General features: G+C 64.1%; 52 protein-coding genes, 2 tRNA genes and 1 riboswitch (2 of these 55 running past the window's edge). Of the genes, 37 read left to right on the forward strand and 17 right to left on the reverse strand.

What is annotated here, in order from left to right; all coding sequences use genetic code 11:
• Together FOY51_RS06685 and FOY51_RS06690 are read left to right on the forward strand one after the other, a co-directional pair.
• A protein-coding gene (locus tag FOY51_RS06685) for a class I SAM-dependent methyltransferase (protein ID WP_187776200.1) crosses the window boundary here: on the forward strand, positions 1 to 795 show its 3' portion. Its footprint begins 51 nt before the window's first position; the window shows 795 of its 846 coding nt (coding positions 52-846); the start codon falls outside the window, past its left edge; the stop codon is at positions 793 to 795.
• A gap of 91 nt (positions 796 to 886) precedes the next feature.
• Positions 887 to 1,813 (forward strand): type IV toxin-antitoxin system AbiEi family antitoxin domain-containing protein, encoded by a 927-nt coding sequence (locus FOY51_RS06690; protein WP_149429381.1) that lies wholly within the window; start codon positions 887 to 889, stop codon positions 1,811 to 1,813.
• 150 nt (positions 1,814 to 1,963) lie between these two features.
• On the opposite strand, the gene ilvD is transcribed toward FOY51_RS06690, so the two are convergent.
• A complete protein-coding gene (gene ilvD / locus FOY51_RS06695) occupies positions 1,964 to 3,805 on the reverse strand; it encodes a dihydroxy-acid dehydratase (RefSeq protein WP_149429382.1) in 1,842 nt (613 codons plus the stop codon).
• Between the two features lie 112 nt (positions 3,806 to 3,917).
• Positions 3,918 to 4,382: a PH domain-containing protein gene (locus tag FOY51_RS06700; protein WP_235916156.1), complete on the reverse strand. Its 465-nt coding sequence runs from the start codon at positions 4,380 to 4,382 to the stop codon at positions 3,918 to 3,920.
• Positions 4,383 to 4,653: 271 nt separating this feature from the next.
• Here FOY51_RS06700 and FOY51_RS06705 point away from each other — a divergent pair, with 271 nt between their 5' ends.
• The 3 genes from FOY51_RS06705 to ilvC are packed head-to-tail and all read left to right on the forward strand — an operon-like array spanning position 4,654 to position 8,135.
• The gene (locus FOY51_RS06705; RefSeq protein WP_149429384.1) at positions 4,654 to 6,585 is read left to right on the forward strand and encodes an acetolactate synthase large subunit; all 1,932 of its coding nucleotides are present in this window, start codon (positions 4,654 to 4,656) and stop codon (positions 6,583 to 6,585) included.
• Entirely contained in the window at positions 6,582 to 7,085 is a 504-nt protein-coding gene (gene ilvN / locus FOY51_RS06710) for an acetolactate synthase small subunit (protein WP_149429385.1), read from the forward strand. Before FOY51_RS06705 ends, ilvN begins: the two co-directional genes overlap by 4 nt.
• A 48-nt stretch (positions 7,086 to 7,133) precedes the next feature.
• Entirely contained in the window at positions 7,134 to 8,135 is a 1,002-nt protein-coding gene (ilvC, locus tag FOY51_RS06715) for a ketol-acid reductoisomerase (protein WP_187776226.1), read from the forward strand.
• Positions 8,136 to 8,245: 110 nt separating this feature from the next.
• On the opposite strand, the gene FOY51_RS06720 is transcribed toward ilvC, so the two are convergent.
• Positions 8,246 to 8,989, reverse strand: a complete 744-nt coding sequence (locus FOY51_RS06720; protein WP_235916157.1) for an HNH endonuclease — start codon at positions 8,987 to 8,989, stop codon at positions 8,246 to 8,248.
• 561 nt (positions 8,990 to 9,550) lie between these two features.
• Here FOY51_RS06720 and FOY51_RS06725 point away from each other — a divergent pair.
• The 3 genes from FOY51_RS06725 (at position 9,551) to FOY51_RS06735 (ending at position 12,788) form a co-directional block, all read left to right on the forward strand.
• Positions 9,551 to 9,982, forward strand: coding sequence for a hypothetical protein (locus FOY51_RS06725; RefSeq protein WP_149429388.1), 432 nt, complete (start codon positions 9,551 to 9,553; stop codon positions 9,980 to 9,982).
• Positions 9,983 to 10,148: 166 nt separating this feature from the next.
• Positions 10,149 to 11,744, forward strand: coding sequence for a phosphoglycerate dehydrogenase (serA, locus tag FOY51_RS06730; RefSeq protein WP_149429389.1), 1,596 nt, complete (start codon positions 10,149 to 10,151; stop codon positions 11,742 to 11,744).
• 30 nt (positions 11,745 to 11,774) lie between these two features.
• The gene (locus FOY51_RS06735) at positions 11,775 to 12,788 is read left to right on the forward strand and encodes a 3-isopropylmalate dehydrogenase (RefSeq protein ID WP_149429390.1); all 1,014 of its coding nucleotides are present in this window, start codon (positions 11,775 to 11,777) and stop codon (positions 12,786 to 12,788) included.
• On the opposite strand, the gene FOY51_RS06740 is transcribed toward FOY51_RS06735, so the two are convergent.
• Positions 12,777 to 13,979, reverse strand: a complete 1,203-nt coding sequence (locus FOY51_RS06740; RefSeq protein ID WP_187776202.1) for an MFS transporter — start codon at positions 13,977 to 13,979, stop codon at positions 12,777 to 12,779. The genes FOY51_RS06735 and FOY51_RS06740 overlap by 12 nt on opposite strands.
• Positions 13,980 to 14,156: 177 nt before the next feature.
• Between FOY51_RS06740 and FOY51_RS06745 the strand changes: the two genes are divergently transcribed.
• The 6 genes from FOY51_RS06745 to FOY51_RS06765 all read left to right on the forward strand — a co-directional run bounded on the left by FOY51_RS06745 (position 14,157) and on the right by FOY51_RS06765 (position 18,900).
• Positions 14,157 to 14,930 carry a fumarylacetoacetate hydrolase family protein gene (locus tag FOY51_RS06745; RefSeq protein ID WP_149429391.1) on the forward strand — a complete coding sequence of 258 codons (774 nt, stop codon included), beginning with the start codon at positions 14,157 to 14,159 and terminating at the stop codon, positions 14,928 to 14,930.
• A gap of 37 nt (positions 14,931 to 14,967) precedes the next feature.
• Entirely contained in the window at positions 14,968 to 16,461 is a 1,494-nt protein-coding gene (gltX, locus tag FOY51_RS06750; RefSeq protein ID WP_149429392.1) for a glutamate--tRNA ligase, read from the forward strand.
• Positions 16,462 to 16,567: 106 nt separating this feature from the next.
• Positions 16,568 to 16,639, forward strand: a tRNA-Gln gene (locus FOY51_RS06755).
• A gap of 93 nt (positions 16,640 to 16,732) precedes the next feature.
• A tRNA-Glu gene (locus FOY51_RS06760) sits at positions 16,733 to 16,805 on the forward strand.
• Positions 16,806 to 16,976: 171 nt separating this feature from the next.
• On the forward strand, positions 16,977 to 17,147 hold the full coding sequence (locus FOY51_RS27130) for a hypothetical protein (RefSeq protein WP_187776203.1): 171 nt from the start codon (positions 16,977 to 16,979) through the stop codon (positions 17,145 to 17,147).
• Between the two features lie 370 nt (positions 17,148 to 17,517).
• Entirely contained in the window at positions 17,518 to 18,900 is a 1,383-nt protein-coding gene (locus tag FOY51_RS06765; protein WP_149429393.1) for an HNH endonuclease signature motif containing protein, read from the forward strand.
• On the opposite strand, the gene FOY51_RS06770 is transcribed toward FOY51_RS06765, so the two are convergent.
• From FOY51_RS06770 to FOY51_RS06780, 4 genes are all read right to left on the reverse strand, one after another.
• Positions 18,875 to 19,315, reverse strand: a complete 441-nt coding sequence (locus FOY51_RS06770; RefSeq protein ID WP_235916158.1) for a hypothetical protein — start codon at positions 19,313 to 19,315, stop codon at positions 18,875 to 18,877. The genes FOY51_RS06765 and FOY51_RS06770 overlap by 26 nt on opposite strands.
• Positions 19,316 to 19,428: 113 nt before the next feature.
• A complete protein-coding gene (locus tag FOY51_RS27135) occupies positions 19,429 to 19,596 on the reverse strand; it encodes a DUF5302 domain-containing protein (RefSeq protein WP_187776204.1) in 168 nt (55 codons plus the stop codon).
• 77 nt (positions 19,597 to 19,673) lie between these two features.
• The gene (locus FOY51_RS06775; protein ID WP_149429394.1) at positions 19,674 to 20,171 is read right to left on the reverse strand and encodes a pyridoxamine 5'-phosphate oxidase family protein; all 498 of its coding nucleotides are present in this window, start codon (positions 20,169 to 20,171) and stop codon (positions 19,674 to 19,676) included.
• A gap of 9 nt (positions 20,172 to 20,180) precedes the next feature.
• Positions 20,181 to 20,882, reverse strand: a complete 702-nt coding sequence (locus FOY51_RS06780; protein WP_149429395.1) for an IclR family transcriptional regulator — start codon at positions 20,880 to 20,882, stop codon at positions 20,181 to 20,183.
• A 70-nt stretch (positions 20,883 to 20,952) separates the two neighbouring features.
• Here FOY51_RS06780 and leuC point away from each other — a divergent pair, with 70 nt between their 5' ends.
• From leuC to FOY51_RS06795, 3 genes are all read left to right on the forward strand, one after another.
• The gene (gene leuC / locus FOY51_RS06785) at positions 20,953 to 22,377 is read left to right on the forward strand and encodes a 3-isopropylmalate dehydratase large subunit (RefSeq protein ID WP_149429396.1); all 1,425 of its coding nucleotides are present in this window, start codon (positions 20,953 to 20,955) and stop codon (positions 22,375 to 22,377) included.
• A 29-nt stretch (positions 22,378 to 22,406) separates the two neighbouring features.
• On the forward strand, positions 22,407 to 23,015 hold the full coding sequence (leuD, locus tag FOY51_RS06790) for a 3-isopropylmalate dehydratase small subunit (RefSeq protein WP_149429397.1): 609 nt from the start codon (positions 22,407 to 22,409) through the stop codon (positions 23,013 to 23,015).
• A 159-nt stretch (positions 23,016 to 23,174) separates the two neighbouring features.
• Positions 23,175 to 23,843, forward strand: a complete 669-nt coding sequence (locus FOY51_RS06795) for an HU family DNA-binding protein (RefSeq protein WP_149429398.1) — start codon at positions 23,175 to 23,177, stop codon at positions 23,841 to 23,843.
• A 59-nt stretch (positions 23,844 to 23,902) separates the two neighbouring features.
• Here the strand turns inward: FOY51_RS06795 and FOY51_RS06800 are convergent, their stop codons facing one another.
• The 3 genes from FOY51_RS06800 to cofC all read right to left on the reverse strand — a co-directional run bounded on the left by FOY51_RS06800 (position 23,903) and on the right by cofC (position 27,936).
• Complete coding sequence (locus FOY51_RS06800; protein WP_149429399.1) at positions 23,903 to 24,844, reverse strand: NUDIX hydrolase; 942 nt, start codon at positions 24,842 to 24,844, stop codon at positions 23,903 to 23,905.
• Positions 24,845 to 24,883: 39 nt separating this feature from the next.
• On the reverse strand, positions 24,884 to 27,112 hold the full coding sequence (locus FOY51_RS06805) for an RNA degradosome polyphosphate kinase (protein WP_371830411.1): 2,229 nt from the start codon (positions 27,110 to 27,112) through the stop codon (positions 24,884 to 24,886).
• A 68-nt stretch (positions 27,113 to 27,180) separates the two neighbouring features.
• Positions 27,181 to 27,936 (reverse strand): 2-phospho-L-lactate guanylyltransferase, encoded by a 756-nt coding sequence (gene cofC / locus FOY51_RS06810; RefSeq protein WP_187776205.1) that lies wholly within the window; start codon positions 27,934 to 27,936, stop codon positions 27,181 to 27,183.
• 111 nt (positions 27,937 to 28,047) lie between these two features.
• On the opposite strand from cofC, the gene FOY51_RS06815 reads away from it, so the two are divergent.
• Together FOY51_RS06815 and FOY51_RS06820 are read left to right on the forward strand one after the other, a co-directional pair.
• Complete coding sequence (locus FOY51_RS06815) at positions 28,048 to 29,046, forward strand: NAD(P)H-dependent glycerol-3-phosphate dehydrogenase (protein ID WP_149429401.1); 999 nt, start codon at positions 28,048 to 28,050, stop codon at positions 29,044 to 29,046.
• Positions 29,047 to 29,092: 46 nt separating this feature from the next.
• Entirely contained in the window at positions 29,093 to 30,187 is a 1,095-nt protein-coding gene (locus tag FOY51_RS06820) for a D-alanine--D-alanine ligase family protein (protein ID WP_235916159.1), read from the forward strand.
• A gap of 12 nt (positions 30,188 to 30,199) precedes the next feature.
• Here the strand turns inward: FOY51_RS06820 and FOY51_RS06825 are convergent, their stop codons facing one another.
• On the reverse strand, positions 30,200 to 30,775 hold the full coding sequence (locus FOY51_RS06825) for a DUF3515 domain-containing protein (protein WP_149429403.1): 576 nt from the start codon (positions 30,773 to 30,775) through the stop codon (positions 30,200 to 30,202).
• A 113-nt stretch (positions 30,776 to 30,888) separates the two neighbouring features.
• On the opposite strand from FOY51_RS06825, the gene FOY51_RS06830 reads away from it, so the two are divergent.
• From FOY51_RS06830 to FOY51_RS06845, 4 genes are read left to right on the forward strand one after another with little or no spacing between them, the layout of a single operon-like run.
• Complete coding sequence (locus FOY51_RS06830) at positions 30,889 to 31,848, forward strand: thiamine-phosphate kinase (RefSeq protein ID WP_149429404.1); 960 nt, start codon at positions 30,889 to 30,891, stop codon at positions 31,846 to 31,848.
• 19 nt (positions 31,849 to 31,867) lie between these two features.
• On the forward strand, positions 31,868 to 32,392 hold the full coding sequence (locus FOY51_RS06835; protein ID WP_149429405.1) for a gamma carbonic anhydrase family protein: 525 nt from the start codon (positions 31,868 to 31,870) through the stop codon (positions 32,390 to 32,392).
• Positions 32,389 to 33,063, forward strand: a complete 675-nt coding sequence (locus FOY51_RS06840) for a uracil-DNA glycosylase (protein ID WP_149429406.1) — start codon at positions 32,389 to 32,391, stop codon at positions 33,061 to 33,063. Before FOY51_RS06835 ends, FOY51_RS06840 begins: the two co-directional genes overlap by 4 nt.
• Positions 33,060 to 33,920, forward strand: coding sequence for an alpha/beta fold hydrolase (locus tag FOY51_RS06845; protein ID WP_371830412.1), 861 nt, complete (start codon positions 33,060 to 33,062; stop codon positions 33,918 to 33,920). Before FOY51_RS06840 ends, FOY51_RS06845 begins: the two co-directional genes overlap by 4 nt.
• 30 nt (positions 33,921 to 33,950) lie before the next feature.
• On the opposite strand, the gene FOY51_RS06850 is transcribed toward FOY51_RS06845, so the two are convergent.
• The 3 genes from FOY51_RS06850 to rpmB are packed head-to-tail and all read right to left on the reverse strand — an operon-like array spanning position 33,951 to position 35,515.
• Entirely contained in the window at positions 33,951 to 34,754 is an 804-nt protein-coding gene (locus FOY51_RS06850) for an enoyl-CoA hydratase-related protein (RefSeq protein ID WP_149429407.1), read from the reverse strand.
• Positions 34,751 to 35,263 (reverse strand): GNAT family N-acetyltransferase, encoded by a 513-nt coding sequence (locus tag FOY51_RS06855; protein ID WP_235916161.1) that lies wholly within the window; start codon positions 35,261 to 35,263, stop codon positions 34,751 to 34,753. The genes FOY51_RS06850 and FOY51_RS06855 overlap by 4 nt, the downstream gene beginning before the upstream one ends.
• 60 nt (positions 35,264 to 35,323) lie before the next feature.
• The gene (gene rpmB, locus FOY51_RS06860; RefSeq protein WP_068100597.1) at positions 35,324 to 35,515 is read right to left on the reverse strand and encodes a 50S ribosomal protein L28; all 192 of its coding nucleotides are present in this window, start codon (positions 35,513 to 35,515) and stop codon (positions 35,324 to 35,326) included.
• A gap of 222 nt (positions 35,516 to 35,737) precedes the next feature.
• On the opposite strand from rpmB, the gene FOY51_RS06865 reads away from it, so the two are divergent.
• From FOY51_RS06865 to FOY51_RS06875, 3 genes are all read left to right on the forward strand, one after another.
• Positions 35,738 to 37,351, forward strand: coding sequence for a DAK2 domain-containing protein (locus FOY51_RS06865; RefSeq protein ID WP_149429408.1), 1,614 nt, complete (start codon positions 35,738 to 35,740; stop codon positions 37,349 to 37,351).
• 8 nt (positions 37,352 to 37,359) lie between these two features.
• Positions 37,360 to 39,603 (forward strand): ATP-dependent DNA helicase RecG, encoded by a 2,244-nt coding sequence (gene recG / locus FOY51_RS06870; RefSeq protein ID WP_149429409.1) that lies wholly within the window; start codon positions 37,360 to 37,362, stop codon positions 39,601 to 39,603.
• Between the two features lie 145 nt (positions 39,604 to 39,748).
• Entirely contained in the window at positions 39,749 to 40,357 is a 609-nt protein-coding gene (locus tag FOY51_RS06875; RefSeq protein WP_149429410.1) for a hypothetical protein, read from the forward strand.
• 5 nt (positions 40,358 to 40,362) lie between these two features.
• Here the strand turns inward: FOY51_RS06875 and FOY51_RS06880 are convergent, their stop codons facing one another.
• The gene (locus tag FOY51_RS06880; RefSeq protein ID WP_149429411.1) at positions 40,363 to 41,784 is read right to left on the reverse strand and encodes a short-chain fatty acyl-CoA regulator family protein; all 1,422 of its coding nucleotides are present in this window, start codon (positions 41,782 to 41,784) and stop codon (positions 40,363 to 40,365) included.
• Positions 41,785 to 41,919: 135 nt separating this feature from the next.
• Here FOY51_RS06880 and prpD point away from each other — a divergent pair, with 135 nt between their 5' ends.
• The 4 genes from prpD to FOY51_RS27945 are packed head-to-tail and all read left to right on the forward strand — an operon-like array spanning position 41,920 to position 46,183.
• Positions 41,920 to 43,443: a 2-methylcitrate dehydratase PrpD gene (gene prpD, locus FOY51_RS06885; RefSeq protein ID WP_149429412.1), complete on the forward strand. Its 1,524-nt coding sequence runs from the start codon at positions 41,920 to 41,922 to the stop codon at positions 43,441 to 43,443.
• A complete protein-coding gene (gene prpB / locus FOY51_RS06890; protein WP_149429413.1) occupies positions 43,443 to 44,354 on the forward strand; it encodes a methylisocitrate lyase in 912 nt (303 codons plus the stop codon). The genes prpD and prpB overlap by 1 nt, the downstream gene beginning before the upstream one ends.
• Positions 44,354 to 45,502: a bifunctional 2-methylcitrate synthase/citrate synthase gene (locus FOY51_RS06895; RefSeq protein WP_149429414.1), complete on the forward strand. Its 1,149-nt coding sequence runs from the start codon at positions 44,354 to 44,356 to the stop codon at positions 45,500 to 45,502. Before prpB ends, FOY51_RS06895 begins: the two co-directional genes overlap by 1 nt.
• Before the next feature lie 42 nt (positions 45,503 to 45,544).
• Positions 45,545 to 46,183, forward strand: coding sequence for a VldE C-terminal domain-containing protein (locus tag FOY51_RS27945; protein WP_214633067.1), 639 nt, complete (start codon positions 45,545 to 45,547; stop codon positions 46,181 to 46,183).
• A gap of 71 nt (positions 46,184 to 46,254) precedes the next feature.
• On the opposite strand, the gene metE is transcribed toward FOY51_RS27945, so the two are convergent.
• Positions 46,255 to 48,525 (reverse strand): 5-methyltetrahydropteroyltriglutamate--homocysteine S-methyltransferase, encoded by a 2,271-nt coding sequence (metE, locus tag FOY51_RS06905; protein ID WP_149429415.1) that lies wholly within the window; start codon positions 48,523 to 48,525, stop codon positions 46,255 to 46,257.
• A 132-nt stretch (positions 48,526 to 48,657) separates the two neighbouring features.
• A riboswitch (cobalamin riboswitch) is annotated at positions 48,658 to 48,859 on the reverse strand.
• Positions 48,860 to 48,995: 136 nt separating this feature from the next.
• Between metE and FOY51_RS06910 the strand changes: the two genes are divergently transcribed.
• The 7 genes from FOY51_RS06910 to rpmF all read left to right on the forward strand — a co-directional run.
• Positions 48,996 to 51,272, forward strand: a complete 2,277-nt coding sequence (locus FOY51_RS06910) for a molybdopterin-dependent oxidoreductase (RefSeq protein ID WP_149429416.1) — start codon at positions 48,996 to 48,998, stop codon at positions 51,270 to 51,272.
• Between the two features lie 225 nt (positions 51,273 to 51,497).
• A complete protein-coding gene (locus tag FOY51_RS06915; RefSeq protein WP_149429417.1) occupies positions 51,498 to 54,905 on the forward strand; it encodes a pyruvate carboxylase in 3,408 nt (1,135 codons plus the stop codon).
• Positions 54,906 to 54,908: 3 nt separating this feature from the next.
• Positions 54,909 to 55,478 (forward strand): 16S rRNA (guanine(966)-N(2))-methyltransferase RsmD, encoded by a 570-nt coding sequence (rsmD, locus tag FOY51_RS06920; protein ID WP_149429418.1) that lies wholly within the window; start codon positions 54,909 to 54,911, stop codon positions 55,476 to 55,478.
• 4 nt (positions 55,479 to 55,482) lie between these two features.
• Positions 55,483 to 55,980, forward strand: coding sequence for a pantetheine-phosphate adenylyltransferase (coaD, locus tag FOY51_RS06925; RefSeq protein WP_149429419.1), 498 nt, complete (start codon positions 55,483 to 55,485; stop codon positions 55,978 to 55,980).
• 142 nt (positions 55,981 to 56,122) lie between these two features.
• Positions 56,123 to 56,872 (forward strand): DivIVA domain-containing protein, encoded by a 750-nt coding sequence (locus tag FOY51_RS06930; RefSeq protein WP_149429420.1) that lies wholly within the window; start codon positions 56,123 to 56,125, stop codon positions 56,870 to 56,872.
• Positions 56,873 to 56,965: 93 nt separating this feature from the next.
• Positions 56,966 to 57,583, forward strand: coding sequence for a YceD family protein (locus FOY51_RS06935; protein WP_149429421.1), 618 nt, complete (start codon positions 56,966 to 56,968; stop codon positions 57,581 to 57,583).
• A gap of 2 nt (positions 57,584 to 57,585) precedes the next feature.
• Positions 57,586 to 57,671: the 5' end (the start) of a 50S ribosomal protein L32 gene (rpmF, locus tag FOY51_RS06940; RefSeq protein ID WP_149429422.1), read on the forward strand. The gene runs 97 nt beyond the window's last position; only the first 86 of its 183 coding nucleotides appear in the window; its start codon is at positions 57,586 to 57,588; the stop codon falls past the right edge of the window.

Here is a 57,671-nt window from a genome sequence, read left to right on the forward strand (position 1 = left end):
ATGCACGTCCAGGTCGATGCTGCTCCGCATGTAGTCGTCGACGAGATCGGGCTTGCGCTCGCAGACCCCGGCGACGACTGGACGTCTCGCCCCGACATGGACCCGGTCGGTACGCGGCCCTTCCGTGCGGCCATGGTCTCCCGCGCTCGTTTCATCGAGGACCTGGTCGTCGAGCACGTGGACCGCGGTGTCGCACAGTACGTGATTCTCGGATCCGGGCTCGATACGTTCGCGCAGCGCAGGCCCGAGATCGCCTCTCGCATACAGGTGTTCGAGGTCGATCAACCCGAACATCAAGACTGGAAGCGGCAGCGGCTGATCGCGCTGGGCTACGGCGTTCCCGACTGGCTGCACCTGGTGCCGGTCGACTTCCAGACGAATGCGGATTGGTGGGAGCAACTACTGATCGCAGGCTTCGATCCAAAGAGACCTGCCGTCGTCGCGTCGGCAGGCGTCACGATGTATCTGACGAAAGACGTTACGGCCGAGACACTTCGACGGCTAGCAGGACTCGCTCTGGGCTCGACGGTAGCGATGACGTTCCTGATCCCGACCGAACTGCTCGACGACGCCGATCGATCGGGATTGCAGGCGTCGACGGAAGGCGCGCGCTCGTCGGGGACGCCGTTCGTCAGCTTCTACACGCCGCAGGAGATGCTCGGCATCGCACGCGACGAGGGACTCGTTGGCGCTCGGCATGTGTCGGGTACCGAACTCGGCGAACGCTACTTCGCCGATCGCATCGACGGACTTCGGCCATCGAGCGGTGAGAACTTCCTGGTGGCAAATACCTGACCGAAACGCCGGTTGTTCACACCCGCCGCAGTTATCCACAGTCTGGGATCTTGGGGCGGTTGGCCGTTGCGGGTGCGGCAGAGTTCTTAGTGTGGACAGAGGGTTGCCGCCGCTGATCATGCGCGGTCATGCGCTGCGGTGTGGCTATACCGACGGTGAACTGTTGCGCGCACGTCGTGGCGGTGCGTTGCAATCGATTCGACGTGGTGCGTACGTCCGGCCGGACCTGCTCGACGGACTCGACGTCGTCGAGCAACACCGGCTGCTCGTGCAGGCGACCCTGCAGTGCACGAGCCGTGATGCGGTGGTCAGTCACACATCCGCGGCAGCGTTGCATGGAATTGCCCTGTGGAACCCGCATCTCGATCGGGTTCACGTGACAATCGACGCGTCGTCCGGGGGACGCATCTTGCGCAGGCGACACGTGCATGCGACGCCGATCTCCGACAACGAGGTAGTCGACGTCGATGGGGTCAAAACTACATCCGTAGCTCGCACGGTTGTCGATTGCGCGCGCACCGAACCGTTCGAAAAGGCTGTAGTGCTAGGTGATTCTGCTTTGCACGCAGGCCTTGTGACGGTGTCGGAGCTCCACGACGCGCTCGAATCTGCACGCGGGAGAAGAGGCGCACCACAGGCCGGGCGGGCGATCGCGTTTTTCGACGGTCGAAGCGAGTCGGTCGGCGAATCGCGCAGTCGTGTGTTGATGAAACGAGCCGATCTTCCTGCGCCGCAACTGCAACGGGTGATACACGGCATCGACGGGCATGCCATCGGTCGCGTCGACTTCTGGTTCGAAGAGTCGAACACGATCGGCGAGTTCGACGGAATGGCCAAGTACACCGCGCATCTGAAACCTGGTCAGACCGCGGCCGACGCTGTGCGGCAGGAGAAGCTGCGCGAAGACGCATTACGCGCGACCGGTGCAGCTGTTGCTCGGTGGACGTGGCAGCACCTGGCAACGCCGGACATCGTCGTACAGCGCATCCGCTACGCCATGTCGCTCAACTCGCGATAGTTGTGTACGTACTCGGAGCGCGTAGCGAATGGCCCTGGCGGCAGAGGTAGCGGGCCGGCCTTTAGCTCCGCCGCGTCACTCAACACGCGACAGTTGTGTACGCGCCGCTCCGGTTGCAACAGGTGCGACGCGTACACAACGTGCGCGTACTCACGGCACGTGGCGAACAGCACCCTTGTCGGCGGAGGTGGCCAACGCTGCGTAGGCCCGCAGCGCAGTAGTGACCGTCCGCTGACGATCCACGGGCTGCCAGGGGCGCTCGGAGGCGTCCATCTTGGCGCGCCGTTCGGCGAGGACGTCGTCGTCGACGACGATCTCGAGCGTGCGGGTCGCAACGTCGATACGCACCTGGTCGCCGTTCTCGACCAGACCGATGACGCCACCGGCTGCGGCCTCGGGGGAGACGTGGCCGATCGAAAGTCCTGACGTACCACCGGAGAAGCGGCCGTCGGTGACAAGCGCGCACACCTTGCCGAGACCGGCACCCTTCAGGAATGCGGTGGGGTGCAACATCTCCTGCATGCCGGGCCCACCCTTCGGCCCCTCATAACGCACCACGATCACGTCGCCCGGCTTGATCCGCTTCTGCAGGATTGCCGACACGGCTTCTTCCTGCGACTCGACCACGACTGCCGGTCCTTGGAAGCTGAACAGGTCTTCGTCGATGCCTGCGGTCTTGAGGATTGCGCCGTCTAGCGCGATGTTGCCGCGCAGCACGACAAGCCCACCCTCGACGGTGTACGCATGCTCCACGTCGCGGATGCAACCGCCCGCGGCGTCGGTATCCAGAGCCGACCACCGGTTGTCCGTCGAGAACGGTTCGGTGGTCCGCACGCCGCCTGGAGCTGCGTGGAACAGTTCGATCGCCTCGTCGGTTGCCTTGCCGGAGCGCACATCCCAGTCGTCGAGCCACTGATCGAAGCTCTTGGTGTGCACCGTCGATACGTCGGTCTCCAACAGCCCGCCGCGACGCAATTCGCCGAGGAGAGCGGGGATTCCGCCTGCCCGGTGCACGTCTTCCATGTGGTAGTCGGAGTTGGGGGAGACCTTCGACAGGCACGGCACCTTGCGGCTGATCGCGTCGATGGTGTCGAGATCGAAGTCGACCTCGCCCTCCTGTGCGGCGGCCAACGTGTGGAGCACTGTGTTGGTGGATCCGCCCATCGCGACGTCGAGTGCCATCGCGTTGCGGAACGCTGCCGGAGTGGCGATGCTGCGCGGCAACACCGAATCGTCCTCGTCGCGGTAGTACCGCAGGGCGGCTTCGACGACGGTGGTGCCTGCTCGCGAGAAGAGCGCCCGGCGAGAAGCGTGCGTTGCGAGGGTGGATCCGTTGCCGGGCAACGCAAGTCCGAGTGCTTCGGTGAGGCAGTTCATCGAGTTGGCGGTGAACATGCCCGAGCACGATCCGCACGTCGGGCACGCACTGCGCTCGACTTCGCTGAGGCCGTCGTCGCTCACCGCATCGTTGGCGCTCGCCGAGATCGCAGTGATCAGGTCTGTGGGCGCCTGTGCGACACCGCCGACCACCACCGCCTTGCCTGCCTCCATCGGGCCGCCGGAGACGAAGACCGTCGGAACGTTCAGTCGCATTGCGGCATTGAGCATTCCGGGCGTGATCTTGTCGCAGTTGGAGATGCAGACGAGTGCATCGGCAGTGTGCGCGTTGACCATGTATTCGACTGAGTCGGCGATGATTTCGCGGCTCGGCAGCGAGTAGAGCATGCCGCCGTGACCCATCGCGATGCCGTCGTCGACGGCGATGGTGTGGAATTCGCGCGGCACTCCGCCCGCAGCCCACACAGCCTCGGCGACGATGTCGCCGACATTCTTGAGGTGCACGTGGCCGGGGACGAACTGGGTATACGAGTTCGCAATCGCGACGATCGGCTTCCCGAAATCGGAATCCGTCATACCGGTTGCACGCCAGAGGGCGCGGGCGCCCGTGGCATTTCGACCGGCGGTGGTGGTGCGGGACCTGAGCGGCGGCATGGTTGCTCCTAGTGAGCGGTGATGGGCGAATCAGAATTGCTGGTCTGCGGGCCGACGGGGTGGTGTCGGGCGACGCGGCAACGTGGTCGGGGCTGAACGACCGGTTGCCACGCTACTCGCGTTCGGCGCTGTCCTGCGAATCAGTTTCCTCAGCGGAGTCAGGGCTTGGCGCATAGGGATCGGGGATTCGACCCTGCGATGCCGCGGCCAGTTCGGGTAGCCGATCGAAGCTGACGGCCGGCATCGGAACTTCGGTCCCGTTGGTCAGGTCGGCCCTGGCCCAGCCGCGCTTCGGGAAGCGCACACCTTTGACGTCGGTCCAGTCGACAGCGCGCTTGCCGAACACGCTTCGCAACTCCAGTCCGGTGCCCGTGATCGTCGTCTGCGTGCGCAGCACCCACACTGCCGTCGCAATCGGAATGAGGTAGAGCCAGCCGAATGCTGCGGGCCAGCTGATTGCGGGGAAGCTGACGCCGAACAGCAGAAGGAAGACGCCGAGCATGGCGAGCCGCGTAATGCGGATGACGTAACGGGCGGCCTTCGGCGTGTGGGACGATGGAGTCGGTGGCACGGACATTTGCGGTGATGACACACCAACATCTTCGCATTACAAGGAATCGATCCCACATAATGGGACGACGTGGTCATGAGTTTGACCTTTCGGCCAAGGCGCGCATACCGTCGTCTTCGTGATCCGAAAAGAGTTGCTCGTAATCGGCCAGGCGCGTCGCCTGAGTCGATAGCTTCAACTCGCATAAACGACGCGCCACCCTCGAACAGCAGCTGCTGTCGGGGGTTTTTTGTTGTCCGGAGTTCGTCCGAACCGCAGATCCGTAAGGAAGCACGAAGTGAGCGCACCAACAGCACGGCCAGGGCCTACGGCTCGCAAGTCGCCCGTGGTCGGTCAGCCGACATCGGCGGCCGCTGCCGCCGGCAATCCGGGAGCTGCCCGCCAACTCGCCCCCGAGCGAGTAACCGGCGCACAGTCCGTCGTACGTTCCCTGGAGGAGCTCGACGTCGACACGGTATTCGGTATTCCCGGCGGTGCTGTTCTCCCCGTATACGACCCGCTTTTCGACTCCACGAAGGTCCGTCACATCCTCGTCCGCCACGAGCAGGGCGCGGGTCATGCCGCGACCGGCTACGCGCAGGCGACAGGCAAGGTCGGCGTGTGCATGGCGACGTCCGGCCCCGGCGCCACCAACCTGGTGACGCCGCTCGCGGACGCGCAGATGGACTCGGTTCCGGTGGTTGCGATCACCGGTCAGGTCGCGCGGTCCCTCATCGGTACCGACGGCTTCCAGGAAGCCGATATCTCCGGCATCACCATGCCGATCACCAAGCACAACTTCCTGATCACCGACGGCATCGACATCCCGCGGATCATCGCGGAAGCGTTCTACCTGGCGTCGAGTGGTCGCCCGGGCGCTGTGTTGGTCGACATCCCCAAGGATGTGCTGCAGGCCCAGACCACGTTTTCGTGGCCGCCGGAGATGCGTCTGCCGGGATACCGTCCGGTCACCAAGCCGCACGGCAAGCAGGTGCGTGAAGCTGCCCGCCTGATCATGGATGCGAAGGCGCCGGTCCTCTACGTGGGTGGCGGCGTCATCAAGTCGGACTCGTCGGCCGAGCTGTTGGAGTTGGCCGAACTGACCGGAATTCCCGTCGTCACCACGTTGATGGCGCGCGGTGCCTTCCCGGACAGCCACCAGTTGAACCTCGGCATGCCCGGCATGCATGGCACGGTGGCCGCTGTGGCTGCGTTGCAGCGCAGCGATCTGCTGATCACCCTCGGCGCCCGCTTCGACGACCGCGTCACGGGTCGGCTCGATTCGTTTGCCACCAACGCCAAGGTGATCCACGCCGACATCGATCCGGCCGAGATCGGCAAGAACCGGCATGCGCATGTGCCGATCGTCGGTGATTGCAAAGAGGTGATCACCGAGCTGATCGAGGCGATTCGCGCCGATCAGGCGACGAGCAGCAAGATCGAGATCAGCGAGTGGTGGAGCTACCTCGACGACGTTCGCAAGACGTACCCGCTGTCCTACGACCGGCCGACCGACGGTGCACTGTCGCCGGAATACGTGATCGAGGCGGTCGGGCGACTCGGCGGACCGGATGCGATCTACTGCGCAGGCGTCGGCCAGCACCAGATGTGGGCTGCGCAGTTCATCAAGTACGAGAAGCCGCGCACGTGGTTGAACTCCGGTGGTCTCGGCACTATGGGATACGCCGTGCCCGCCGCCATGGGTGCCAAGCGCGGCCTGCCCGACACCGAGGTGTGGGCGATCGACGGTGACGGCTGCTTCCAGATGACCAATCAGGAATTGGCTACCTGTGCGCTGGAAGGCATTCCGATCAAGGTCGCTGTGGTCAACAACGGCAACCTCGGCATGGTTCGGCAGTGGCAGACGCTGTTCTACGAAGAGCGGTACTCGAACACGAACCTGGGCACGCACGGGACCGTGCGCATCCCCGACTTCGTGAAGTTGGCGGAAGCGTTGGGCTGCCACGGAATTCGCGTCGAACGTGAAGAAGACGTCGAAGCGGCGATCCGTGAAGCACAGTCGATCAACGACAAGCCGGTGGTCATCGACTTCATCGTCGGTGCCGACGCGCAGGTGTGGCCGATGGTCGCGGCCGGAACCAGCAACGACGAGATCATGGCTGCGCGCGGAATCCGTCCGCTGTTCGACGACGACGAGACAGTGGCCGAGCCTGCCGTCATCCATGAGGCGATGGCACGCGAACAGATGGCACAGGAGGATGGTCAGTGAGTACGAGTCACACCCTGAGCGTGCTTGTCGAAGACAAGCCGGGCGTGCTGGCCCGCGTGGCCGCGCTGTTCTCTCGTCGGGGATTCAACATCGAGTCACTCGCCGTCGGTGGCACCGAACTTCCCGACATCTCTCGCATGACGATCGTCGTGACGGTCGACGAGTCGCCGTTGGAGCAGGTCACCAAGCAGCTCAACAAGCTGATCAACGTGATCAAGATCGTCGAGCAGGACGTCGACAACTCGGTGGCACGGGAACTGATCCTCGTGAAGGTTCGCGCCGATGCCAGTGTGCGGACCCAGGTGATCGAGGCCGCTACGCTGTTTCGCGCGAAGGTTATCGACGTTTCGCCGGACGCACTGACGGTCGAGGCCACGGGCACACGCTCCAAGCTCGACGCCCTGCTGCGGATGCTGGAACCGTACGGAATCAGGGAGATCGTGCAGTCGGGCGTTGTTGCCGTAGGCCGTGGACCAAAGTCCATCACGGCCACCAGATAGACCTCACTATCAACAAGAAGTAGAAGGGAACCACAAGTGGCAGTCGAGATGTTCTACGACGACGATGCCGATCTGTCGATCATCCAGGGCCGTAAGGTCGCTGTGATCGGCTACGGAAGCCAGGGACACGCGCACTCGCTGAGCCTGCGCGATTCCGGCGTCGACGTGCGTATCGGTCTCAAGCAAGGCTCCAAGTCGCGCGCAAAGGCGGAGGAGCAGGGTCTCACCGTCGGCACGCCGGCCGAGGTCGCCGAGTGGGCAGACGTCATCATGCTGCTGGCGCCCGACACCGCGCAGGCGTCGATCTTCACCAACGAGATCGAGCCGAACCTGAAGGACGGCGACGCGCTGTTCTTCGGCCACGGCCTCAACATCCACTTCGACCTGATCAAGCCGGCCGCCAACGTGACCGTCGGCATGGTTGCCCCGAAGGGGCCCGGCCACCTGGTGCGTCGTCAGTTCGTCGACGGCAAGGGCGTGCCCGCGCTCATCGCCATCGATCAGGATCCCAAGGGTGAGGGCCAGGCGCTCGCGCTGTCCTACGCCAAGGGCATCGGCGGCACGCGTGCAGGCGTCATCAAGACGACCTTCAAGGAAGAGACCGAGACCGACCTGTTCGGTGAGCAGGCCGTGCTCTGCGGTGGCACCGAGGAACTGGTCAAGACCGGTTTCGAGGTCATGGTCGAGGCCGGTTACGCGCCGGAGATGGCCTACTTCGAGGTGCTGCACGAGCTCAAGCTGATCGTCGACCTCATGTACGAGGGTGGCATCGCCCGCATGAACTACTCGGTGTCCGACACCGCGGAGTTCGGTGGCTACCTCTCCGGTCCGCGCGTCATCGACGCGGACACCAAGGAGCGCATGAAGGCGATCCTCGCCGACATCCAGTCGGGTGAGTTCACCAAGCGCCTCGTCGCCAACGTCGAGAACGGCAACACCGAGCTCGAAGGTCTGCGCAAGGCGAACGCCGAGCACCCCATCGAGGTCACTGGCAAGAAGTTGCGCGATCTCATGAGCTGGGTCGATCGGCCGATCACCGAAACTGCCTGAGCCAGTCGGATTGCTTTGCGAGCCCCCGCCATTCGGCGGGGGCTCGTGGCGTTTCAGGCCTTGTTGGTTGGTCAGTGCCTCGTTCTTCGCTGAGCGCACATCGAATGTGCTCATCTATCGATGAAGATCTCCGTACGGTGCCAGCTCAGATAGTTGACGTCCGGACGCTGAGATGTGCTGAGGATCAACAGTCGATCAGCCAACGGAGGTCTGCCGAAGGCGTGTTGCAACGGCTTTTCACGCTGAATCTCGAATTCGAGTTCGGGTGTGCGGCGAATCTCGAGGTCTGGTCCGACCGTGATCAATCCTGTGTCGAACGCAACGTCGTGGGTGGGACACGCGGTCAGCCCGTTCGTGAAATCGAGGCGTTCGCGATTCGTGCTCGATCTCCATGGCTTTATGTGACTCGCTGTAAGTAATCGCGGATGACGCTTGCCTGCGATGCGGCCACTCATCCCACAGAACACGCATCGGTGCCCGTGATTGCGAAGTACTTCGTTGGCAAAGCGGTGTTGGCCGATTCGTGCCGCTGATAGTAAAAGTCGCTCGGTGTCCTGAATCTCGGCTCGGCTGATTTCTGACTTGCGTTTGTCGATCAGAGTCCGCAGCGTGCGTTCGACTTCGCTCTCCAGCACGGAATCGACGAGCTCATCTTGTCCAGCGAGCCATAGATCTCCGCCATCTTCGAGATCCAAGAAATCTGGAAGGTCCTCCTTGTCGATCCCTTCGGCACGGGCAGCGCTCAGGATTCGTAGATACGCAGCTTGTAGAAGCCTCGTATCCGACGTGAGGATGGCCGCGACAGGTCGATCGTATTTACCTCCGTGACTCCGCGATCCGTCCAGATTCGCCATTTTCGCGATGATGCTCGTAGGCGGACGTTTGTACAGCGCGGCTAATTCTTGAACAGGGAAGCCCGCTCGGTGCGCGCTACTACTTCCGAATCGGCTGTGATCCACGAGCAACGAGCAGCAGAACGACAGGACCACTTCGCTCGGTACGAAATCGACCTGACGCTTGCCTTCGACAGGTCGCCGACGGTCGAGAACGGATCTCCACTCGTCACGCAGTGACGTCTCGGACGGATCGAGAAAAGACGCGAGAACTAGATCGTCAAAGGCGCCTGACAAGCGAGTTCTCCTGTCCCGTCAATGATTCTTGTTCTCGGAATGCCACGACTGAGGTAATCGCCGAGATTACTCGCAATGGTGTCGCCTACGGGCGATACGTGATCTCTACGGCGACCATCTATCGCGCACCGTCGCAGTAATGCGCGCTCTGGAATTGGCGATCGCACATTGCGCCCACCCCCTGAAACTGGGGGCACGTGATGACGTAACTGCATCTCGTGCAATGCGATTCACTGAACGGGGGCCTATAGCGGAGACTCCGCACCAGCAACCTGAGGAGAATTTGTGTACAGGAAATCGATCCAGGCCATTGCAATCGTCGCCGCGGCAGTTCCGATCGTCGCGCTCGCAACCGCAGGCACCGCATCTGCGATCCCGGGGAACTCCACGGCGAAGTGTGACTACGTCGGCGGCCGCGAACGCATCAAGGTGACGATCCACGGCGCTCCAGGCGCGTATCAAATTCAGTTCATCAACGGCGCGGACGTAGACGTGACCGTAGATCCCACCGGCACAACGTCCTTCGTCTTCGACAAGCAGACTCCGGGTGTTCACCAGGTTCAGGTGTTCGAGGTCGCCCTCGGCAGCGGCGGGGGTGCTGCAGGCTGCGACGGAAGCGCGACGGTGCTCCCGGCCAACCCGACACTCGACGCTGTCGACGGCGCGCTGGCCGCCGCAGGCAGCAGCGCAATCTCGACGGATCCCGCACTCCGCTAGCGCTCCACAGCGATCTATTGGGCCCGGACGGACTTCCGTTCGGGCCCATATGCTGGGACAACGGTGGGGCGGCGTAGATCACACAGGTCCCACCACTAAGCTGTTCAGCGGATTTACCAGCGCACCGATCTGCACACCAACGCCAACTCTTCCAGGAGTCTTTCAAGTGAGCCAGCCAGACCGTCCCATCGTTCTGATCGCCGACAAACTTGCTCAATCGACCGTGGAGGCACTCGGCGACGGCGTCGAGGTCAAGTGGGTCGATGGACCGGACCGTGAGGCGCTGTTGGCCGCGGTTCCCGAGGCCGACGCGCTGCTGGTCCGCTCCGCGACCACGGTCGATTCCGATGTGTTGGCCGCAGGCGCCAAGCTGAAGATCGTCGCCCGCGCCGGCGTCGGCCTCGACAACGTCGACGTTCCCGCTGCCACCGAGCGCGGAGTCATGGTCGTCAACGCGCCCACCTCCAACATTCACACGGCCGCCGAGCACGCCGTCACACTGCTGCTCGCCGCATCACGACAGATCCCCGCTGCCGACGCCACCCTGCGCGAGCACACCTGGAAGCGCAGCAAGTTCAACGGTGTCGAGATCTTCGGCAAGACAGTCGGCGTCGTCGGTCTGGGCCGCATCGGCCAGCTGTTCGCGCAGCGTCTCGCAGCATTCGAAACCAAGGTCATCGCGTACGACCCCTACACCTCGCCTGCTCGCGCCGCCCAGCTCGGCATCGAGCTGGTGGCGCTGGACGAGCTGCTGCAGCGCGCCGACTTCATCTCGGTCCACCTGCCCAAGACGCCCGAGACCAAGGGCATCCTCGGCAAGGAGAACCTGGCCAAGACCAAGGAAGGCGTCGTCATCGTCAACGCCGCCCGCGGTGGTCTGATCGACGAAGCCGCGCTCGCCGACGCCATCAAGTCGGGCCATGTGCGCGCGGCCGGCCTCGACGTGTTCGAGACCGAGCCCTGCACCGACAGCCCGCTCTTCGAGCTGCCGCAGGTCGTCGTCACGCCGCACCTCGGCGCATCCACCAGCGAGGCCCAGGATCGCGCAGGCACCGACGTCGCGAAGTCCGTACTGCTGGCTCTCGCAGGCGAATTCGTGCCCGACGCGGTCAACGTCTCGGGCGGCGCCGTGGGCGAAGAGGTTGCTCCGTGGCTCGAGATCGTCCGCAAGCAGGGCGTTCTGCTCGGCGCCGTGGCGGGCGAGCTGCCCGTGAGCCTGTCGGTCGATGTGCGCGGCGAGCTGGCTGCCGAAGAGGTCGAGGTGCTGGGACTCTCCGCCCTGCGCGGAGTGTTCTCGGCGGTCATCGAGGACGCCGTCACGTTCGTCAACGCTCCGGCACTCGCCGAGGAGCGTGGCGTGACCGCCGAGGTCACCAAGGCGCCGGAAAGCCCCAACCATCGCAGCGTCGTCGATCTGCGCGGTGTATTCGCCGACGGCACCGTTGTCAATGTCGCGGGTACTTTGACCGGCCCCAAGCAGGTTCAGAAGATCGTCAACATCAACGGCCGCAACTTCGATCTGCGCGCCGAGGGCCTCAATCTTGTTGTGAACTACGGCGATCGGCCGGGCGCGCTCGGCAAGATCGGCACGCTCCTCGGCGAAGCCGGCATCGACATCCAGGCCGCACAGCTGAGCCAGGACGCCGAGGGCTCGGGCGCCACCATCCTGCTGCGCGTCGATCGTGATGTGCCGGAACAGGTTCGGACGGCCATCGTCGACGGCGTTGGCGCAACCAAGATCGAACTCGTCAACCTCGCATAACGCTCGCACTCGAACGTAAGGCATACCTAGATGAAGCTCGCCGTCATCCCCGGTGATGGAATCGGTCCCGAGGTCATTACCGAGGCGCTCAAGGCGCTCAATGCCGTCGTCCTCGACGTCGACACCACGGAATACGACCTCGGTGCCCGCCGCTATCACGCAACCGGCGAGCTGCTACCGGACTCGGTGCTCGCCGAAATCCGTGAGCACGATGCGATTCTGCTCGGCGCCATCGGGGATCCGTCGGTGCCGAGTGGCGTGCTCGAGCGCGGGCTGTTGCTCAACGCTCGGTTCGCGCTCGATCACCACGTGAACCTTCGTCCGTCGAAGCTGTTCCCCGGAGTGGTCGGGCCGCTCACGGGCAATCCGCCGATCGACTTCGTCGTGGTTCGTGAAGGCACCGAAGGTCCCTACACCGGAACCGGCGGCGCTATTCGGGTGAACACCCCGAACGAGGTGGCCACCGAGGTCAGCACCAACACTCGCTTCGGCGTGGAACGTGTTGTGCGCTTTGCCTTTGCGAAGGCGCAGACACGGCGCAAGCACCTGACCTTGGTGCACAAGACCAACGTGCTGACCTTCGCAGGCTCGCTGTGGCAGCGCACAGTCGACGAGGTCGGGGCCGAGTTCCCCGACGTCGAGGTTGCCTACCAGCACATCGACGCGGCGACCATCCACATGGTCACCGATCCCAAGCGATTCGACGTGATCGTCACCGACAACCTGTTCGGCGACATCATCACCGATCTCGCGGCCGCGGTGACCGGCGGAATCGGTTTGGCGGCAAGCGGAAACATCGACGCCACTCGCACCAACCCGAGCATGTTCGAGCCGGTCCACGGCAGCGCTCCCGACATCGCGGGTCAGTCGAAGGCCGATCCGACCGCCGCGATTCTGTCGGTCTCACTGTTGCTCTCGCACCTCGGTCACGACGACGCGGCGGCGAAGATCGAGTCGGCGGTTGCGAGTGACCTCGAATCGCGCACTCCCGGTGTAGCTTCCAGTACCACCGACATCGGTGACAGGATCGCGTCAGCTCTCTGATTTCTTGTCGCGAGGTACCAGCGGCACGGCTGCCGTCGCGATGACGGCGGCAATCAGATAGGCGGCACCGAAGCCAGCCGACCCGATGATCAGCCCGAACACCGGTGGCACAGCCGACCCGATCAGGTACTGCCCGGTGTTCTGGGTCCCCAGCGCACGGCCGCTCCAGTACGGGCCGGCAATCTCGGCGACGGCGGTGAACGCAAGACCGTTGTCTGCCACGGTAATTGCCGAGGCGACCAGCAGCAGGGCGACGGATATCGGCGAGTCCAGCCACGCTGCCAGCGCCAACGCCCCCATCGACAGCGCGGCGCCGATCGCGACCTGACGCAGCGGCCGCAGACGACTGTGCAGTCGATCCGACCATGCGCCGGCCGCGATTCGGCCGAGTGCACCCGCGACCTGCGTGATGGTGACCAGGATGCCTGCAGCGGCGGGGGACCAATGCCGATCGGTGATCAGCCATACCAATGAATATGTCCACACCGTGAACTGCGGAATCACCAGCAGCATCGAGACGGCGTGTATCCGCCACAGAACCGACTGTCCGCGATACGGATTGGCCAACAGGCCTTGCTCGGCGGCTTGTGCGCGGTCCGGTCGCGGCGGGTCGATGATGCCGACGAAGCACAGCACGGCGGCCAGTGCGCTGACGCCGGCGGGCAAAAGCATCGCGCTGGCGACGCCGTGCGCGGAAGCCAGTCCGGGAATTGTCAGAGCCGCGATGCCGACGCCGACGGGCTGTGCCATCTGCCGAATTCCCATCGCCAGTCCGCGTCGCTCGGGTGGGAACCAGCCGACGACGACTCGACCGCTCGCCGAGTTGGTGCTTGCGGCAGCCGCACCACCGAGAAACAGGAACACGCCCAGCGTCGGCAGATTGGTGGTCAGTGCGGCGGCGACGCCGAAGATCGCTGTCAACGCCGTGCCGACCGTCAGGGCGAATCGCTCGCCCCGACGATCGGCGACAACACCCCACGCGATCAGTGCGGTCATGATGCCTAGTGTCGGCATCGCCACGACCACTCCCGCTTGGGCGAAACTCAGTCCACGATCGCCGTGCAACGACGGGATGAGGAACGCTGCGCCGTTGACGAAGACGGCGGAGGCGGACTGCGCGAGTACGCCGAGTCCGAGCATCGACCAACGCCGTCCGACGCCGATCTGTCGCTCCGTGGTGCGCTCAGTCATCGCGTTCTCGTCTCATTATGTGGACATGCCGTCCTAAAATATGGTTTGCGTTTCGAACGATACACCCGGATACCCCCGATGCGATTGCCACGAACGCTCGATCGACCACATGGTGGGAATCATCGATCCGCGGTCCCTAACGCCCGACGACCGGTGTCGGGTCGATAGAATCACCGCATGCGACTTGGACGTATTGCCAGCCCTGATGGTGTCGCTTTCGTCAGCATCGAACCCGATGGAGACGAGCAGATCGCCAATGAGATCGCCGAGCACCCATTCGGCACGCCCACCTTCACCGGACGCAGTTGGCCGCTGGCCGATGTCCGCCTGCTCGCGCCGATCCTGGCGAGCAAGGTGATCTGCATCGGAAAGAACTACGCGGCACACGCGGCGGAGATGGGTGGCGAAGCACCCAAGGATCCCGTGATCTTCCTCAAGCCCAACACGTCGATCATCGGCCCGAATGTGCCGATCGTGCGGCCTGCGACGTCGAATCAGGTCGACTACGAGGGTGAACTCGCCGTCGTGATCGGGCAGCCATGCAAGGACGTCAAAGCTGCCCGTGCGCTCGACGTCGTTCTCGGCTACACAGTCGCCAACGACGTCACTGCACGCGATCATCAGCGCGCCGACGGTCAATGGACGCGCGGCAAGAGTTACGACACGTTCTGCCCGCTGGGCCCGTGGATCGAGACCAAGCTCGATGCGTCCGACCTCGAGATCGTGACTGAGGTGGACGGCGAAGAGAAGCAGCGCAGCCGCACATCGCTACTGCTGCACGACATTCCGAAGATAGTCGAATGGATTTCCGCCGTGATGACTCTGCTGCCCGGTGACGTGATTCTGACCGGAACACCTGAGGGCGTCGGGCCGATCGTTGCGGGACAGACTGTTTCGGTCACCGTCGAGGGGATCGGCACGCTGTCGAATCCCGTCGCCGACAAGCGTTGAACCCACCCAGAACCATCGTCGAGGAGCCGAGTAACCAATGACAACCGACAGGGTTCGCGTCCGATTCTGCCCGTCGCCCACCGGAACTCCGCACGTCGGGCTGATCCGAACGGCTCTGTTCAACTGGGCGTTCGCACGTCATCACGGCGGCGATTTCGTATTTCGTATCGAGGACACCGACGCGGCGCGCGACAGCGAGGACTCGTATCAGGCGCTGCTCGATGCGTTGCGCTGGCTCGGATTGACGTGGGACGAGGGTCCGGAGGTCGGGGGACCGTACGAGCCGTATCGCCAGTCGTTGCGCCGCGACCAGCATCTCGAGATCGTGCAGAAGTTGGTCGAGTCCGGCGAGGCCTACGAAGCATTCTCCACTCCCGAGGAAGTCGAAGCGCGGCACAAGGCGGCAGGCCGCGACCCGAAGCTCGGCTACGACAACTTCGACCGCGATCTCACCGCCGAGCAGCGCAAGGCATATCTGGACGAGGGTCGGAAAGCCGTTGTGCGCCTGCGCATGCCGGATCACGACATCACCTGGATCGACCTGGTTCGTGGCGAGACCACGTTCAAAGTCGGGACCGTTCCGGACTTTGCGCTCACCCGTGGAAACGGCGTTCCCCTCTATACGTTGGTCAATCCCGTCGACGACGCGTTGATGAAGATCACGCATGTGCTGCGCGGCGAGGACCTCCTGTCGTCGACGCCGCGTCAGATCGCGCTGCACGAAGCTTTGCAGCGCATCGGAGTTTCGGAGTTGACGCCGCAGTTCGGTCATCTGCCGTTCGTGATGGGCCAGGGCAACAAGAAGCTGTCCAAGCGTGACCCAGAGTCGAGTCTGTTCCTGCATCGTGACCGAGGCTTCATCCCCGAGGGGCTCCTGAACTACCTGGCGCTGCTCGGGTGGGGTATTTCGGACGACCACGATGTGTTCTCGTTGCAGGACATGGTCGACGCCTTCGATATCGGCACGGTCAACTCCAACCCGGCGCGCTTCGATCAGAAGAAGGCCGACGCCATCAATGCCGAGCACATCCGACTGCTCGAGGCTGCGGACTTTGCCGCGCGGTTGAAGGCGTACCTGATCGAGCACGGTCATATCGGCGCCGACGTCGACGACAAGGTATTCACGGAGGCGGCCGACCTGGTGCAGACGCGCATCGTCGTCCTCGCGGATGCGTGGGGACTGCTGAAGTTCCTGTTCGTCGGAGACGATGCCTTCGAGCTGGATCCCGCTGCCGCAGCGAAGAATCTGACTCCCGACGCGGCGCCGGTCCTCGACGCGACGATCACTGCGTTGGACGCCGCCGCGGACTGGAGCACCGAGGCGTTGGAAACCACTCTCAAGACGACGCTGATCGACGGATTGGAACTCAAGCCTCGCAAGGCTTTCGCTCCCATTCGCGTTGCGGTGACGGGCAGCCACATCAGCCCGCCGCTCTACGAGTCGATGGAGCTGCTCGGTCGCGAGTCCACGATGGGTCGACTGCGTGCGGCGCGGGCGGGGATCTCGACCGAAGAAGGACCGAAAATGTGACGTTGACCGGGCGATTTGTGGAAACAGTGGGCGTGTTTGATACCCTCTTCTTCGGCCCCGTTACGCACGCGCACATCAACGATGTGAGGCTGGCAAGGACGGCCATTGGGGTATGGTGTAATTGGCAACACAGCGGTTTCTGGTACCGCCATTCTAGGTTCGAGTCCTGGTACCCCAGCGGAAGTTCGGTGAGATTCTCGCCGGACTCGGTGATTTTGCCACCAAGCAACTGCCAGTTAAGCTGGCTGAGCTTTCCAAGTTGAAATGTTCTGGCCCCGTCGTCTAGCGGCCTAGGACGCCGCCCTCTCAAGGCGGTAGCGCGGGTTCGAATCCCGTCGGGGCTACAAACAGAAGACCCTCCAGCCATTGGCCGGAGGGTCTTTTGTTGTACGGGTGATTTCTGCTTGCCCTCGGGTGCTCCGGAGTCCAACCTCGTGTGGTGGCAATTTTTCTAATCCCAACTGCCCGAACAGTTTCAGAAGTTTGGTGCCGGTGGGCGTCGCCAGAATTAGCACATGCATTCGATCGCCGAAGGGTCAGTCGCAACACTCGCTGGTGACGTGCCCGCGGTGCTCGACGACGACTTCACGCCACTCCGCGATGAAGGCATCGTCGAACGCGCCAATCGGAGCTTGGCGGCTGTCTCCACACGGCTGCCGGAAGTGGCTACCTCGCCGACGTCGTAAGTGGCCGGCAACCGATCCGGTGACCACCTTCATAGATCCGACCACAGCAACGGAATCGGGCACCCGCCACGACCACCACGGCAATCTCCGCCAGCTGTCTGCTTGCAACTGAATACGTTTCAGTGGCCTTCCTCCCGCTATCCGGGAGGGAGGCCACTGTTTCGCGTGGCGGTCTACTTCTACGGCCGGATTGGTTTGGATTCGACCGCCAAATGGAGGCCCCCGCCGACGACACCGAACAACTGGTTGCCGAAATCGCCAAATTTGCCACCCATTGCTCGTGATCACGAAGGTCGAGTGCTCGCGTTAACCCATTGAGCCCCAACAGTTTCAGGAGTTTCGTGGCGGTGGGTGTAGCTAGAATTTCGACATGCATTCGATCACCGAAGGACCTGTCGCGGCACTCGCTGCTGCGGTGTCCGCGGTGCTCGACGACGACTTCACACCACTCTGCGATGACGAGATCGCCGAGGCGATGCGGATCGTCGAACGCGTGAATCGCAAGCTGGCCGCTGTCTCGACCCAGCTGATCGTGCACGCCACCGAACGATCGATGCCACGACATGCAGGCTGCACCTCGACCGCGTCGTACCTCCAAGATGTTCTTCGGTTGTCGCGGTCGGATGCGACCGCACGGGTGACCGCGGCGAAGAAGCTGGGCACTTGGCACGACGTCGGCGGACACCCGATTCCGGTCGATCTGCCCGCCACCTCCACCGCGCAGCAAGCAGGTGATATCGGTGCGGAGCATGCCCGCAAGATCGCCGCCGTGATGCACGATGTTCCGGCCGCACTACCCCGAACCACCCGCGACGAAGCCGAGAAAATACTGGCCCAGTGCGCGACGGACGGCACCCCGGAAGACGTGCAGAAAGCCGGTGAACGGCTGCTGACGTATCTGGATCCGGATGGGAAGTTGACCGACGACCGCGACCGAGCACGACGACGTGCGTTTCGGATCGGACCGCAAGGCGCGGATTTGATGTCGCCGGTGTCCGGGTGCATCGACCCCACCTTGCGGGCCCTGCTGGATGCGTTGTTGGCCAAGCACGCCAGGCCGGGAATGAACAACCCCGACGATCCGAACCCGGCCGATCCCGCCGACGCTGCCACGAAAGACGTCAGAACCGCAGCGCAACGCAACCATGATGCGCTCAAACGGATCTGCGAAATAGCCCTCGAGTCCGGCGAATCCGGCACCCACCGCGGACTCCCCGTCACAGCGATCATCACCATGAGCTTGGATCAGCTCGAAGAAGCCGCCGGGGTCGCCACGACCGCCACCGGCGGTCGCATTCCCGTCTCCGACGCGTTGAAGATGGCGGAAAAGACGCGACCGTGGTTGGCGATCTTCGACCACGCCGGCCGCCCCTTGCATCTAGGAAGATCGAGCCGCCTTGCCAGCGGCGAGCAACGGCTGGTCCTGATCCCGTTCGACAAAGGGTGTACCAAACCCGGCAGCGACAAACCGCCGACCCTCTGCGCAGTCCATCACCCCGAAGAATGGGCCGACGATGGAAAAACAGATATCGAGAACGAAACCTTTGCCTGCGACGGCTGCCACGCCCTCATCACCAAAACGGCCACCGGCTGGAAGACCGTCAAAGCCGGGGATGATCACCAATACCCTGGCCGAACTCTGTGGATTGCACCGAAACACATTGATCCAGAACAAAAACCGAGAATCAACCACTGCCACCACCCGGAAGAACTACTCGACCGGGCCATCAAATCAGCTGACGACGATCCGTAAGTCGTAGCTGTCGCACACCGGCGATGCCGATCGCCAAGTCGGCGGCAATCTCGAAAATTGCCGCGAACCAAGAGAATCCGGTGACGCCAGCTCCGGGAGGCGCATTGATGAAGCTGTCGCTGAACGGACCGAACCAATCTGGGAGCAGATGCACCACGAAAAAGCCGAGTGCGCTGGCGAAGCCGACGACAATCGCCGCGTTCGGCGCCCACCGATTTCGCGTGAACACCAGCCACGCGGTGACGAGCGCCAGAATTGACTGCAGTGTTCCGGCGACCATCACAGTCATCGAGATGACGTCCATTCCCCGTCGCATGTGGTCGGCGCCGTGGACAATCAACGCCACCACGAACACCGAAGTGGCCCAACGCAACGCCGTCTCGTCGCTGAGTTCCCTTGTGTATTGCGAGTTCATTGTGTCCCCTGACGTCCGACAACGAGCCGACTACTACGGAGCGTAGTACGCAATCGGACAAAACGAAAGGCCCTTCGAACCAATGGTTCGAAGGGCCTTCCGGTTGCAGCGCTTTAGATGCTCTTGCGGCGGAAATCTCGCTTGTGATCGGCGGAGCTGTGCACGCCGTGCACCTTGGACTGGCCGTCCTTGTGGTCGCCGGTCGGCTGATTCTTCTGCTTCTTCTTTTCCAGCGCCTCGCGGAATTGCTTCTTCACATCGTCATTGTCGGATCCGGTCATTGTGATGCCTTCCGTCGCGAGCAGTGAATACATTCGAAGGTAGCCCGAGCGGACCACCCAGTCACGTGAATTTCAGGTCAGAGAAATTGGGCCGTGCTGCCGCCGATCGGCATCTCCGGAAGGCCGAGTTTGCGGTGATCCCACGACCGTATGCGTTCCGGTCGAACGCGCACGGCTACCCGCTTGTTCATGAGCGCCTCGATGGCTGGAGCCAAATCGTCCGTGTAGGGCCCGGTATAGCGCTCCCACACACTGCGCGCGACGGCAAACAACTGATCGTGATCGTCGATGATCTCCGCTCGTCCTTCGATGGCGACTCCGCGCAGCGCGTCGTAGGTGAGGCCGTCTTCCACCATGCACGTGATTCGATCGTCGCGGCGCAGGTTGGTTGCCTTCTGCGACTTGGCTTTCGTCTCGAACCAGATTTCGCCGTCGATGAGTCCGAACCACATCGCGGTGAGGTGAGGCGTTCCAGTCGGTCCGATGGTTCCCATCGTGAGGACACGGCTCCGCTCGAGGAAGGCTGCCACCTCGTCGTCGGTCATTGCGATCTGCGTTCGCTGGTTCAGGCCCATTCTGTGAACTTACAGCCGTTTGTGCAACGCATCGGCGGCTGCCAGCAGATCGGCTGCCCAGCGAGCGCCGGGGCGTCGCCCCATTCGATCGATCGGACCCGAGACGGACACAGCCGCCACCACGTTCCCGCCTGCGTCCCGTACCGGTGCAGCAACGCTCGCAACGCCTTGCTCCCGTTCGCCGACGCTCTGCGCCCAGCCGCGTCGGCGAACTTCGAGTAAGACGCGCTCGCTGAATGCGGCTTCGGCGAGAACGCTGCGTTGGGTCGCCGTATCCGACCATGCGAGAAGGACTTTGGCGCCCGAGCCGGCGGTCATGGGCAGCCGCGCGCCCACCAAGACGGTATCGCGGAGCCCCGTCGGCGGCTCCATCGCTGCGACGCAGACCCGTACGGTGCCTTCTCGTCGATAGAGCTGCACACTCTCGCCGGTGATTTCGCGCAAGCGGGGGAGGATGCTGCCCGCGGCGTCGACGAGGGTGTCGTTGGCGCTGGCGGCGAGCTCGGACAGCGCAGGACCAGGGCGCCATGAGCCGTCCGCGTCGCGGGTGAGCAGGCGATGAATTTCGAGGCCGACGGCCAGTCGATGCGCCGTCGCTCGCGGCAGACCGGTCTTGGTGCAGAGCATTCCGAGACTGCACGGTTCGTCGGCCACGGCGTACAACACGGACATGGCTTTGTCCAGGACTCCGATGCCGCTATGCTGTCTCATAGAACGATACTAGCGTCTCGCATAGTGGGATGGTAGCGGAAGATGTACCCAGCCCGAAGAGGTGGAGAAAATGGTCGGCACGCCCCGCACGATGGCGGAGAAGGTTTGGGACGAGCATGTTGTCGCGAAGGGCGAGGGAGAAGGTGAGTCGCGTCAGCCGGACATCATCTACATCGACCTTCACCTTGTGCACGAGGTCACCAGCCCGCAGGCGTTCGACGGACTTCGCCTCGCGAACCGTCCGGTGCGTCGGCCCGATCTGACGATCGCGACCGAAGACCACAACGTCCCGACGATCGACATCGACAAGCCGATCGCAGACCTGGTCTCGCGCACGCAGGTCGAAACTCTCCGGAAGAACTGCACCGAGTTCGGAGTTCGGCTGCACCCGATGGGCGACCTCGATCAAGGCATCGTCCATGTGGTCGGCCCGCAGCTCGGGCTGACGCAGCCGGGCATGACGGTGGTGTGCGGCGACAGCCACACGTCGACGCACGGCGCATTCGGTGCCCTCGCAATGGGAATCGGCACCAGCGAGGTGGAACATGTCCTCGCAACTCAGACGTTGTCGTTGCGGCCCTTCAAGACGATGGCCATCACGGTGGACGGCGAACTGCCGCCCGGCGTCTCCAGCAAGGACCTCATCCTCGCGGTGATCGCGAAGATCGGTACCGGCGGTGGGCAGGGCTACGTTCTCGAGTATCGCGGCGAAGCGATTCGCAAGCTGTCGATGGACGCGCGAATGACCGTCTGCAACATGTCGATCGAGGCGGGTGCGCGCGCGGGTCTGATCGCTCCCGACGAGACGACCTACGAATTCTTGCGTGGCAAGCCACATTCCCCGCAGGGTGCCGATTGGGACACGGCGGTGGCCGCGTGGGAAGACTTGAAGACCGATGACGACGCCGTCTTCGACCACGAAGTGCATATCGACGCGTCTACGTTGACGCCGTTCGTCACGTGGGGCACCAACCCGGGACAGGGTGCGCCGCTGGGGGACTCGGTCCCCGATCCGGCCGACATCGCCGACGAGGGAACCCGAGTCTCGGCCGAGAAGGCCTTGCGCTACATGGACCTCGCGCCGGGTACCCCGCTGCGCCAGGTTGCCGTCGACACCGTGTTCGTCGGCTCGTGCACCAACGGGCGCATCGAAGATCTGCGCGCTGTGGCAGGCGTATTGAAGGGGCGCCACGTCGCCGAGGGCGTACGGATGCTCGTGGTCCCCGGCTCCATGCGGGTGCGCGCGCAGGCCGAGAAGGAAGGCCTCGGCGAGATTTTCACTGCCGCGGGCGCACAGTGGCGCCAGGCCGGTTGCTCGATGTGCCTCGGAATGAACCCGGACCAGATGGATGCCGGCGAGCGGTCGGCATCCACGTCGAACCGCAATTTCGAAGGACGCCAAGGCAAAGGGAGCCGGACGCACCTGGTGTCTCCGCTCGTCGCCGCCGCGACCGCGGTCCGCGGAACGCTCTCGTCGCCCGCCGATCTCGACTGACGACCACTCACACGACAGGAGCACTTCTCATGGAATCCTTTACCTTGCATAAGGGAATCGGCGTCCCGCTGCGTCGGTCGAACGTCGACACCGACCAGATAATCCCGGCCGTCTACCTAAAACGGGTGACGCGCACCGGATTCGAGGACGGACTGTTCGCCGCATGGCGATCCGATCCCGACTTCATTCTCAATCACCATCCGTACGACAAGGGCAGCGTCCTTGTCGCGGGCCCGGATTTCGGCACCGGGTCTTCGCGGGAGCATGCCGTATGGGCCCTCTCGGACTTTGGATTTCGGGTTGTGATCGCCTCGCGGTTCGCGGATATCTTCCGCGGCAATGCCGGCAAAGCGGGTCTGTTGGCGGCCCAGATGGCGCAATCGGATGTCGAATTGCTGTGGAAATTGCTCGAAGAGCAACCGGGTTTGGAATTAATTGTCGACCTGGAATCACGGACCGTCACGGCCGGAACAACAGTGCTGCGCTTCGACATTGACGACTACACACGGTGGCGCCTCTTGGAAGGCCTGGACGATATCGGTCTGACATTACGGCAGGTAGACGCCATTTCGGAGTTCGAAAAGTCAAGGCCGTCATGGAAACCGGCGACTCTTCCCGCCAAGATTTCGTCCGAGTAAGCGCGGATCGAAAGGCAACGTTCGCCGCCTGAAAGCGCACCCCCGATGCAAGCCGCGAATCCTGAGAATTGGCGTGGCACATAGACTCTTGCCCTTTTCCGGTTTACCGTGTAACCAGTCGGTCCGACGATGGGCCCATTAGCTTGCGGAGGAAAATCAATGAACAAGGCGGAGCTCATCGACGTGCTGACCGAGAAGCTCGGTGCTGATCGTCGGACAGCAACAGAAGCGGTCGAGAACGTTGTCGACATCATCGTTCGCGCCGTGCAGAAGGGCCAGAGCGTCACGATCACCGGCTTCGGTGTCTTCGAGCAGCGCAAGCGCGCAGCCCGAGTGGCGCGCAACCCGCGAACCGGCGAGACGGTCAAGGTCAAGCCGACGTCTGTCCCCGCTTTCCGTCCGGGAGCTCAGTTCAAGGCCGTAATCGCTGGCAAGCAGAAGCTTTCGGCGAGCGGACCGGCCGTCAAGCGCGGTGCTGCTGCCGGCCCGACCAAGGCTGCAGCGAAGAAGGCTCCGGCCAAGACGACGGCTCGCAAGACCGCCGCCACCAAGGCGCCTGCAAAGGCTCCGGCCAAGACCACGGCACGCAAGACCACCGCCGCGAAGGCGCCCGCCAAGACCACGGCACGTAAGACCACTGCCGCAAAGGCGCCCGCCAAGACCACCGCGCGCAAGACAGCGGCCACCAAGGCTCCCGCCAAGGCAGTCAAGACGACGGCCAAGAAGACCGCCGCAAAGGCGCCCGCCAAGGCAGTGAAGACAGTCGCGAAGAAGACCGCCGCCAAGGCTCCGGCCAAGAAGACGGCTGCAAAGCGCGCAAAGAAGTAGTCCGACAACACAAAACGACCTCCCAGGTTCGCCTGGGAGGTCGTTTTGTGTGTGCTCTGCTAGTTGGGGACCCCGCCGATGATCGGTAGCGGGCTGTCGACGTGGTCGGCGGCAACGAGCTTGTCGTTCGACAGCGACAGCACCCACATGCTCGCCTTGCGGTTGCGGGCGGGCGGTAACGAGATCCCATCCCGCTCGGCCCACCAGCGCACCAGGTCGGGAATGACCTTGCCCTGGCTACAGATAACGCGCACGCCGCTCTTGGACGCGATCTTACGTGCGCGTGCTCGACCTCCGTCGCGGTCTGCCGCGTAATCCTCTTCGGACAGTAGCGGTTCGAGCTTTATGTCTACTTTCAGAGAATCGGCCAACGGCTGCACCGTGCGGACGCACCTGGTCCGATCGGCCGAATGAACGTGCGTCGCACCGAAGGCTGCGAGTTGCGGCTCCAGCGCAGCAGCTTGCTTACGGCCGAGAGTGTCGAGCGGTCGCAGTCGATCGTCGCCCCGATATCGCTCGCTACGACCGGCTTTCGCGTGTCGAACGATCAACACGGTCTTGGTGTCCGCCGGATAACGCAGAAAGCTGCGTAGCACCTGCCTGTCGACGGGATACGACAATTCGTCCACCGCGTGGTCGGCGGGCACCCAGCGAAGTTCGTCCACTTCGTTGTTCGGAACGAACTTTCCGGCTGCCGCCTCCGCCGCCCAGTAGTCCACACGCTTGAGCTTGCGGTGCCCGGGAACCGCGTACGTGACCCGCGAAATGTGGCGGCCCAGACGGCATCCGATGCCTGTTTCTTCGCCGACCTCGCGGGTGGCGGCGATGATGGCGGTCTCGCCCGACTCGATCTTTCCCTTCGGAAAGGACCAATCGTCGTAGCGGGGGCGATGAATCAGTGCTACCTCGGCTTCGCCGGGTGCGGTCGGCGACGCTCGCCACAGGACGGCGCCCGCAGCGAAAATGTTTGCTTTGACTGGTCGATAGGCGACGGAACTCACTGGGCCCCTTCAGTGGGTTGACGGAATCGATCGCGGTTGTCAGGAACTGCGCGCGCGGCGCTGCCGCATGAACTCCTCCTGGTAGTCACTGACCTGTTCACCCTCAGCAGGGGATGCCACCCAACTCCCGTCGGATTGGAGCACCCAGCAACGGGTCGTGGGATCGAGTGCGGAATCGAAGATCTCGTTCAGCTGCCCGCTCAGGCGTGGATCCTTCACCTGCGCCATCACTTCCACGCGCCGGTCGAGGTTGCGGTGCATCATGTCCGCGCTGCCGATCCAGAATTCGTCGGCGCCCCGGAAATGCAGGATGCGCGAATGCTCGAGGAATCGGCCGAGAATCGAACGGACTTCGATGTTTTCGCTCATACCGGGGACCCCAGGTTTCAGTGCGCATATTCCGCGGACCACCACCTGAACGCTGACACCCGCCTGTGATGCTCGATAGAGCGCATCGATTACTTGCTCGTCGACAAGGGCGTTGGCCTTGAGCCGAATACCGGATGTGCGCCCAGCGAGTTTGTTCTCGATCTCGGCATTGATCCGCTCGATGATTCCTTTGCGGACGCCGTACGGCGCGACAAGAAGATTGCGGTAGTTCGTCTTTCGGGAATACCCGGTGAGCGAATTGAACAGATCGGTCAGATCGGATCCGATATCGGGATTGGCGCTGAGCAACCCCACATCTTCATACAGCCGTGCGGTTTTCGGATTGTAATTGCCGGTTCCGATATGGCAGTACCGGCGGATTGTGGATCCTTCTCGACGCACCACCAGACACGTCTTGCAGTGGGTCTTCAGCCCGACCAGCCCGTACACGACATGCACGCCGGCCTGTTCCAGTTGCCTCGCCCATTTGATGTTCGCCTGCTCGTCGAACCGGGCCTTGATCTCGACGAGTGCGACGACCTGCTTTCCCGAACCGGCAGCGTCGATGAGCGCGTTGACGATCGGCGAGTCACCCGACGTGCGGTAGAGCGTCTGCTTGATCGCAAGCACCTGCGGATCGGCGGCGGCCTGCTCGATGAAGCGCTGCACGCTGGTCGAGAACGAGTCGTACGGGTGGTGTACCAGAATGTCGCCCTCGCGCAGGGTGGCGAACACGCTCTTGGGTGTCTCGCGCTCACCGAAAGCCGGATGGGTCGCGGGCACGAATGGTGCGTCCTTGAGTTGCGGCCGATCGACGCCGTACACCTGCCACAGGCACGAAAGATCAAGCAGCCCAGGGACCTGGATGACATCTCCCGGGTCCACGTCGAGTTCGCGCAACAACAGATCGAGCATGTGCTCGGTCATGTCGTCCGCTACCTCGAGGCGCACCGGCGAACCGAATCGGCGGCGGGCAAGCTCGCGCTCCAGCGCCTGCAGTAGATCCTCGTCCCTGTCTTCCTCGACCTCGAAGTCCGCGTTGCGGGTGATTCGGAAGATGTGGTGCTCCACAATTTCCATGCCAGGGAACAGCACGTCCAGGTGCGCCGCGATGAGTTCCTCCATCGGAAGGAACGCTGCGATGGATGCCGCGGTGTCGCCGCGGCGGACGCGGATGAACCGGTCGACGTTGTCCGGCACCTTCACTCGGGCGAAGTGCTCGCCACTGGTGGAATGGTCCTTGACGGTGATCGCCAAGTTGAGGCTGAGCCCACTGATGTAGGGGAACGGGTGTGCCGGATCGACCGCCAGCGGAGTCAGTACCGGAAACACCTGCTCGTGGAAGTACGCGGACAACCGCTGGCGCTCATCGGCGTTCAGGTCGCTCCAATTGATGATCGCAATGTTGTGAGCGGTCAATTCCGGGAGAACCGAGCCGAGGAAGACCCGCGCCTGTTTGTTGGCGATCTCCTGAGTGCGGTCCGCGATCAGCGAAAGCTGTTCGCGCGGCGAGAGTCCGTCGGCAGAGCGGACCGACAGTCCTGTCTCGTCGCGACGCTTGAGCCCGGCAACGCGCACCATGTAGAACTCGTCGAGGTTCGACGCGAAGATAGCGAGGAACTTAGCGCGCTCCAACAGCGGCAGCGACGTGTCCTCGGCGAGCGCGAGTACACGGGAGTTGAAATCGAGCCAGCTCAGTTCGCGGTTGAGGTAACGATCCTCGGGCAGTCCTGCCGCGGCCGCGTCGGCCTGCTTGGTTGCGGCCGGGGGAGCCGTCGGAATCGCCGGTCCGGCAGCACCGTTGTCGGGCGGAGTCTGTTTGCCCTCACTCCGATTGCCGTCGGTGACGGTGCTTGTGCGACTGTCTGTTCTGGTTCCGCTCGATTCGGTATTGCTCACGTCCACGATCATCCCTCACATCGCGACCGGGTGACAGTTGGTCCGTTCGATTCTCCGATGAACTTTCCTCACGACCTGTCGTTTTCCAACGAAGCTGTCCAGCCGAACATCTCGAGGTTCGATCGGGTCTGCGGACCGACGCCGATTCGATACGCAAGCTCCAGATCGTCGGGTGTATCGACGTCGAGTCGAAGCCCTGGCCATTCGCCGATCAGTGCTCGTGCGCCCGAATCCAAATGTTTGCGGGCGGAGTCGTGGCCGAAGGCCGGGGCCAGATCGACTGTGCGCGAGCGCATCGCGGCGCTGCGCGACAGTCCGTTGTGCGCGGGGTGGTTTCGCGCGAACAATGCAGCGGTACCGACGAATTGGTGGTCGGCGACGAACGACCGAGCGCCTGCGGGAGTGGCCGCGATCGCGTCGGACAGTTCGGCAGTGGTGAGTGCGGGCAGGTCGGCTTGCAGTGCGACGAGATCGGTGGCGCCGTTGGCTCGAACATGCGCGGCCGCATGGGCGAGCGCCAGATTGAGTCGTGCGTTACCGGAACCGGCGCCGACCGTGTCGACGGGTTCGGGCACTACGCCCGCATCGAGTTCCTCGGCCGCGACCGCGACCGCATCGTCCGGTGTCACGACAGTGATCGACGCAACCTGCTCGGCGCCGCGCGCCGCTGACACGGTGTCGCGGAACATGGCCAGAACGAGTTGCTGCCGCTCAGCCGATGCGAAGTCCCGCGCAAGGCGCGTCTTCGCGTTCGCGAGGCTTTTGACAGCGATCAGCACGTGCACCGCAATCGATGCATCGCTGCCGTTGGTGACTGTGCTCATGGTGGTCAATCCTGCCAGGACCGATGTGCGGCGACGCGAGCCACCGACGTCGTCGCAGGCGATAGGGTTGGCGCCGGATCGTCAGAATGCGGTGCGAACGGAGTAGACGTCATGGTCAAGGCAGCAGTACTCGGTGCGGGATCGTGGGGCACGGCCTACGCAAAGGTCCTGGCGGAAGCGGGAACTGATGTCACGATCTGGGCCCGACGCGACGAGGTCGCCACCGTGATCAGCGAGACGCACGAGAACACTGCCTACCTTCCAGGCATCACGTTGCCGCCCAACATCGACGCGACCACCGATCACGCGGCCGCTCTGAACGGCGCAGGCATAGTCGTGCTCGCCGTTCCCTCGCAGAGCCTGCGCGGAAACCTGAAGCAGTGGACGTCCGCCATCGACAAAGACGCGACGCTGCTCAGCCTGGCCAAAGGCATCGAGAGCGGCACGCTGCTGCGCATGAGTCAGGTGATCGCACAGGTCACCGGCGCCGACCTATCGCGCATCGCAGTGCTGTCCGGCCCCAACCTCGCACGAGAGATCGCCACCCGCCAGCCTGCCGGAACAGTCATCGCCTGCCCTGATTCCGCTCGGGCGATCGATGTGCAGAAAGCTTGTGCCACTGGCTACTTCCGGCCGTACACCAACTCCGACGTCATCGGGTGCGAGATCGGTGGCGCCTGTAAGAACGTGATCGCGTTGGCGTGCGGCATGGCGTCGGGACAGGGCATGGGCGAGAACACGATCGCAAGCATCATCACCAGGGGACTCGCCGAGACCACGCGGCTCGGTGTTGCGCTCGGCGCGAAACCTGCGACCCTCGCCGGACTGGCGGGCGTCGGCGACCTGGTGGCGACCTGCAGTTCGCCACTGTCACGCAACCGCTCCTTCGGTCGCGTACTCGGCGAAGGCGGCACCATGGCCGCCGCACAGGAGGCTGCGCACGGGCAGGTTGCCGAGGGCGTCAAGTCGTGCACGTCGGTGCGCGCTTTGTCCGAAAGCTTCGACGTCGAGATGCCGCTGACCGATGCGGTGCATCGGGTCTGCCACGAGGGCCTGTCGGTGCGCGAAGCGGTCGGCCATCTGCTGGGCAGGCGAATCAAGCCCGAGTGACCCGCCAGGTCACCATGCGGGCGAGCGCGACGGTACGGTTTGTGCCGTGACGAATCGGATCAAGGTAGCCGTGCTGTTCGGTGGCCGTAGCAACGAGCACTCGGTTTCCTGCGTTTCGGCCGGTAGCGTCCTGCGCAGCCTGGACCCGGAGAAGTACGAGGCCGTCCCGATCGGGATCACGCGAGACGGCACGTGGGTGCTCGGATCGTCGGATCCGTCGGCACTGACCATTCGTGATCGGGCGCTGCCGTCTGTCGACGGTGGTGGAACCGAGCTGGCGCTGAGCGCCGACCCGTCCAGGCCGGGCGAATTGATTCCGGTCGGCACCGCGGAGGTGCTGTCGTCCGTCGACGTCGTCTTTCCCGTTCTGCACGGCGCATACGGCGAAGACGGGACCGTGCAAGGGCTGCTCGAGATAGCAGGGCTGCCGTACATCGGCGCAGGGGTCCTCGCGAGTGCGGCTGGGATGGACAAGGAATTCACCAAGAAGCTGCTGGCGGCCGAAGGCCTGCCCGTCGGGGTTCAGGTGGTGCTACGGCGAGGTACCGACACGCTCACCGAAGAGCAGCGCGACTTGCTCGGCCTACCTGTGTTCGTCAAGCCTGCGCGTGGTGGATCGTCGATCGGCATCTCCCGCGTCGCGGATTGGGACGGACTGCCCGCAGCGATCGCCGAAGCGCGTCGGCACGACCCCAAAGTGGTCATCGAAGCCGGCATCGTCGGCCGGGAAGTGGAATGTGGAGTGCTCGAATTCCCGGACGGTCGTGTGGAAGCGAGTGCTGTTGCCGAAATTCGGATGCCGGATACCGCCACCGACGACACCGCGTTCTACGACTTCGACACCAAATATCTCGACGATGTCTGCGAATTCGACATTCCGGCTCGCCTGGACGACGCTGTCAGCGCCGAGTTGCGCGAGCTCGCCGTTCGCGCGTTCGAGGCGCTCGATTGCCAGGGTCTTGCCCGCGTCGACTTCTTCGTCACTCCCGACGGCCCGGTGATCAACGAGATCAACACCCTGCCCGGCTTCACGGCTATCTCGATGTATCCGCAGATGTGGAAGTCGGTCGGGATCGACAACACCCAGCTGGTGACGAACCTGATCGAGACGGCGCTGGCCAGGGGTACCGGTCTGCGATAGTCGGCGAGCTGGCTAGTTGGGCAGTGGACCGGGATCGATCGGCTGCTGCGGGATCACCTGTGTAATGGCATCCGAGACCGACTGCAGCGGTGTGGGGCCGGAGCCGTCCGGGACCGTCAGCCCGATGTAGGTGCCGCGGTCGACGGCGAAGTAGGTGCTCGATTTCATGCCGTCGCTGCCTGCGACCTCGAACCATTCCACGCCGTCGACCACCTGCAACGCGGAAGCCTTGTTGAACTCGAGCGGTCGGTCCAGACCGCACCGCAGGACGATCGGGTCGTTGCCGCCGGACTGTTGCCACGCCTTGGTCGCCTTCGGCGCAGGCGCCGCGAGCTCGGCATTCGAATAGGGGCCCAGATCGTTCGGGAGGGCAGGCAGCAGCGCGGTGCACTGCGGGCCGCCCGCGGCCGGAGCGGGGACCGGTCCGAGCGCGACCGGTTCGGTCGCAGGCACTCGCCCCGCGAGAACGGCTGCCACGATCACCCCGACGATCAGTGCCGCGGGCAACGCTATCGCCGCTGCAACCAGTGCCGGATGTCTGCGCTCACCGGGATCCGGGTTCGCGACGGGCGCGTCCACGTCGGTCATCGGATCGGTCCTTGTCTGATGGATCGGTGCTTGTCTGATGGATCGGTGCGGGGATCGGTACGATCCGGCTGCTACACAACGTACCGGTTGGCCCAACACAGGACGGAGATGTCATCGACAACGGACCGGCACCACGCACTGTCGCAGAACTGGGTGAGTTCGGCGTGATCGAACGGATCACGCGAGACCGTCGAGCATCGCCCGCCGAATCGATCGGCCCCGGCGACGACGCCGCTGTGCTTGCCGCGCCGGACGGCCGAGTCGTGGTCACCACCGATATGTTGGTGCAGGACAGGCATTTTCGGCTCGACTGGTCCGATCCGGACGATATCGGTCACAAGGCAATCGCCCAGAACGCGGCCGACATCGCGGCGATGGGCGCACGCGTCACGGGATTCGTCGTCGCGCTCGCCTGCCCACCCGACACCACGCTCGATTTCGTCGATCGCCTCAACAAAGGCATGTCCGACGAGGCCGCTCGGGCCGACGGTGCGATCGTGGGCGGCGATCTGGTGCAAGCACCGATTCTGGTCATCTCGATCACGGCGATGGGCGATCTGGGTGATCGGGCGCCGGTGCTGCGGTCGGGCGCGAGGCCCGGCGATGTGGTCGCCGTCGCTGGCACGCTGGGCCGCTCGGATGCCGGATGGGCTGCACTGCGGGCAGGCAGGCGCGATCTCACGGACGTGATCGACGCGCACCGCGCGCCACGACCGCCGTACGCGGCAGGGATCACCGCCGCAGATCGGGGAGCGACGGCGATGTCGGATGTCTCGGACAGCTTGCTTGCGGACCTCGGCCATATCGCGACTGCCTCCGGTGTCGCAATCGATGTTGCGTTGTCTGCGCTCGCGGACCCCGTGCTCGACGCTGCAGCGCGCGAACTCGAAGCCGATGCCAGGCAGTGGGTCTTGACCGGCGGCGAGGATCACGCGCTGGCGGCGACATTCCCTCCAGACGTCGCGTTACCCGAAGGCTGGACGACGATCGGACGGGTCGAGGCCGGCGCCGGAGTTACCGTCGACGGTGCCGCGTGGTCCGGCAATTCGGGCTGGCAAAGCTTCACCGTGTGATACCCGCTAGGTTGCAGAGATGGCTGTCTATGCGCTCGGCGATCGCGAACCCGATATTCACCCGGAGGCGTACGTCCATCCCGACGCCGTCGTCATCGGTGCGGTCACCCTCGCCAAGGGTGCATCGGTGTGGCCGCAGGCCGTGCTGCGCGGTGACTACGGGACCATCACCATCGGTGAGGACACCAATATCCAAGACGGTGCGGTCATTCATTGCACCCCGATCGATGCGACGGTGATCGGCGCTCGTTGCGTGGTGGGGCACAACGCACACGTCGAGGGTGCGATCGTCGGCGACGAGTGTCTGATCGCGTCAGGTTCGGTGGTACTCAACGGATCTCGCGTCGGTGACGGTGCAATTGTCGGTGCGGGCGCCGTGGTCCCGTTCAAGTTCGACGTGCCACCGCGGCGAATGGCGCTGGGTGTGCCTGCCAAGATCCGGGACGGCTACGAGGTGCCGCTCGGACACACCGAGATCAACGCCAGCATGTATCGGGCGAACGCCTCGTACTACCGTGAATCGCTGCGCAGGGTGGACCTGTGAGCAAACCGCTGAACGAGGTGGTCGAGGCTGGGTGGGCATCCGCTCTCGCGCCTGTCGCCGCCCAGATCACCGCCATGGGCGACTTCTTGCGGGCCGAGAATTCCTCCGGCCGCGGCTATCTGCCCGCGGGTGCCAACGTGCTGCGCGCGTTCACCCAACCGTTCGCCGAGGTACGTGTCCTCATCGTCGGGCAGGATCCGTATCCGACGCCCGGACACGCTGTCGGACTGAGCTTTTCGGTGGCGCCCGATGTTCGGCCTGTGCCGCGGAGCCTTGCCAACATTTTCACCGAGTACGGCACCGACCTGGGTTTGCCGACACCAGCGACCGGTGATCTCACCCCGTGGTCGCAGCAGGGCGTGCTGCTGCTGAACAGGGTACTAACGGTGACACCGGGGACTCCCGCGTCGCACCGCGGCAAAGGGTGGGAAGCGGTGACGGAGCAGGCAATTCGTGCTTTGGTCGATCGACCCGACCCGATGGTTGCGATTCTGTGGGGGCGCGACGCATCGACGTTGAAGCCGATGCTGGGCGATGTCCCGACCATCGAGTCCGCGCATCCGTCGCCGCTGTCGGCGTCGCGCGGGTTCTTCGGATCCAGGCCGTTCTCACGAGCCAACGAGCTACTCGACGAATTGGGCGCGGACCCGGTGGATTGGCGGCTGCCGTGACCGACCCCGCAGCGCGACGGGTGACCTTCACCGGGTTCGGTGGCATCGAACTGGTCGGCGATATGTGGGGCGACTCCGACGGTCCGTTGGTGCTGCTGCTGCACGGCGGCGGGCAGACGCGGCACTCGTGGAAGTCGACCGGTGCGCGTCTCGCCGCGAGTGGGGCTCGCGTCGTCGCTTTGGATGCGCGTGGCCACGGCGAGAGTGCATGGTCCGTGGAACGCGACTACCGGCGTGAAGCCATGGCACGAGATGTGGTTGCCGTGCTGGACGAGCTCGGCGAACCCGCGGTGCTCGTCGGTGCGAGCATGGGCGGGCTCAGTGGGCTATACGCGTCCACACTTGTCGGGCCCGACAAGATTTCCGCGCTCGTCCTGGTGGACGTGGTGCCACGTCCCGAGGAGGCCGGCATTCTCAGGGTCATCGGGTTCCTCACCCAGCATCGAGAAGGATTCGCGACGCTCGACGAGGCGGGCGCGGCGGTGGCCGCCTATCTGCCGCATCGACCGAAACCGCGCAGCACCGAAGGCTTGCGACGCAACCTCCGCCACCGCGACGGCCGCTGGTATTGGCATTGGGATCCGGAGATGTTCGACGGTACTCAGGACGATCCGAACCAAGTGGTCGCAGGGCTGGAAGCCGCGGCGCGTAATCTGTCGATCCCGGTGCTGCTGGTGCGGGGCCAGCTGTCCGATGTCGTCAGCGAACGCGGTGTAGCGGACTTCCTGGAGTTGGTCCCACACGCGCAGATTGCCGAACTGAGCGGAGCTGCTCATACCGCTGCAGGAGACGACAACGACGCGTTCACTCAGGCCGTGTGCGACTTCGTCGTCGCGCACGGCGTGCACGCGCGCTAGTGGATTCAGCGTGCACGCGCGCTAGTGGAATCAGGTCGCGTCGCGTCCGATCTCCGAGAAGTTGGGACGACGCTTCTCGATGAACGCGTCGACGCCTTCTCGACCCGCGGGTCCGTTCGCGGCCGCCGAGATGGATGCTGTCTCGCGGTCCAGTTGATCGGAGAGCGTGCTGGTCTCGGATGCGTGCAACAGTGCCTTGATCCCCGCATAAGCCGAGTTCGGTCCGGACGCGAGGGTGCGGGCAAGGCGCAGCGCCTCTTCCTGGACAACCTGGTCGCCGACGAGCCGGGCCAGGATGCCGAGCCGCACGGCTTCTTCACCGCCGAGAACTGCATCGGTGAGCAGGATCTCCGCGGCTCGACCAGCTCCGACGATGCGAGGCAGTCGCCACGACATGCCGCCGTCGGGGGTGAAGCCGATGCCCGGATACGCCGGACGCATCTTGGTGGCGGGCCCGCCGATGGCGATGTCGGCGGCGCAAACCAGGCTCATGCCCGCGCCCGCTGCCCAGCCCTGCACGCCGACCACAACGGGGACGGGTGCGCGGTCGAGCAGACGGAGAAAGTCGTGCAGGTGCTCGGCGACACCACGAACGTAAGCACCACGGTCGTCGGCGGCTGCGAACGCACGCACGTTGCCGCCCGCGCAGAAGTTGGGGCCGGTTCCGACCAACAGGACGGCGCCCACGCTCGGATCGAGTTCGCGCAGTGCAACGGTTCCGGCCTCGATACCGTCGAAGTCGAGCGAAGTGCCGTTGGCAGCAGTGGAAACCGTGATGCACAGGACGCCGTCTTCGAGCACAACGTACTCGACAGCGGTGGGGGATTCGGTCATTCTCGCACCCTATCGGGCGCCGTTCCGAGGGCCTGGCGGCGGATCATTCGAACCTCCATGACACCGCTGAACGGTTCGAGTCGCCGTGCGCCATCGGCGTCGAATCCGGACTTTCGGTAGAACGCCTCGGCGCGCGGATTGTCATCGAAAACCCACAGCGCCACGGGGTCGGGTCCGATCGCGGCGTCGAGCAAGGCCGTCGCAATCCCGGAGCCGTGAAACGAACCCCGCAGATACAGTGCGTACAGCTCGCGGTCGACGGGAGCGCCCGGATCGCGAGTCGGTCCGGAGCTGCTGAAACCGATTACCACGCCGTGGTCGAGTGCAACGAACGTCTTGGCTGTTCCGCTTCGCCTGATCCGTTCCCACTGCTCGGCGCGTTTGTCCACGTCGAACGCGGCCAGCACGTGGTCGGGGACCATGCCACGGTACGACTCGCGCCAGCAGTCGATGTGGCATTCGGCGAGGCTTCGCACATGGTTGGCGCCGAGTTCGCGGATGGGGTGCACACAGACAACTGTGCCCCGGTGCAATCGCACCGGGGCACAGTTGGCGTTGAGCGTGTTGCGTCAGCCGCGGACGACCTTGCCTGCCTTGAGGCAGGAGGTGCACACGTTGAGGCGACGGGTGTTACCGGGCGCGACCTGCGCACGGACGGTCTGAATGTTCGGGTTCCAGCGACGGTTGGTACGCCGGTGCGAATGCGAAACCGACTTCCCGAAGCCGGGGCCCTTGGCGCATACGTCGCAGACGGCAGCCATAGTCGCGAACTCCTTGATTTCGTTAGGGTGTGTCTTGCTTCTTGTCATGGTGGCCCTGCGCGGTACCGATAAACCACAGTGACCAGCGCTAGGCAACCCTGCAAGAGTAGCCGTAGCGGCTTCGATCCGCCAAACCGGTGGTCGTCGGCGAATCGTTGTCCCCGGCAAACGCTAACCTGACGGAGTTGGTCGGCATACCGGAGGCTTGGAGGGCTAGGCGCGGTGCTCGAGGTCCTTGAGGCGGTCGACGGCGACGCATTGCAGCGCTGGGGCCAGGCCTGCGTCGATCGTCTGACATTGCGTTGCGACGAGATCAACAACCTCAACGTCTTTCCGATCCCGGATTCCGATACCGGGACCAATCTGCTGTTCACCATGCGTGCGGCCATGGACTCGGTGACGAGAAACACAGGCGATTCGGCCAGCGCACACGAGGTCGCGATGGCCATGTCGCGCGGCGCGACGACGGGGGCGCGGGGCAACTCGGGAATCATTCTTTCTCAGGTGATGCGCGGACTCGCCGTGTCCAGCGCCGACGGCCCGTTCACCGCGGCCACCTTGCGGGCGTCACTCGAGCTCGCGGCCGGATTGGTTCGCAATGCCGTCAGCGTTCCTGTCGAGGGCACGATCATGACGGTGCTCGACTGCGCGGCGTACGCCGCAGGCCGGTGCGCGGAGGACGCATCGATTTCCGAGGTTGCGCGGGCAGCCGCCGACGCCGCCGCAGAGGCACTGGCCGCGACTACCGACCAACTCGACGTGCTGCGAGATGCGGGCGTCGTCGACGCGGGCGGGCTCGGTCTCGTTGTGATGCTCGACGTGCTGGTCGGTGTGATCTCCGGACGCGAGCCGGAGCGGACCTTTGCTCGCAGCGAGCCCAGTCGCGATGTTCGTCCGACGCCCACCTTGGCCAGCGAGCAGTACGAGGTGATGTACCTGGTCGCCGACAGCGACGACGAGCGGATCGCCGAACTGCGGACGCGGCTCGGTGCGATCGGCGACTCGGTGATCATCGTCGGGGACGGCGACGGCGGGTGGTCGGTGCATGTGCATTGCGCTGACGCAGGTGCGGCTGTCGAAGCCGGTTTGACGGCGGGCGCCTTGAGTCGGGTTCGCATCAACTGCTTTGCCCTCGACGCGGCGAGCCACCAGGTGGTCGAGGTTACTCATTCGGGAATCGCCGATCGCGCAATTCTCGCGGTGGCCGAAGGAGATGGCGCCGCAGCATTGTTCGAAAGCGAAGGCGTCATCGTGCTGCGCTGCGACGAGCCGATCAGCGCGATTCAATTGTTGGCGGCCATTCGCAACGTTGCGCATCGCGAAGTGTTGGTGCTGCCCAACGGAGCCTTGTCTGCCCACGAACTGGTCGCGGTCAGTGTGGCGGCCCGCGACGCGAACCACGAGGTGGTGCTGCTGCCGAGTTCCTCGATGGTGCAGGCACTTGCGGCGATCGCCGTGCACGATCCGCAGCGAATCGCAGTCGACGATGCCTTCGCGATGTCGGAGTGCGCATCGGCAACTCGGTGGGGATCGCTGCGAATAGCCGACGAACGCGCGTTGACGTTGGTGGGCACCTGCGAGCCGGGCGATGGGCTGGGACTGATCGGAAGAGAAGTCGTGGTGATCGAAAAGGATGCGGAGTACGCGGGAACGCAATTGCTGGATCGCGTACTCGGATCGGGCGGCGAGCTGGTGACCATGCTGGTCGGTGGCAACGCCCCGACGGAGCTGATCGATCATCTGGCATCGCATGTCGCGCAACACCATCCGGGTGTAGACGTGATGATCTATCCAGGTGGGCAGCTCGGCGACCTGGTGCAGCTCGGTGTGGAATAGGGGAGTCCATGGCAACTCTGACAGATCGACTCGATCACCTGCTCGGTAACAAGGCGGCCACGCCGCTGGCCGAGGCATTCGACATTCAGACCGTCGAAGACCTGCTCCGGCACTATCCCAATCGCTATGCGACGCAGGGTCAGCCGCTCACCGAGGGGATGCCCGCCGACGGTTCGCACATCACGATCATCGGTGTGGTGGACAAGGCCGACCTGCAGCCGATGAAGAATCGCAAAGGCACCCTGCTTCGGGTCGTGATCGCGGCGGAGAAGCAAAAGGTATCGGCGACGTTCTTCAACGGGCAGAAGGTCAAGCACAACGTCAAAGTCGGTGTGCGCGCGATGTTCTCCGGAACCGCCAAGCACTGGCGTGACAGCTGGGGACTGAATCATCCGAGCTACCTGTTACTGCCGGAACAACGCGGCGAGGACGACATGTTCACCGTCGAGACGGTGAAGGGCGCCGGCGCGTTGAAAGGGATGGCACGCAGCTCGCAGGATCCCGGCAGCGGCGTCGACATGTCGATTTTCGAGCGCGACCTCATTCCGGTGTATCCGGCGACGAGCAAGGTGGAGAGCTGGGACTTTGTATCCTGCATCAGGCAGGTGCTCGATCAGCTCGACCATGTGGACGATCCGCTGCCCGACGACGTTCGGCGCGAGCACCAGCTGATCGGCTTGGACGAAGCCTTACGGCTGGTGCACTTCCCGGAGACCAAAGACGAGGTGAAGCGCGCCCAGGACCGGCTTCGGTTCGACGAAGCCGTTGCGCTGCAACTGGTCATGGCCCAGCGCCGCCACGAGATGCACGGTCGAACCGCACCGCCGTGTCCGCCGAAAGTGGACGGGATCGCCGCGGACTTCGAGGAAATGTTGCCCTTCGAGTTGACGGCGGGACAGCAAGAAGTGGCCGACGAGATATCCGACGACCTGTCGCGTCCGCATCCGATGAGCAGGCTGCTCCAAGGCGAGGTGGGGTCGGGTAAGACGATCGTCGCGTTGCGGGCAATGCTGCAGGTGGTGGACGCCGGCCTGCAATGCGCGATGCTGGCACCGACGGAAGTGCTTGCTGCGCAACACTACCGGTCGCTTCGCACGCTTCTAGGGCCCCTCGGGATCGCGGGCGAGCTGGGCGCAGCCGATCGCGCCACCAAGATTGTGCTGCTGACCGGCTCGATGTCGACCGGTGCCAAGCGTGCTGCGCTCTTGGACGTCGTGACCGGGGAGGCAGGCATCGTCATCGGCACACACGCGCTGATCCAAGACGCGGTCGAGTTCTTCGAGCTGGGCATGGTGGTGGTCGACGAGCAACACCGCTTCGGCGTCGAGCAACGAGATGCGCTACGCGCCAAGGCAAAAGAGGGCATCAGCCCGCACCTGTTGGTGATGACTGCAACGCCGATCCCACGCACCATCGCCATGACGACGCTGGGCGACCTGGAAACGTCGACACTGCGAGAACTGCCGAGGGGACGTTCGCCGATCGTGAGCAACGTGGTGCCTGCCAAGGACAAACCGGCCTGGGTGGATCGGGCGTGGCAGCGGATCGGCGAAGAGGTGTCGAACGGTCGTCAGGCGTACGTGGTGTGCTCGCGAATCGGCGACGGTGCAAAGGACGACGCAGATCCGGAGAAGGCGCAGACGACGCATTCGGTGCTCGACATGTTCGACGAACTGCGCGCAGGGCCGTTGGCCGGTGTGCGGGTCGGCCTGTTGCACGGACGTATGCCATCGGACGAAAAAGACGCGACGATGCAGGCATTCACCGAAGGCGACATCGACGTTCTGGTGTGTACGACCGTCGTCGAGGTGGGTGTCGACGTACCCAATGCCACGGTGATGGTGATCGTGGATGCCGATCGATTCGGCGTCAGCCAGTTGCATCAGCTCCGCGGGCGAATCGGGCGCGGTGGGCATCAGGGGCTGTGCATCCTGATGAGCGAATCGAGTCAGGCCGGGCCGTCCTTTGCCCGGCTGCAGGCTGTCGCGGCAACCAACGACGGATTCGAGCTCGCGATTCTCGACCTCCGTCAACGGCGCGAGGGCGACGTGCTCGGCGCCGCCCAGTCGGGAAGCGATACCAATCTGCGGTTGCTGTCCCTGCTTGACGACCTCGAAACCATCTCTGCTGCACAGGAGTTCGCGCGCACAATCGTCGAAGCCGATCCAGATCTCAGCAATCACCCTGGGCTGAAAGCGATGACCCATGCTGCGCTCGATGAAGAGCGCTTGGAGTACTTACTGAAGTCGTAGGGCGACTTCGCGGACCTTTTTCGTACCTCGCGCCCCCGATCGGGGGAGCGAAGTGTGGATAACTGCCGCGAGGTGCCGCGTAACTCCGACGCCCGCCGGACCGATGTCCCTTTTACGTAGAACGACGCAGACCAGGGGGCTGGACATGGGTGGGTTTCGGAAATTGACGCGCGCGCTGATCGTGGTGGCGGCCATCGCGGTCGGAGCCGCGACTACCGCCTGCGGCGCTGACAGCACGGCACCGGCAAGCACAGCGCCACTTGGCGCGGCGCCGGTCAGTGCCACGTACGAGTCGACTGACGCAGTGCAGCCTGCCGATTCGACCACTGCGGCAATCGCAGAAACTGTCGATCCGGCAGGGTTCTACGGCGATTCCGCCAGCGGCCCCGGCTACTTCTTCCAGTCCCCGACGGGAAACGTCACCTGCGGGATGGGCTTCGACAACGTCAACATCGGGACGGGGTGTCAGGCCAAAGTGTCGGTACCGAGCACCACGGGCGTGACATGCCTCAACGGTGGCAACAGCGTGTATTCCAACTCGCTCATCAGCGGCGCCGCGGTGAGCCGTTGCGTGAACCAGCCGTTCTATGTCGGTGGCAGCGGAACCGGTGAAAACCTCGGTGGCCGGGTCCTCGAATACGGACAGTCCATCTCGATGCGCGGCAGCACCTGCACCTCTACTGTTTCCGGAATCACCTGCTCGGGAGGCGATTTCGGCTTCACCCTCGCACGAGACCGCAACGAAATCCGCTGACGGATCTACGCGTGCGGGTACGGTAGCTCCACGCTGGTGTGTTCGGTAGTGAGGATCGCCCGACCGATCTGTGGAAAGGCGCGCTGGGCGCACGACGGCCGGTCGCACATCTTGCAGCCCGCGCCGATAGGCACGGCGACATCTGCGTCGTCGAGTTGCAGGCCCTTCGAGTAGACGAGCCGGTCGGCGTACTCGATATCGCAACCCAATCCGATGGCGAACGTCTTCTCTGCGTTGCCGTAGCCGTCGCTGTTGCCTGTGGTGGTCCGTGCGATCCAGAGGTAGCGGCGTCCGTCGGGCATCTGCGCGACCTGCGTCAAGATCTTGCCGGGACTCGAATACGCCTCGTGCACCACCCACAGCGGGCAGCTGCCTCCCACCCTCGAGAAATGGAATGCAGTGGCGGACTGGCGTTTCGAGATGTTGCCTGCGCGGTCGGTACGAACGAAGAAGAACGGTACCCCTCGTTGCCCGTGCCGTTGCAGAGTGCTGAGCCGGTGGCAGACGGTCTCGAAGCCGACTTCGAATCGCAGGCTGAGCAGATCGATGTCGTAGTGCAATTCTTCGGCCGACCGCAGGAATCTGCTGTACGGGAGAATCAGCGCGCCCGCGAAGTAGTTGGCGAGCCCGATGCGGGCCAAGGTGCGCGATTCTCCGATCAAGGTATCGCCTGCGACGTCTACGATCGAGTCGATCTTCTTGTCGTGCAACAGAAATGCCAGAGTGGTCGCGATCTGAAACGCACGCTGACCCGGCTGCAGTCTGCGAGCGAGGGTCAAGGTGCGGCTTTCGCGGTCGTAGTGCCGCTTGGGTACCGATCGATCCGCGCCGTCGCCGCGGATGAGGACGGTGACATCGAGCAGTTCGGACATCAGGCGCGCGAGTTGTCGATCGAGCGATCCGATGGTGAGCTTGTGTTCGTCGAAGAGCTGCTCCGCCGCCAGGTCGAGGTCGGGTATGTGATTTCGCCTGTCGTAGAAGAAGTCTCGAACATCCTCGAACGGCATCGGAATTGCGGCTTCGGGTGACTGGGTACCAGCGAGATGAGCGGAGAACTGATCGAGCTGATCGGTCGCTGCATACAATCGGCGATGCATGGTCACCAAAGTCCTTGCCACGCCTGGCATCCTGGCGGCGAGCTCTTCGATCTCCGACATCGGGACGCTGGAGCCTATGGCGGAATCGACGAGGGCTTCGTGGAGATCCGAGACCAGGCGGGCATCCTTGTCGGCGGCGAAGAATTGGACGTCGAGATCGAATGTCGAGTTCAGTTTGAGCAGCACGGCTATGGTCATGGGTCGCTGGTCGCGCTCGAGTTGATTGAGATAGCTGGGCGAGAGATCCAGGGTCTTCGCGAGTGCGGCCTGGGTGAGTCCGCGCTCGTCCCGCAGACGGCGGAGTCGAGCTCCTGCGTAGATCTTGCGCACGACTCAACGGTAGACGCCTGCCTTCGCAAACATCGCAATTTTGCGAAGATCGCAACGCAAAAATAGGCATTTGCGAGGTCTTTTTCCTCCTGGGAGTTGTGCGTAGCGTGCGAAGTAACTGCTTCAGGAGGACGAATGAAAACCCATGTAGTGCGGACACGACGATCGGCCGAGGACTTTCCCGTCAGCGAGCACCTGGCCTGGAAGATCGCGGAAGTCGCTACCGATGCCGTCGAGGTCTCCCCGGATACGGCAGACATGATCGTGAACCGCATCATCGACAACGCCTCCGTTGCAGCTGCGTCGCTCGTTCGCAAACCGGTCGCCAGCGCGCGGCAGCAGGCGATCGCGCATCCGTACAACCCTGGGTCGACTGTGTTCGGACTCCCCGTCGGGCAGCGATTCTCGCCGGAGTGGGCGGCGTGGGCGAACGGTGTCGCCGTTCGTGAACTCGACTTCCACGACACGTTCCTCGCCGCGGAGTACTCGCACCCCGGTGACAACGTTCCGCCGATCCTCGCCGTCGCTCAGCACGCCGGTCGTAGCGGCGCGGACCTGATCCGCGGGCTGGCAACGGGTTACGAGATCCAGATCGACCTGGTGCGGGCGATATGTCTGCACGAGCACAAGATCGACCACGTCGCCCACCTCGGCCCGTCTGCCGCGGCCGGGATCGGAACGCTGCTCGGCCTCGATGCCGACACGGTGTACCAGGCGATCGGTCAGGCGTTGCACACGACGACGGCGACGCGGCAGTCCCGGAAGGGTGCGATCTCCAGCTGGAAGGCGTATGCGCCGGCTTTCGCCGGAAAGATGGCCGTCGAGGCTGTCGACCGTGCGATGCGCGGTGAGGGTGCGCCATCGCCGATCTGGGAAGGCGAGGACGGCGTCATTTCTTGGCTGCTCGGCGGACCGAACGCGGAATACAGTGTGCCGCTGCCAGGCCCGGGCGAGGCAAAGCGCGCGATCCTCGACAGCTACACAAAGGAGCACTCCGCGGAGTACCAAAGCCAGGCGCCGATCGATCTGGCGCGCCGGATGCGCGACCGCATCGGCGATCTGGAGCAGATCGCGTCGATCGTGCTGCACACCAGCCACCACACTCACTACGTGATCGGTACGGGCTCCAACGATCCGCAGAAGTTCGATCCGCATGCTTCGCGCGAGACGCTCGACCACTCGGTCATGTACATCTTCGCGGTCGCGCTGCAGGACGGAACCTGGCATCACCAGCACTCGTACGCACCGGAGCGGGCGCAACGTCCAGACACTGTCGAGCTGTGGAACAAGATCTCGACCGTCGAGGACCCCGAGTGGACTCGCCGCTACCACGCGACCGATCCGGCGGAGAAGGCTTTCGGCGCCAAGGCAGTCGTGACGCTGAGGAGCGGCGAAACGATCGTCGACGAGTTGGCTATCGCCGACGCACACCCGTTGGGTGCCAGGCCGTTCGGACGCGAGCAGTACATCGCGAAGTTCCGCACTCTCGCCGAGGGAGTGATCGAGCCTGCCGAGCAGGATCGTTTCCTCGCGGCGGCCGAGCGCACCGCAGAACTGCGCGCAGGCGAGCTGGACCAGCTCAGTTTCAGCGTCTCCGATGCGGTGCTCGCCGCGCCGAGCGTCCCGAACGGCATATTCGACGCTGGCAGGACCGCCTGATGTCGCGCGTCATCTCGGCGCCGTCCGCCCCCGCGGAGAAGCGAATCGCCTTCCGGAAGGGGTTGGCGTCCGGCAAGATTCAACGCCTGCCCGGTGCCTTCTCTCCGCTGGTCGCGATGCAGGTCCAGCAGCTGGGATTCGAGGGTGTGTACGTATCGGGTGCGGTGCTGTCCGCTGATCTCGGCTTGCCGGACATCGGTCTGACGACGCTCACCGAGGTCGCAGGGCGGGGCCAGCAGATCGCCCGCGTCATCGACCTGCCGACTCTCATCGACGCCGACACCGGTTTCGGTGAGCCGATGAGTGCGGCGCGCACCGTAACCGTGCTCGAGGACGCGGGTATCGCCGGCGCGCACTTCGAGGATCAGGTCAACCCGAAGCGCTGTGGGCACCTCGACGGCAAGGCCGTGGTGCCGACGGGGGAGATGGTGCAGCGCATCCGCGCGGCTGTCTCGGCCCGGCGGGATCCGAACTTCGTGATCTGCGCTCGCACCGATGCTCGGGCTCTCGAAGGGCTGGACGCGGCAATCGATCGCGCGAAGGCGTACATCGATGCCGGCGCGGACATGATCTTCACCGAAGCGCTTGCGGACGAGGCAGAGTTCGAGAAGTTCCGGGCATGCGTGGCAGTTCCGTTGTTGGCCAACATGACCGAGTTCGGCAAGTCCGAACTGTTGTCGGCGCAGACGCTCGAGAATCTCGGCTACAACGTGGTCATCTACCCGGTCACGACACTGCGTATCGCGATGCAGGCCGTCGAGAACGGTCTGCGCACCATCGCCGAAACCGGCACGCAGGAAAGCCTTCTCGACACCATGCAGCATCGGGCACGGCTCTACGAATTGCTGCAGTACGAGAACTACAACGAGTTCGACACAGGCATCTTCAACTTCACGGTCGCGGAGTCATGATGAGTGAGATCAAGAAGGGCTTGGCCGGAGTCGTGGTCGACACGACGGCGATCTCCAAGGTTGTGCCCGAAACCAATTCGTTGACCTATCGCGGGTATGCCGTGCAGGACCTCGCGGCGTCGTGCACCTTCGAGGAGGTCGCCTACCTGCTCTGGTACGGCGAACTGCCGGATCCGGGACAGCTGCAACTGTTGACGCAGCGTGAGCGCGCGCAGCGGCGAGCCGATCGATCGCTGCTGTCACTGGTGGAGAAGCTGCCGGAGAACTGCCATCCGATGGATGTGGTTCGCACCGCCATCAGCTACCTGGGCGCGGAGGACCCGCAGGAGGACGACAGCGCTCAGTCGGCGAATCTCGCGAAAGCGCTCCGGATGACGGCAGTCCTACCCACCGTCATTGCTGCCGATATGCGACGGCGTCGTGGATTGGATCCCATTGCGCCACAATCCGATCTGGGATTCGCAGAGAACTTCCTGAACATGTGCTTCGGTGAAATCCCCGATGCGCGGATCGTCGAGGCGTTCCAGTCATCGCTGATCTTGTACGCAGAGCACAGCTTCAACGCGTCGACGTTCACTGCGCGGGTGGTCACCTCGACCCTGTCGGACATGTACAGCGCCGTCACCGCCGCGATCGGTGCCCTGAAGGGACCGTTGCACGGTGGCGCGAACGAGGCCGTCATGCACGACATGCTCGAGATCGGTGAACCGACCGAGGCGGCGGAGTGGATGCGGCGCAAGCTGGCGGCCAAGGACAAGGTGATGGGTTTCGGCCACCGCGTTTACAAGAACGGCGACTCGCGGGTACCGACGATGCGTGCCGCGTTCGCGGACGTGGCAGCGGTCGCCGGCGGTGAGAAGTGGATCGAGATGTACGACATTCTCGAGTCGACGATGGTGGAGGCCACCGGAATCAAGCCGAACCTCGATTTCCCGACTGGACCCACCTACTACCTGATGGGCTTCGACATCGAGATGTTCACGCCGATCTTCGTGATGAGTCGCATCACCGGGTGGACCGCTCACATCATCGAACAGGCCGGATCGAACGCGCTGATCCGTCCGTTGAGCGAGTACACAGGGGTTCCGCAACGGGAAATCCAGGGCTCATCTTTGCTTGAACGTGACTTTTCCGCGACCGTTTCGTAACATTTGGGAGACTTTGTCTCCTACCGAACGGTGATCCGCGCAGTGTCCGGTACCCATCGCAAGAAGCCTGCGGCCTGGAAACTCCAGGCCACGGTGACTTTGGCGACCGTTTTCGCTGTTGTCGCCGGGATCGGGATCGTGCTCGGACAGCCGGAGCAGGAACAGCGGCCGGAGAGTTCCGCGGTGTCGTCGAAGCTGACAACGTCCACCGCCACGACGACCTCGGCTGCACCGACGACCACCGTGGCCCCACTACCACCGCCACCACCGACCAGCGAGGCCCCGCCGCCGCCCCCGCCCCTGCCGCCGATCCTGCGCGAGCTCTGCTCCACAGTCCTCAAAGGTGCGCAGCCGCACGTTGCGATGGCCGGAAACATGCTGAGGGAAAAGTTCGGCATCGTCGATGTCGGTGGCGCCGAAGGTCGTTACGGCGCCGACGATCACAGCACCGGTATGGCGCTCGACTTCATGATCAGCGACTCGTCGCTCGGTGACGCACTTGCCAACTACGTTCTGAACAATCAGGGCTGGCTCAACGTCAATTACGTGATCTGGCAGCAGCGATACAACGACGGCAGCGGCTGGTCGTTCATGGAGGACCGGGGCAGCCCGACTCAGAATCACTACGACCACGTTCACGTGTCGTTCAACCAGGGCGGACCGCTCGATCTCACCTGCTAGTGCGCTACGCGCAGGTGAGCGTTTAGTTGGTGCAGAGACCAATCAAACGCTCACCTGCGACGAAGTCGCAGCTACAGGGAAGTGCGGACCTGCGCCGCTGCTTCGACCAGATTCTTCAGCGATGCCTCCACTTCGGCAGTGCCGCGGGTCTTGAGACCGCAGTCCGGATTGACCCAGAGTCGCTCGACCGGAACGGCTTCCAGTGCTGATCGCAACGACGCCACGATCTCCTCGACGCTCGGCACTCGGGGGGAATGGATGTCGTAGACACCCGGCCCCACACCGAGATCGAAGCCGACGGCATTGAGGTCGTCGAGAACCTCCATGTGCGAGCGCGCCGCCTCGATCGAGGTGACATCGGCATCCAAGCCTGCGATCGCACCGATCACCTCACCGAACTCGGAGTAGCAGAGGTGGGTGTGAATCTGCGTCGTCTCGTCGACTCCCGCCGTGGACAGGCGGAACGCACCGACGGCCCAGTCCAGGTACGCCGGCTTGTCCGCGGAACGCAGCGGCAGCAACTCGCGCAGTGCAGGCTCGTCGACCTGCACGATGCCGACGCCGGCTGCCTGTAGATCCACAGTCTCGTCCCGAATCGCCAGTGCCACTTGACGAGCGCTGTCGGCAAGAGGCTGATCGTCGCGAACGAACGACCACGCAAGGATCGTGACCGGACCGGTCAGCATGCCCTTGACAGGCTTGGACGTCAGCGACTGCGCGTAGGTGATCCACTCGACGGTCATCGGATGCTGCCTCACGACATCACCGAACAGGATCGGCGGCCGTACGCACCGCGAACCGTACGATTGGACCCAGCCGTTGGCGGTGGCGAAGAATCCGTCCAGTTGCTCGGCGAAGTACTGCACCATGTCGTTGCGCTCCGGCTCGCCGTGCACCAGCACGTCGATGCCCAGCTTCTCCTGCAGCGCAATCACATCGGCGATCTCGGCCTGCATGCGTCGCACGTACTCGGCCTGGTCGATCTCGCCCTTGCGCAGCGCGGCCCGCGCGATGCGGATCTGCGAGGTCTGCGGATAGGAACCGATGGTGGTCGTCGGCAACGACGGCAGACCCAAGCGTTCGGCCTGGAGTGCGCGACGGTCAGCTGCCGGGGTGCGGGTGGCAGCGTCCGGTCCCAGCGCTGCCAGACGGTTACGTACTGCGTCGTTGTGCAAACGAGGATCGGATGCGCGGGTCTGCAACGCTGCACGCGACGCGGCCAGCGTGTCCGACACCGATTCCGGTCCCGCGTTCAATGCGGCGGCGAGAGTAACCACCTCGCCGACCTTTTCGGAACCGAAGGCCAACCAGGATCGCAGCCGATCGTCGAGCTCGGTCTCGGCGACGAGCGTGTAGGGAACGTGCAGCAGCGAGCACGACGTGGACACCGCGATCGAGCCTGCACTACCCAATAGGGTGCCGAGCGTGGCCAGCGAAGCATCCAGATCGGTGCGCCAGATGTTGCGGCCGTCGACGACGCCGGCGACGATCAGCTTGTCGGCCATCGCCGGAATCGACGCCAACGCGTCGGAGTCCTTGCCAGCGACCAGATCGACTGCGACGGCATCGATCTCGGTTGCCGCCAGCACGGGGAGCGCGGCGCCCAGCTCGCCGAAGTAGGACGCGACGAGCATGGCCGGACGGTCCGTAGTGCCAGCAAGGGTGCGGTAGGTGCGGTCGACAGCGGCAAGGATCGCGTCGTCCAGGTCGCCGACCAGTGCCGGCTCGTCTATCTGAACCCATTGCGCACCTGCTGCTTTCAGCTGGGCGAGCAGGTCGACGTAGAGCGGCACTATCTCGTCGAGACGATCCAGCAGTGCACCCGAACCGTCGACCGGCTTGGACAGCAGCAAGAACGTGACCGGACCGACCAACACCGGGCGGGCTGGAAGATCGAGCGCCAGCGCCTCGTTCAGCTCCGCCAGTACCTTCGCCGGGTTCAACGAGAACGTCGTGTTCGGCGAGATCTCGGGTACCAGGTAGTGGTAGTTGGTATCGAACCACTTCGTCATTTCCAGCGGGGCAGCGATGTCGTTGCCACGCGCGGCGGCGAAGTAGCGATCCAGATCGTCTGTGATCGCGTCGAACCGTGCGGGCAAGGCGCCCAACAGAACTGCGGTGTCGAGCACGTGGTCGTAGTACGAGAACGTATTGACGGGAATCGAATCGAGCCCGGCGTCGCGCAGCTCACCGAACTGCTGCTCGCGCAGCGTACGGGCGGCGGCGGCAAGAGCGGCGGCGTCTATACGACCAGCCCAGTACGACTCGACGGCCTTCTTGAGTTCGCGGCGAGGCCCGATTCGCGGTGTGCCGAGGACGGTGGCGGTAAAGCGAGTACTCATGATCTTCTCCGATGGAATTGCACGGGTGATCACCACCGCACGAACGACACGCACCCACCGGAGCCCACGACACATCGACCAGCACCGAAAGGTCGCATCGCCCAGTCCACGAGGCGGTGACCGCTGAATACGGCGTATCCAGCGCAGTCGGCAGGTATTCGGACTCGCGGGCGCTCGGCGAAAGGGCCGAACCTACTGGCCGTCGCTTCCCAGGTGGCAACACCCAGTGCGTATGACGGCGGTCGTTCCTGCTTACCGCTGCGGGACAGTCCCGGATTTTCACCGGGTTCCCTCTCACGCGGCCGCGGCAAACACCGCGATCGCGCTTCGACACCGGGGATGGTCTTCGGGGCTCCTCGTGACCACACCGGCGAACCAGCTGCACCCCGAAGTATAGGGCCGCCAAGGCCTGGGTTGCCTACAGCCAATGGCGGTACCGTCACAGGAGACCGCCGAGGCAGGAGAATTCGATGACGACAACCCTGACGCCGCCGGCGGGTACGTGGAAGACCAATGCCTGCATCCTCTGCGAATGCAATTGCGGCATCGACATTCTGGTCGGAACCGACGGTGTGTTCGACAAGATCCGAGGCGACAAGCTGCATCCGACCTCTGCGGGCTACACCTGCAACAAGGCATTGCAGCTCAACCACTATCAGAACGGAGCATCGGACCGGATCACCCGCCCGATGCGACGCCGCGCCGATGGCACCTACGAGGAAGTCGACTGGGACACGGCGATCCGTGACGTTGCCACAGGGTTGAAACGGGTCCAGGAGGCGCACGGCGGCGCATCGATCTTCTACTACGGCGGTGGCGGGCAAGGTAATCACCTGGGCGGTGCATACGCACCGGCGACCATGCATGCGTTCGGCATGCGGTACCGATCGAGCGCGCTCGCTCAGGAGAAGACCGGCGAGTTCTGGGTGAACGCTCGGATGCTGGGTGCGCCGAATCGTGCGGATATCGAGCACTGCGAAGTGGCACTGTTCATCGGCAAGAATCCGTACCAGTCGCACGGCTTTCCGCGGGCTCGTGCCGTTCTCAAGGAAATCGGTAAGGATCCGGCTCGGTCGATGATCGTGATCGACCCGGTCCGCAGCGAGACCGCCGAACTCGCCGATTTTCATCTGCAGGTACGGCCGGGAACCGATATCTATGTGGTGACCGCACTCGCGGCAATCCTGGTCCAGGACGGTCTGATCGCTTTCGAGTGGCTCGCCGAACATGCCGAAGGACTCGATGCGGTGTCGGCCGTGCTGCAGGGCGTGGACGTGCCCGCCTACTGTGCGATCTCCGACGTCGACGAATCATTGGTGCGCGCCTGTGCCGCTCGGATCGCTGCGGCATCGAGTGTGGCGGTGCTCGAAGATCTCGGCGTGCAGATGAACCGTGATTCCACCCTGGTCAGCTACGTCGAAAAGCTGATCTGGTTGTTGACCGGCAACTTCGGGAAGGAAGGCGCACAGTATGTCTTCTCCGGGCTCGCGTCGATCGGCCGCGACCGCGGTCATGTGTTCGGGACCGGCCCGACGAGTCCCGTAGTCGGTGCGCCGATCATAGGTGGGCTGGTTCCGTGCAACGTCATCGCGGACGAAATTCTCTGCGACCACCCCGACCGGTATCGCGCAATGTTCGTCGAAAGCGCCAATCCTGCTCATTCGCTTGCTGATTCGGCGCGCATGCGAGAAGCGATTGCGGCGCTGGAGTTCGTCGTCGTGATCGATGTCGCGATGACCGAGACCGCGCGCCTCGCCGACTATATCCTTCCTGCGGCAACACAATTCGAGAAGTTCGAGGCGACGTTCTTCAACTTCGACTTCCCGCGCAACATCTTTCATCTGCGGCATCCGGTGGTCGAACCGCCGGACGGGGTTCTCTCCGAACCCGAAATCCATGCGCGTCTCGTCGAGGCTGCGGGTGAACTGACCGACGACGACTACGCGCCGTTCAGGGATGCCGCAGCACAGGGGCGAATGGCGTTCGCTCAGGCGTTCCTGCCTGCGATGGCCGATCCGCGGCTCGAGCGCCTCGCGCCCGTCTTGCTCTTCCGGACGCTCGGGCCCACGCTGCCGAACGGCGCCGACGCTGCGGCCCTCCTCTGGCCCGCGGCCCACGAGTGTGCGCGTAAGAACCCCGTCGGCGTCGAACGGGCGGGGTACGGGACCGGGCTGGAGGCGGGGGAGAACCTCTTCGAGGCCATCGTGACCGGCGACCACGGCGTCGTCATCACCGACGACCCGCAGGACGAGAGCTGGCGCAGGCTCAACGGTCGCAAGATCCAGCTCGACGTCCCCGAGCTGCTCGCGGCGGTGGCCGGTCTCGCCGACCGAACATCCGATGCCGATGACGCCGAGTGGCCGTTCGTGCTGTCGGCCGGTGAACGCCGCGCCTTTACGGCGAACACGATCATGCGAGATCCGCGATGGCGCAAACGCGACAGCGGCGGAACGCTGCGGATGAGTACGACGGACGCGGAACGGCTGGGCGTCGTCGGCGGCGACCGCGTCCGACTGACCACGAAAGGTGGCAGTGCCGAGGTTGCAGTAGAGCCGACCGACCGGATGCGGTCGGGACATGTGTCCTTACCGAACGGATTCGGACTGTCCAGCGCTGGTGGCGGCACTGCGGGCAGCGGCATCGCGCCCAACGAATTGACCTCGACCACCGACCGTGACGAGTGGGCAGGTACGCCGTGGCACAAGCACGTGGCGGCCAGAGTGGAAGTCGTCGCCGAGCGGGCATGAAGTGCTCATTTTTCGACGAGATGGCGACACTGCCGACCCGTTCGGTGTGTGGGTCGGCGAGGTTGCGGGACGCTCACCGGTAACCGGGCTGCACAGTGAGTATCGCGGCAGGTAGAGCCGCACCTTCGCCGTTACCAGGCAGTCCGCTGCGAAGATGGCTGCGAAGGTCCGAGAATGTGGGGATCAGCCGTAACGGGAGGACACCGTGACCGGTACGTTGAGTCAATGTTCTCCAAAGTCTTGGTTGCTAATCGTGGCGAGATCGCCATTCGTGCGTTTCGCGCCGCCTATGAGCTGGGCGCTGGAACGGTTGCCGTCTTTCCGTACGAGGACAGAAACTCTGTTCATCGTTTGAAGGCTGATGAGAGTTATCAGATCGGTGAGGAGGGGCATCCGGTCCGGGCGTATCTCACGGTCGAGGAGATCGTGGCCGCGGCAAAGAAGTCGGGTGCGGACGCTGTGTACCCGGGATACGGGTTCCTGTCGGAGAATCCGGACCTTGCGGCGGCGTGCAAGAAGGCGGGTCTGACGTTCGTCGGGCCGTCGGCGGAGATTCTCGAGCTCACCGGCAACAAGGCGCGAGCGATCGCCGCTGCCAAGGCTGCGGGCTTGCCGGTGTTGGCGTCGTCGGAGCCCTCGGCCGATATCGAGGAACTGATCGAGGCGTCGAAGACGATGCATTTCCCGTTGTTCGTCAAGGCGGTCGCGGGTGGTGGTGGTCGCGGCATGCGCCGGGTTGCCGAGCCGGAACTGTTGCGGGAATCGATCGAAGCCGCAGCGCGGGAGGCGGAATCCGCGTTCGGTGATCCGACGGTGTTCCTCGAGCAGGCTGTCGTCGATCCGCGCCATATCGAGGTCCAGATCCTGGCCGATCAACACGGCAACGTGATCCACCTCTTCGAGCGTGACTGCTCGGTACAGCGCCGCCATCAGAAGGTGATCGAGTTGGCGCCGGCCCCGAACCTGCCGGAAGACTTGCGGGCCAAGATCTGTGCGGACGCCGTCGCGTTCGCCAAACAGATCGGCTACACGTGTGCGGGCACGGTGGAGTTCCTCCTCGACAAACGCGGTCAGCATGTGTTCATCGAGATGAATCCGCGAATCCAGGTGGAGCACACGGTCACCGAGGAAGTCACCGATGTCGATCTGGTGCAGTCACAGCTACGGATTGCCTCCGGCGAATCCCTCGACGATCTCGGATTGTCTCAAGAGACGATCGTGTTGCGCGGTGCTGCCCTGCAGTGCCGCATCACCACCGAGGATCCCGCGAACGGGTTCCGACCCGATACCGGTCGCATCACCGCGTACCGCACCCCCGGTGGTGCGGGTGTTCGCCTCGACGGCGGATCCAGCCTCGGTGCCGAAGTCGGTGCGTATTTCGACTCGATGCTGGTCAAGCTGACCTGCCGCGGCCGGGATTTCCCGACCGCGGTCGCGCGGGCGCGGCGGGCGGTCACCGAGTTTCGTATCCGTGGTGTGTCGACGAACATTCCGTTCCTGCAGGCGGTACTCGACGATCCGGACTTCCGGGAGGGTCGGGTCACGACCTCGTTCATCGAGGAACGCCCGCAGCTGCTGACGATGCGCAGTTCCGCCGACCGCGGCACCAAGATCCTGACCTATTTGGCGGACGTGACGGTGAACAAGCCGCACGGTGAGCGGCCGTCGACGGTGTACCCGCACGACAAGCTGCCCGATATCGATCTGACTGTCGCCCCACCGGACGGCTCCCGGCAACGTCTGCTCACACTCGGACCCGACGGGTTCGCTGCTGCGTTGCGCGAGCAGAAGGCGCTCGCCGTCACCGACACCACCTTCCGTGATGCGCATCAGTCGTTGTTGGCAACACGGGTGCGGACCACCGGGCTGTTGGGTGTTGCCGGGCATGTTGCGCGGTTGACGCCGGAATTGTTGTCGATCGAAGCGTGGGGTGGCGCAACTTACGATGTGGCACTGCGGTTCCTGCACGAAGATCCGTGGGAACGCCTCGCCGCGCTGCGCGAAGCCGTCCCCAACATCTGTCTGCAGATGTTGCTGCGTGGCCGCAACACCGTCGGGTACACGCCCTATCCCGACGACGTGGCACGCGCGTTCGTCACCGAAGCCACCGACACCGGTGTCGACATCTTCCGCATCTTCGATGCCCTGAACAACGTCGATCAGATGCGGCCCGCGATCGACGCTGTCCGTGAAACCGGGACGGCGTTGGCCGAAGTCGCGATGAGTTACACCGGTGACCTCGCCAACCCGGCCGAGCAGCTCTACACCCTCGACTACTACCTGCGCCTTGCGGAGCAGATCGTCGACGCCGGCGCGCACGTGCTTGCGATCAAGGACATGGCCGGGTTGCTGCGGGCGCCCGCGGCCACGACATTGGTGACCGCGTTGCGGAAGAACTTCGACCTTCCGGTCCACGTGCACACCCACGACACCCCGGGCGGCCAGTTGGCCACGTATCTCGCGGCGTGGCAGGCGGGTGCGGATGCGGTCGACGGTGCCAGTGCGGCGATGGCGGGCACGACGAGTCAGCCCGCGCTCTCGGCAATCGTTGCCGCAGCAGCACATACCGAACGCGACACCGGTCTCGATCTGCAGAACGTGTGCGACCTCGAACCGTACTGGGAGGCGCTGCGCAAGGTCTACAAACCGTTCGAGTCCGGGCTGCCCGCACCCACCGGCCGCGTCTACACCCACGAAATCCCGGGTGGGCAGCTGTCGAACCTGCGGCAACAGGCCATCGCCTTGGGTCTGGGTGATCGGTTCGAGGAAGTCGAAGCGAAATACGCCGCCGCGGACCGCCTGCTCGGCAGGTTGGTGAAGGTGACACCATCGTCGAAGGTGGTCGGCGACCTTGCATTGGCGCTGGTCGGTACCGGTGTCGATGTGCAGGCGTTCGCCGCCGACCCCGGCAGCTACGACATCCCCGATTCGGTGATCGGGTTTCTCCGTGGCGATCTCGGCACCCCGGCCGGTGGCTGGCCCGAGCCGTTCCGCACCCGTGCACTCGAAGGCCGCGGTGCCACCAAGCCCGTCACGGCGTTGACCCCGGCCGACGAAACCGGCCTGGCCGGGACATCGCTGCAGCGGCAGGCAACGCTGAACCGTCTGCTGTTCCCCGGTCCGACAAAGGAATTCGAGGCGCACCGCGAACAATACGGCGACACCTCCGGGCTCTCGGCGAACCAGTTCTTCTACGGACTGCGCCGCGGCGACGAACACCGGGTCAAGCTCGGCCCGGGTGTCGAATTGTTGATCGGACTCGAAGCGATCTCCGAACCCGACGAACGCGGCATGCGGACCGTGATGTGCATCCTCAACGGTCAACTACGCCCGGTATCGGTGCGTGATCGGTCCGTCTCCGCCGACGTTCCCGCCGCGGAGAAGGCAGAGAAGGGCAACCCGGCGCACATTCCGGCACCGTTCGCCGGTGTCGTGACGCTCTCCATCGCGGTCGGCGACAAGATCACAGCCGGCGACACCGTCGCGACCATCGAAGCCATGAAAATGGAAGCCGCGATCACCGCCCCACGCGGGGGCACCGTCACCCGCTTGGCGATCGGAGCCGTCCAACAAGTCGAAGGCGGCGACCTGCTCGCCGAGGTCGCGTTCAGCGAGGAATCGAGCGCGGAGTAGACCGTGCCGAGAATCGTGGCGGGCGTCGCGCGGGGACGCCGCCTGCAGGTGCCGCCTGCCGGGACGCGGCCGACCTCCGATCGGGTGCGGGAAGCGGTGTTCAACGCCATCGTGAGTCGCATCGATCTCGACGGGGCGCGCGTACTCGATCTCTACGCGGGCTCGGGTGCGCTGGGGCTGGAGGCGCTCTCGCGCGGTGCAGGCCACGTGCTGCTCGTGGAGTCCGATGCGAAGGCGGCGGGGACCGTCAAGGACAACGCCGCGGTGGTGAACATGCCAGGTTCCGTGGTTCGGGTGTCTTCTGTCGCGGCGGTGCTGGCAACTGCTCCCGACGAGCCGTACGACCTGGTCTTCGCCGATCCGCCGTATGCGGTGTCGGACGATTCGGTCGAGTCCGACCTAGTCGCGCTGCTCGCGCACAGCTGGGTCGAGACGGATTCGGTTGTGGCTCTGGAACGTTCGTCACGTTCGCCGGATACCACCTGGCCCGCGGGCTATGAAGTGCTTCGGGTACGCAAGTACGGCGAAGCCAAGATCGAGCTCGCACGGGTAATCGCAACTGATAGCGTCTGAGACCATGACAGGTGCCGTCTGCCCCGGTTCGTTCGATCCCGTGACCAACGGTCACCTCGACGTCATCGGAAGGGCCGCTGCGCAATTCGACGAAATCATCGTCACCGTGATGATCAACAAGAGCAAGAGCGGGTTGTTCAGCATCGACGAGCGCATCGAGATGCTCCGGGATTCCACACAGCACCTGCCGAACGTTCGCGTCGACTCCTGGCACGGCCTTCTCGTCGACTTCGCCAAACAGCAGGGTGTCGCGGCGATCGTCAAAGGCCTCCGGGGCGCCAACGACTTCGACTACGAGCTGCAGATGGCACAGATGAACCAAAAGCTCACCGGCGTCGACACGCTGTTCATCGCCACCAACCCCACCTACAGCTACCTGTCCAGTTCGTTGGTCAAGGAAGTCGCCACGTTCGGCGGCGATGTGGCAGACATGTTGCCTGCCGAGGTGCACAAGCGGCTGCTTGCGCGCATCGCCGAGCGCAAGGCGCAGTCAGGGACGTAGGCGCCGACCGGCGTCACAGGATCGAATCCCGACACACCGCTGTCGCAACGGGACGGGACCCGTCGCGGCGGGCAAACTGGTCGTCGACGATGTTCATACCCGCGTGCGCGGGCTCCGACGCGGCAGAGGATTGGGGTTTTTCGTGTACCGGGTATTCGAGGCGCTCGACGAGTTGGTGGCGATCGTCGAAGAGGCGCGCGGCATTCCCCCTACTCGGAGCTGTGTGGTTCCGCGTGGCGACGTGCTCGATCTGCTCGACGACGTTCGTGAGGCACTCCCTGGCGAGCTCGACGACGCTCAGGACGTTCTCGATCACCGCGACAAGTTGGTCGGCGATGCACGCTCGACTGCCGAGTCCACGGTGACGAGCGCGAACGCGCAGGCCGAAGACACAGTCGAGACCGCCCGTGAAGACGCGGATCGATTGCTGGCCGACGCCAAGGACCAGGCCGATCGGATGGTCAGCGAAGCGCGTTCGCATGCCGAGCAGCTGGTGGCCGATGCCCAGGCTCTGGCGGCTTCGACCGTTGCGGAGGCCAATCGTGAGCACGAGGCGGTGACGGGACGTGCCCGTTCCGAGGCGGATCGCATGATCGAAGCGGGCAAGGCGTCCTACGATCGCTCGGTCGCGGAAGGTACGTCGGAGCAGCAGCGATTGGTCGCGCAGACCGAGGTGGTGCAGGCCGCGCACGCCGAATCCGCTCGCGTGATCGATGGCGCGCATGCCGAATCCGATCGGCTGCGAGCCGACTGCGATCTGTATGTCGACTCCAAGCTCGCCGAGTTCGAAGAATTTCTCAGCGGCACCGTTCGCACGGTCGGTCGCGGGCGGCAGCAGCTGCGAACCGGTTCCGGCGTTCCCGACTACGCGGCGGACACAGCGCGCCGCTGACATACCCGCGGGTAGCGAGCCTTTTGGTCGTACCGTCGGTCTCGCGTATCGTGGAGTGGTTGCCCTGTAGCGCTACCAGCGGAGAAATACCCAATGTCAGGTAAGTCCCAGCACGCTTCGCGTCGTCATCTGACGGACGCGGATTTCGTGGTGGACACACGGTCCTTGGGTCGCCGTCCCGGATCGATGAAAGAGATCGACCGGACCATCGCTGCTCCGCATCGCATCGGGCTCGATTTGATTGCCATCGAAGAGGGCACGCCGATCGAGCTGTCGCTTCGGTTGGAAGCGGTGTCGGAGGGAGTGTTGATCACCGGGACCGTCGATGCGGCAACGGTGGGGGAATGCTCGCGCTGCCTGGAACCGTTCGAGGATCGGGTGAGTCTGCCTCTCACCGAGCTGTTCGCTTATCCGAACAGTGCGACGGAGCAGACGACCGAATCCGACGAGATCTATCGCGTCGTCGACGATCACATCGATCTCGAGCCCGTGATCATCGACGCAGTGGGCCTCGCGTTGCCGCTGCAGCCGTTGTGCACCCCCGATTGCGAGGGTTTGTGCTCGGAATGTGGCGTTCGCCTGGCGATTGCAGGATCGGAGCACAAACATGAGATACTTGACCCTCGCTGGGCTGGGCTCGCAGCCAAATTCGGTACCGATGCCGCCAGTGACAAACCTGTGAACGAAGATTCCGATTTCGAGGAGAAGTAGAAGTGGCTGTTCCCAAGCGCAAAATGTCGCGTTCGAACACACGGTCGCGGCGTAGCCAGTGGAAGACCACTGCGCCCACGCTGATCAC

The sequence above is a fragment of the Antrihabitans cavernicola genome (assembly GCF_008297975.1).
GTDB classification, from domain to species: Bacteria; Actinomycetota; Actinomycetes; order Mycobacteriales; family Mycobacteriaceae; genus Antrihabitans; species Antrihabitans cavernicola.

Coding starts and splice junctions, on each gene's coding strand:
- ilvD (WP_149429382.1), bottom strand. CDS start 3,805: ATGCCGCCGCTCAGGTCCCGCACCACCACCGCCGGTCGAAATGCCACG.
- FOY51_RS06700 (WP_235916156.1), bottom strand. CDS start 4,382: ATGTCCGTGCCACCGACTCCATCGTCCCACACGCCGAAGGCCGCCCGT.
- ilvC (WP_187776226.1), top strand. CDS start 7,134: ATGTTCTACGACGACGATGCCGATCTGTCGATCATCCAGGGCCGTAAG.
- FOY51_RS06720 (WP_235916157.1), bottom strand. CDS start 8,989: ATGGCGAATCTGGACGGATCGCGGAGTCACGGAGGTAAATACGATCGA.
- FOY51_RS06735 (WP_149429390.1), top strand. CDS start 11,775: ATGAAGCTCGCCGTCATCCCCGGTGATGGAATCGGTCCCGAGGTCATT.
- FOY51_RS06740 (WP_187776202.1), bottom strand. CDS start 13,979: ATGACTGAGCGCACCACGGAGCGACAGATCGGCGTCGGACGGCGTTGG.
- FOY51_RS06745 (WP_149429391.1), top strand. CDS start 14,157: ATGCGACTTGGACGTATTGCCAGCCCTGATGGTGTCGCTTTCGTCAGC.
- gltX (WP_149429392.1), top strand. CDS start 14,968: ATGACAACCGACAGGGTTCGCGTCCGATTCTGCCCGTCGCCCACCGGA.
- FOY51_RS27130 (WP_187776203.1), top strand. CDS start 16,977: ATGCATTCGATCGCCGAAGGGTCAGTCGCAACACTCGCTGGTGACGTG.
- FOY51_RS06765 (WP_149429393.1), top strand. CDS start 17,518: ATGCATTCGATCACCGAAGGACCTGTCGCGGCACTCGCTGCTGCGGTG.
- FOY51_RS06770 (WP_235916158.1), bottom strand. CDS start 19,315: ATGAACTCGCAATACACAAGGGAACTCAGCGACGAGACGGCGTTGCGT.
- FOY51_RS27135 (WP_187776204.1), bottom strand. CDS start 19,596: ATGACCGGATCCGACAATGACGATGTGAAGAAGCAATTCCGCGAGGCG.
- FOY51_RS06775 (WP_149429394.1), bottom strand. CDS start 20,171: ATGGGCCTGAACCAGCGAACGCAGATCGCAATGACCGACGACGAGGTG.
- FOY51_RS06780 (WP_149429395.1), bottom strand. CDS start 20,882: ATGAGACAGCATAGCGGCATCGGAGTCCTGGACAAAGCCATGTCCGTG.
- leuC (WP_149429396.1), top strand. CDS start 20,953: ATGGTCGGCACGCCCCGCACGATGGCGGAGAAGGTTTGGGACGAGCAT.
- leuD (WP_149429397.1), top strand. CDS start 22,407: ATGGAATCCTTTACCTTGCATAAGGGAATCGGCGTCCCGCTGCGTCGG.
- FOY51_RS06795 (WP_149429398.1), top strand. CDS start 23,175: ATGAACAAGGCGGAGCTCATCGACGTGCTGACCGAGAAGCTCGGTGCT.
- cofC (WP_187776205.1), bottom strand. CDS start 27,936: ATGAGCACAGTCACCAACGGCAGCGATGCATCGATTGCGGTGCACGTG.
- FOY51_RS06815 (WP_149429401.1), top strand. CDS start 28,048: ATGGTCAAGGCAGCAGTACTCGGTGCGGGATCGTGGGGCACGGCCTAC.
- FOY51_RS06825 (WP_149429403.1), bottom strand. CDS start 30,775: ATGACCGACGTGGACGCGCCCGTCGCGAACCCGGATCCCGGTGAGCGC.
- FOY51_RS06835 (WP_149429405.1), top strand. CDS start 31,868: ATGGCTGTCTATGCGCTCGGCGATCGCGAACCCGATATTCACCCGGAG.
- FOY51_RS06850 (WP_149429407.1), bottom strand. CDS start 34,754: ATGACCGAATCCCCCACCGCTGTCGAGTACGTTGTGCTCGAAGACGGC.
- rpmB (WP_068100597.1), bottom strand. CDS start 35,515: ATGGCTGCCGTCTGCGACGTATGCGCCAAGGGCCCCGGCTTCGGGAAG.
- recG (WP_149429409.1), top strand. CDS start 37,360: ATGGCAACTCTGACAGATCGACTCGATCACCTGCTCGGTAACAAGGCG.
- FOY51_RS06875 (WP_149429410.1), top strand. CDS start 39,749: ATGGGTGGGTTTCGGAAATTGACGCGCGCGCTGATCGTGGTGGCGGCC.
- prpD (WP_149429412.1), top strand. CDS start 41,920: ATGAAAACCCATGTAGTGCGGACACGACGATCGGCCGAGGACTTTCCC.
- prpB (WP_149429413.1), top strand. CDS start 43,443: ATGTCGCGCGTCATCTCGGCGCCGTCCGCCCCCGCGGAGAAGCGAATC.
- FOY51_RS06895 (WP_149429414.1), top strand. CDS start 44,354: ATGAGTGAGATCAAGAAGGGCTTGGCCGGAGTCGTGGTCGACACGACG.
- metE (WP_149429415.1), bottom strand. CDS start 48,525: ATGAGTACTCGCTTTACCGCCACCGTCCTCGGCACACCGCGAATCGGG.
- FOY51_RS06910 (WP_149429416.1), top strand. CDS start 48,996: ATGACGACAACCCTGACGCCGCCGGCGGGTACGTGGAAGACCAATGCC.
- FOY51_RS06915 (WP_149429417.1), top strand. CDS start 51,498: ATGTTCTCCAAAGTCTTGGTTGCTAATCGTGGCGAGATCGCCATTCGT.
- coaD (WP_149429419.1), top strand. CDS start 55,483: ATGACAGGTGCCGTCTGCCCCGGTTCGTTCGATCCCGTGACCAACGGT.
- FOY51_RS06935 (WP_149429421.1), top strand. CDS start 56,966: ATGTCAGGTAAGTCCCAGCACGCTTCGCGTCGTCATCTGACGGACGCG.